This window comes from Acinetobacter johnsonii ANC 3681 (assembly GCF_000368805.1).
In the GTDB taxonomy this organism is placed as follows: Bacteria; Pseudomonadota; Gammaproteobacteria; order Pseudomonadales; family Moraxellaceae; genus Acinetobacter; species Acinetobacter johnsonii.
This window is the reverse complement of sequence record NZ_KB849705.1, coordinates 1,845,588-1,903,258: the sequence shown is the minus strand read 5'-3', so window position 1 is coordinate 1,903,258 and position 57,671 is coordinate 1,845,588. Positions and strand designations below refer to the sequence as shown.

The window sequence follows — 57,671 nt, the reverse complement described above, 5'->3', positions numbered from 1 at the left end:
CTACGGTCCAATGAAACAAGGTACTGTTGCGAAACGTCAAAACGGTGTGTTGATTTCTATGGTTCAAGGTACTTGCCTGGGCTATGCATTGTTCACATTGCAAGACCGTGGTCGTCTATTTGCTAAACCTCAGTTAGAAGTTTACGAAGGTATGATCATTGGTATTAACTCTCGTTCAGATGACATGACAGTTAACCCAACTAAAGCAAAACAGTTAACAAACGTACGTGCTTCTGGTACTGATGATGCGTTGACTCTTGTTCCTGCTGTTGAATATACGCTTGAACAAGCGCTTGAATTCATTGAAGATGATGAATTAGTTGAAGTAACACCTAAGTCAATCCGTATCCGTAAGCGTTACTTGACTGAAAACGAACGTAAACGTAACCGTTCTGGTAAATAAGTTTTAAAAATGATGTTGCCTCATGCGGGGCCGCAACATTTAAAAATGCCATCAATTTATTGATGGCATTTTTTTGTTTAAAATTAGCAAACCAATATATAAAAGCAGATGATTTCCGAGTAAATTACGTGGAAATGAAGCTATAAAATTAATGTATACTTCGTCACATAAATTAAAGTCAAAAAATAACTGGAGATTTAGATGAGTATTGTTCAAGAGTTCCGCGAATTTGCGGTAAAAGGCAACATGATTGATTTGGCTGTCGGTGTAATCATCGGTGGTGCATTTGGTAAAATTGTCGATTCATTGGTGAAAGACATCATCATGCCATTGATCACGGTTGTGACTGGTGGTGGTGTAGATTTCACACAGAAATTCTTTGTTTTAGGGGATAACCCAAACAATTTACAGTCTTTAGATGAGTTAACCAAAGCTGGGGTAAACGTCCTGACTTATGGTAACTTCCTTACAATTTTAATTAACTTCATCATTTTGGCATGGGTGGTGTTCTTAATGGTGAAAATGATTAATCGTATGCGCCGTAAACAAGAAGAAGCAGCGCCAGAACCAGCAGCAACGCCAGAAGATATCGCGTTGCTACGTGAAATTCGTGATGAATTGAAAAAACGTCAGTAATCGAACGGTTAAAATAAAACGGCACATCAAGTGCCGTTTTTTTATGTCTGAGACTGATCCGAAGACTGGTTTTTGTACAGTTTTGGTTTTATGATGCGCGCTGATTGAATAGCTATGGGGATGCCGAATGAACCAATTATTTGTCTACGGGACACTTCGTCCCAATCATGAAAATGCCCATCTTTTAGAGCGTATAGGTGGAACATGGCAAAAAGGCTATGTGCATGGCGTGGTGCATATTTTGGATTGGGGACCCGACAAAGGCTTATTCGCCATTGTTTTGGATCCGCAAGCAGCAGCAGTTGAAGGATATTTTTTTAGCAGTGAAAAATTAACCGAACATTGGGATGCGTTGGATGAGTTTGAAGGGATACAGTATCAACGGGTGAGGGTACAAGGGACGTTGGAATCTGGCGAACACGTTGATGCTTGGACATATGAGATGAAAGAGGCTTAATCAAATACAGTGTTTGTGATGTGTTTAGGCTTAAACACATCACACAACGCGCAGCTTTTAAAAATCCATACGGAATTTAATTTCTAGTAAATGAAAACCAAATTGGCTCTTGATGGGACCATGTAGTACTTTTTCAGCAGCACTAAAGACCAATTTATCAATCACAGGCACCAGTTGGCCTTTTTTGACTTCACCCAGTTCACCGCCGCGTTTAGCTGAATTACAGGTGGAATATTGCTTGGCAATTTTGGCGAAATCGGCGCCATCGTGGATTTTCTTTTTCAGTTGTTCAGCGAGGTCTTTGTCTTTGACCAAAATATGACGAACAATGGCAGTTTTCATTTGGTTTTTCCTCGAGCTGTGGCTTTGGGCTTCGGTTGCACTTTTTTCAGCGGTTGGCATTCGGGACAAAATACAGAAGCACGCTGTCCCAGTTTGATGTTTTCAAGCGTGGTTTCGCAGTTCACACACATTTCACCTGCTCGGCCATAAGCCAATAAGGTTTGTTGAAAGTAGCCATTTTCACCCATCGCATTGGAATAGTCCCGCAGGGTAGACCCACCTAAGTCGATGGCCTGCTGCAAGATACGTTTAATCTCGACCACCAATTTTTCAATTTGGTCGTGCGTTAAACTAGACGCCACTTGCGCAGGGTGTATGCCCAAATTAAACAAACTCTCTGTGGCATAGATATTTCCGACACCAACCACCACATGATTATCCATGATTGCAACTTTTATGCCGACCTGTTTGTTTTTCAACTTTTGACTTAAATATTCAGCGTTAAAATCAGCACTCAGTGGTTCAGGCCCAAGTGTATCGATTAACTTGGTTTGCGAATATTCATCCAGCCATAAAATACAGCCGAAGCGGCGCGGATCATGGTAGCGTAGCTCGACATCTTCAAAACGAATAATCAAATGATCGTGTTTACGCAGGGTTTCACCGACCTCACAAATACGGAAACTCCCTGACATGCCCAAATGCCAAAGCATCGTGTCTTGTTCAAAAACGGCCAAAATGTATTTAGAACGGCGTTTGAGTTGAATTAAACGCTGTCCCACCAGTTTGCTGAGATCGGCGGGAATCGGCCAGCGCAGGCTCGACTGGCGAACTTCAATACTGAGTACTTGTTGATCTAATAACGGCGCTAAACTGGCTTTGGTGGTTTCAACTTCGGGTAATTCTGGCATGGCAACATGAGCTGATAAAACTTGAGGCTAATATTGCGGTGTACACGCAAGATTGCAAGTGATTTCAGCAAGAGGCTTGGCTTTAGCACATTTTTAGAAAGCTAAACTGCGGGATTGCTTGCTGTGATCAGGAATTATCCTCTTTAAATTGCGTTCTCGAATCGTGTGAAAACTGCCATGAATCACCCAAATCAAATCTTCTATTTATCACTGTGGGTGATATTGATAACTTTTTTTTGACTTAATGATAAAAATTTTGCTGAGATCTTTGTTTAAAAATTATGTACTTTTCATTAAATTTTTCATTTAAATGAAATGAATTGTTCTTCATTTTAGTTTGGGGCTTAGGTTTTATGCGACAGTTTTCTTTCTCTTTATTTGCAACAGCAATGTGTGCCTGGGCGACAGTGAGTCATGCGGAGCAGATGTTAGATGTACAGGGTCAGTATTTGTTTGGTGACTGGCAGGGAAAACGAACTGAATTGGCGCAAAAAGGCATTAAGTTTGAAGCCAATGCTTTAACAGATACCAACTATTTGGCGGATGGCGGCCGCAATGCAGGTGCAAGCCCAAGTACCGCTTCGCAGTTTTGGTTAGGTACACAATTTGATTTAGAGAAGCTAGCGGGCTGGGAAGGGGTCACCATTCGTTTTGTTGCGACTGCGCGTCAAGGACAAAGTACCTCTATTCGCGATTTACAAGATCCTTCTGCACCGCAATTAGCCAATGTACAAGCCACCTATGGCCGTGGAAACCAAGACAGCCGTTTGTCAGAGCTTTCGATTGAAAAGCGTTTTAAAGAACAAGGGCTCAGTGTCAAAGTTGGGCGACTGGGTTTGGGTTCTGATTTTGATGTGATGGCCTGTGATTTTGTCAGTAATGCCTTTTGTGCCGCACAAATGGGGAAATGGCAGGGCAATATCTGGATGAATACGCCGGTTTCACAATGGGGCGGTCGCATTAAATATCAAGTGACTCCTGAAGTGGCAACGCAAATTGGGGTGTACGAATTTAATCCAGATAATGGCAATGGCAAAGCCGAGGGACAAGGTTGGAGCCTAGACACAGAACATGCCGACGGTGTGACTATTCCAGTAGAAGTGATTTGGACACCGAAAGCTCTGTTCAATGGTTTGGCGGGGAGCTATCGGGTCGGTGGAATATATAACACCGCCGATGATCCAAACAACCAATATAACGTGGCTTATGGCAAAGGTGTGGTTGGCGAAGATCGGACATTTGCGGGATGGATTGCTATCGAACAGCAACTGACTTCAGCGGGTGCAGGGCGCCAAGGTTTGCATAGTTTTGCCAACTTTACATGGCATGACCGCATCACCAATAAAGTAGACAACTCACAGCAAGTGGGGCTGAAATATATTGGGGTATTTGAACAGCATCCGACCGATATTTTAGGTTTGGGAGTGAATCGAATACATCTGAATGAGCGATTCACTGCGGGTAAAGCACAGTATGATGCGAGCGCGGAATACAATATTGAACTGAACTATAGCTATAACGCTACGCCGTGGTTAATGTTACGTCCCAACATCCAATATGTGATCAACTCAGGTTCAAGCCATGTGGTGGATAATGCATTGGTTTTGGGGCTTGGAAGTCGCATTATTTTCTAAATGGATAGCTATAAAAGTGCAAAAGTCTGACAGTAGATTTGCACTTTTAGCGTTGAATACAAGGCACTTTATTTGTTATAGATCATAGTGAGTACAGGGAGAGCTGTGATGCCATTATTATTTCAACCCATTCAATTTGGGGATCTAAACTTAACAAATAAAATCGTGATTGCACCGATGTGCCAATACTCAGCCAATGATGCGGGTGAGCTGAGCTATTGGCATGAGCAACAATGGGCCAATTATGCATTGTCAGGTGCAGGCTTGTGTATTGTTGAAGCGACAGCCGTACAAGCGGTAGGACGGATCAGTTTTGCGGACTTAGGATTGTGGAATGATTTGCAACGTGCGCAAATGAAGGCCTTACTTCAAAAAGTCAAAACACTCTCTCCAATGCCTTTTGCCATTCAACTGGCACATGCGGGACGTAAAGCATCGACCGACCGTCCTTGGTCGGGAAAAGGTCAGATCAAACCGAATGAACCGCATGGTTGGCAAACGGTGTCTGCCAGTGATGTCCCCTTTAAGCCTGAAGAGCACGCACCACATGCTTTGAGTATGCCGGAGATGCAAGACATCATTGATGACTTTGCTAGCGCCGCTGTACGTGCAGTAGATGCAGGTTTTGAGCTGATTGAGCTACATGCAGCTCATGGCTATTTGTTGCATCAGTTCATGTCCCCCCTTTCGAACCGACGTACCGATGAATATGGCGGAAGTTTTGAAAACCGTATTCGATTTACCTTAGAAGTATTTCAAGCCATTAAACAAGCTGTTCCTGAAAAATATCCCGTAGGTATACGTTTATCTGCGACCGACTGGATGGAGTCGATTGCAACAGAAAGTTGGGATATTGATTCAACGGTTGGGCTGTCGAAAGCGTTGGAACAACTCGGTGCGGCTTATATTCATGTTTCAAGTGGTGGCTTGCATGTGGAACAAGACATTCAGGTTAAGGCCAAATATCAAGTACCTTTTGCCCACGCAGTGAAGCAAGCGGTGAAAATTCCAGTCATTGCGGTGGGATTGATTACAGAAGCCAAACAGGCTGAACATATTTTAGAAGCGCAAGAAGCCGATGCAATTGGTCTGGCGCGCGCCATGTTGTATGACCCACGATGGCCGTGGCATGCAGCCGCAGAACTGGGTGGGAAAGTCTCTATCGCACCGCAGTATTTACGGTGTCAGCCACATGGGATCAAAGATTTGTTTTCTGCGTTCTAATCGCATAAGCATTTTGCTTCGCCATTGGGCTTTAAAAATATTTCAACTGAGTAAAGGTGTATTCTAGGATAGGTCTTTACTTACATCATCTGGAAAAGGAACAACTTGAATGATTTTTTCGGTAATTTTTCCAGTTTTTTTCCTGCTCTTTCTCGGTTTTGCCTCTGTCAAAATTCAGTTGCTCGCTAAAGAGCAAATGACTGCAATCAGTGCTTTTGTCATCAAAATTGCGTTACCTGCTTTATTGTTGCACGCCTTAGCTTCAAAAGATTTACATGAAATTTGGTATCCCGCTTATTTTTATGTTTATGCAGCTGTGACCTTTGGCTTATTTTTTACGGCTTTTATTTTAGGTCAAAAGCTATTTAAGAATCACTTTACCCATGCTGCAGTTTTTTCACTGGGTGCATCCATGTCCAATACGGGGTTATTGGGAGCAGCAATTTTGACGCTGCTGATGGGAAGTGAAGCGATGATTTATATTTCATTGGTGGTGATCATTGAAAGTGTATTTCTTGTACCACTGATGCTCACTCTGGCAGAAATAGGGCGACAAAGACAAGCCAATTTAGCCTCCATTTTAAAAACCACATTTCTCACTTTACTTAAAAATCCACTGTTTTTGTCGGTGATGATTGGTATGAGTTGTGCGATTTTCGAAATTCAAATTCCACATTTAATCGACCAAGTATTTGCGATGCTAGGCCAGACTGCTGCACCTTTAGCGCTCTTTATTATTGGTGGGGGAATGGTGGGTCTCACTATTCAGTCTTTTAACCTGCAAACGGTTTATCTGGTGGTATCTAAAAATATTTGTATGCCGCTATTGGTTTATTTAGGGCTGACCTATTTGACTGCATTGGACCCAAAGATGATTTATGCAGGGACCTTGATTGCAGCTTTACCGATGCCCTCTCTATTTGGAATTTTTGGGCAAGTGTATGGCTTAAATGAAAAAGCACTCACTCCACTGATGATCAGCACGCTATTGAGTTTTGTGGTGGTCAGTGTCTTGATTGGTCTTTGGTGGTGAAAAAAAACTCTCCGAGGAGAGTATTTTTTGAAGAAGCGATTTATTTTTTGACTGCTGCTGTTGCAGGGGACTTAGCTTGATTCGCCATCATGGTTTCAACCTGCGCTAATGATTCTTTCGCTTGTGGCACATTTTCTTTAGCTAAAGCGGTAAAAATTTTCTTCGCTTCAGGTAAGTTCTGCGGAATGATATTGCCATTGGCAAACATATTGCCTACGGCCATCAGGGCAGGAATATAGCCTTTTTTGGCTAAGTCTTGAATGCTGTTGAGGCCTTTTTGAATCGGCGCTTCTTGTTTGTTTTTAAAGCCTGTGCTGATGTCATACAAGGCTTGAGCATGAATGGCTTGATAGTTGCCTTTTTTCACCAGAGGCTCAAGTTTTTTAAGGGCTAACTTTTCAGACTCGGGTTTATTTTCAGAAAATAACAGCACGGCATATTCAACGGTTGCATCATCAAAGTCTAGTTTAGATGCGGCTTCAAAGTGTTGTTTGGCTTTGTTGATGTCTTGAGGCAAGCCTAAAGTACCAGTGACATAGTTTTTCGCAAGCACATAATGCGCAACAGGGTAGCCTTTGTTTGCAGCATCTTGATAGAGCTGAATGGCTTTCTTCTCATTCTTCGCTGTGCCTTGGCCAGTCTGAGTCAAATAAGCCAAGTTATACATGGCTTGTGGGTTGCCAGACTTTGCCAGTTTTTCTAAAGCCTGATATGCCCCCGCCATATTGTTGGCTTTAACCATTTCCTCAATCTTGGCAAATTCGGGGTTGATGGTATCTTGAGTGGAGGCTGCAAGTGCAAGCTGGCTAGAGAGTGCAATTAAGCTTGCAAGTACGATTTTCTTCATGTTTTATAAACCTTTTTCTTACACATAAGTCCATCTATGTGTGTATTTGTTTTTAGTCATTTCACATCATAAGTTGAATTGTGTGAATGTAAATATCTGAATTGTGTCTTGGTCTTACAAATTTCCGTTGATTGTGTTGATCGGTATATATTTTTCCAATACAAACCGCGTGCTGTAGGGTGGAAAGGACCGAAACGTGTTATTGCTATTTGCAGCTGATGGCTTCGGGTTTTATTAGGATTCTGGCTTAGATTCTGTTTAAATAGCGCTGAAAAATGAGAAACGAGTTCAGCATGTTTATTAAGTCAATTAAGCGAAATTATTTAAAAGTTTTGGCCGATGAGTCGATTCCAGATGGCGAAAAAATTGATGCCTTATTGATGAAATTGGGTGGTGAGTTTTTAGTGAGCAAAGATGACCGCGTGTATATCTTTGAAAAAGACGGTGTGACCGCAAAATTTGATGCTAAACATGCACGAGACTTTTCATTTAAAGACTATCTCTGCAAAGACATGAATAAGCTGTTTCATGATTTTTGATGTTTAATCTTCATTGAAGATGAGTGAACTATTAAATAAGGCTCTAAAAATAGTTTAAGTCCTTAGATGAGCCTTTTATCCAAGAACTGATGCTTGCTATAGAGTTCTAAAGCAATAACTTTTTTTATGTTTTGTTTATACCCGAAGAACGAGTGTGAATGTCTTTACCCACTGCAAAGATACTTGCAGTGGTCAGGCTAAAAGATAATATAAAATAATAGTTTGTATATGAAGAGCCTATACGCTTTTATACCAAAAGCATTTGATTCTGTACTCCTACTCAAGTTATATCATATAAAAAAGAAAGTTACTTTTCATAAGATGAATTGTGAGGTATCACAATATGAAGAAGAAAATACTGTCAATCTTACTTCTAAGTTTATGTTGTTCAATGGCAGTTTTAGCAGGGCAGCCAAATCTTGTGCCTCATCAAATCAACTTGAAAAATGGGAAGCGCTTTTCTCTCAATCTGCCAGAAAATTACGACATCATTCCTGCGGCTGAGGGTTTAAAACGCGTTCGTTTTTTTAGCAAAGCACCTGACGGTAGAATGTTTGTAACGGACATGCATGATTTAACCGACAATAAAAAAGGCATCGTTTATGTTTTGGATGAGTGGAATGCTAAAACGGGTAAATTCAGTAAAATAATTCCTTATATGACAGGTTTGAAAAATCCAAATTCAGTCCAGTTTTATACCGATTCTTCAGGGCAAGATTGGTTATATTTGGCTGAAACTCATCAGCTCACCCGACGGAAATTTACCCAAGGTGAAATAAAACCAACGGCCAAAGCTGAAGTTTTAGCGACTTTTCCTGATTATGGTTTAAGTTATAAATATGGTGGCTGGCATTTAACACGAACCATTGCCGTGGGTGGGAACGGAAAAATGTACGTTTCAGTCGGCTCAAGTTGTAATGCTTGTGCCGAGAAAGAAAAAGTTCGAGCAACAGTTTTAGAAATGAATCCCGATGGTTCGGAACAAAAGATTTATGCCACAGGCTTACGCAATGCTGTCGGTTTGAAATGGGTGGGTAAATTTTTATTTGCCACCAATCAAGGTGCAGATCATCTGGGTAAACATAAACCTGATGAAACTTTTTATGCACTCATGCGTGATGCAAATTATGGTTGGGCTTCATGCTATTCGTCGAATGGTAAAATTTTAGCAGACCCAAAATTTAAACGTCCAACAGGATGTAAAAATGTACCATCTCCTTATGCTTATTTTCCTGCACATTCATCTGCACTAGGCTTTGACTATTTTGATGATCCAAATACGGATGACCTCATTAAAAACTCTTTTTTAGTGGCTCTGCATGGTTCTACGGATGCCACAATTGGTCATGGTTATAAAATTGTGATTATGCGTAAAGGGCAAAAACTTGAAACCTTTATGGATGGTTTTTTAGTGGGGAATAAGGTGAATGGTCGACCTGCGGATATTTACCGTATAGATGCAAATTCCTTTTATTTTTCAGATGATAAGGGTGGTGTGGTTTATTATGTGAGGAAGGAAGAGCCTTCATAGCTCTAAAAAAAACCAAAGCATCTTGGGCTTTGGCTATATCTGATAGTTCGTTCTACCTATTACACTTTTCAATATGCTGGAAAATACGTTCGCAAAGTTCTTTCGCTTTTGGTGTAAGTTGCCAATTAGGATGATCATCAAAATCTTTAATGATTTCACGGCAAAAATCTAATTTATATTTAATAGTTCCTACACCTTGTCCGTCAGCAAAAGCCGTTTTTGTAGTGGTAGATGTAGGTTTCTTGATTGCTTGATCAAGAAGTTTTCCGATACCAAACTCACTATGATCAAAATAGTTTTCATCAGTAATTTCATCAATTAATAGTATGTCATAGCTCTTTTTAGTTTCGGCTCTCAATCGAGAAAACTTAGATTTAGCCACATTAATGATTGAATCTTTAGGTAAAGTATTTTCTGTTTCTTTACATTTAAGAATGAAGTAATTTTCTTTTTTAAATTCAGTTTGTAAAGCTTTAACACGCTCAGGTTTATTTTTAATATCGCCATCTGCAATAAGTAGCATTTCACTTGCTACAGCTTTGGCGCTAAGTCCTTTGTCATCTAAATGATCTGCGTAATCATCACTAAATGACCAGTGCGTTAGGTTACTTCCTGAGTATTCCACAAATGTGTAGTGATAATTTGGCATAAAACGACGGTATTTTTTATATTGTTCAGAACCAGATTTTTCTAATTCGGCTAAATATTTTTCCATATATTTAGTGATATACAAGCGGTCAGTAATGCCTTCGACCCAAATGGTGCAGTTAGCTAAATAAACCGAAGAGGGTTTTAGTCCAAGTGAAGCAAGCAGGTCACGATCTCGGTCACAGCGATAAATTTTAAAATCAAAGCCATCTTTAGGATTCTCTTTTGGTTGTTTTACGAATTTTTGGATGATGACTTGATCTGATTCATCTGCCATATCTAAAAGATGATTGGAATGTGTTGTGAAAAAATAATAGTGTTTGGTTTCATTTAGATAGAAGTTCATCAACTGACGAACCATGCCCGCATGCATATGCAGTTCAGGCTCTTCTATAAAGAAAGCATGTGTTTCATCTTTTTTAATAAAAGCTTCATAAGTTAAGATAATGACTTGTTGTAAGCCATCACCTAATTCTGAAATAGGCAATTGTCTGTCGTTTCCAATTTTAATATTTACAACATCTTGATCATGTTTGGGGATGAGTGTAATTGACTCATTGTCAAAGAAATATTGGCTGAGTTTTTCTTCATAATTTTTAATGATTTCTCGTTGTTCAGGTTCACCAAGTAAGTGCGTTTTTAGTTCATGATATAAACATTCGCCCGTAATGATGTTTTTTGAATTAAATTTTTGGCTATTAGAAAAGTAATCTTTTTGAGCTCTTTCTATATACGGTTGTTTATTTTCTATTTCAGTGACAGGGCGCATACCTCTTAGAATTGGAATATAAAATTTTTCTAGATCAAAGTTTACAGTAGAGGTGTTTGTAATCTGATTTGTAAAAAGTTCTTTCGCTTGAGGCGCATTATTGTTGCTAACAAGTAAGTTTAAGACACCTAAATTGGAAAGATATTGTAGAATATGACTGAATTGCTGAATAGCCTGATTTCTTCTACTGATAGTGAGGTTATTTTTTAAGTCATTGAAAGTATTTGAAAAATACTCATAATTTGGGTTTTTTCTAGTTTGGTTGTAAATATCATCATTTAATTTTTTATCTATTTTACATAATTTTAAGAACAGTTCAGATTGATAAAAAGTTTGCGAATTAAGTGATTTAAATAAATTTCTCAAAAAACGACTTTTTCCCGCATTATTTTTACCAATAAAAAAGTTTAGCCGTTTTATTTCTATAACTTGATCATAGTCCTGTTCATTGTCTGAACTATAGTTTTCTAAATTTTCAGCCCAATAGTATAATTTTTCAGTCATTAAAAAGCCCCTAAATCTAGGAGCTAATTTATCACAACATTTTAAAAAATATAAACTTACTGCGGTCTTGCCACATCACCATTTAAGCGTTCTGGTAAGTCTAAAACTGTCACATCCAGTTCGGTCAAAGACTCAGGACGTGCCACCACCAACGCGATATAACCGTCATCAAGCGCAGCGCTATTCACCACTTGAATACCTTTATTCAACTGTTCAGCTTGCGCAGGTGCACTGCCTGTACCCTGAATTAAATGCAACCATGCTTTGGGTTTGGCTTTAAACCATAAACGTGCAATCACTTCCTGACCCAAGTAACAACCTTTGTCATAGTGCACGCCTTCACGTTGGTGTAAACGTAGCTCTTGAGGTTGAAACACATGCTCAATGGCTTGGTCGATAAACGCTTCACCATGAGTAATGGCTTGCACTTGCCATGCAGCAATATCGGTAGGCTCAGCAGAAAAGGTGGTGCGGTCTTGCGTGAAGGTTGGAAAAACTGAACCCATAGGTTCAAGTTTCATTTTAGAGAAAGCACCAAACTTTTTAATGTGTTTAGCAAACTCTTCTGACTGGTCTTGAGTGGTCACAATTTCAAAATGTTCAGGGTTACGTTTTGTCAGCCACAAACCAAAGTGGATACGGCCTTTCAAGTCACAAATGGCGGTGTATTGCGTTGTATTTTCAGCTAAAGCTTCAACGTTGACCGTCACTTGGCCTTGTAAAAATTTGAGTGCATCTACACCAATTAAAGTGAAAGAGGAGAAAGCTAGATCGCTCATGAATTGCTCGCCTACCTTAAAATCTAATACTAAAGAATTAGGGCTATTTTCCGCTATTTTTCAGAAAAAATCATATTTAGAGTAAATATTTAAAAGTTAATGTAACTAAATATTTCAAAACCCCCTGTTTTTATATCTAAGTATATGAAATATAAACGATTTGGGAAATGGGTTTTCGACAGTGTAGTATGCCTAGCAGACAAAGATGAATTGTCTAGTAAAGACAGTGAAGAAAAATGAAACACCAAAGGCAGGAACGCTATGAACAATAATCACCGCAAACCACTGCAAGGCACCCAGCTAGAATACTTTGATGTGCGAGAAGCCGTTGAACAGATTCAGCCAGGCGCTTATGCAAAACTTCCATACACCTCAAAAGTATTGGCTGAACAGTTAGTGCGTCGTTGTGATCCTGCCATTTTGGAGCAGTCACTAAAAGAATTAATTTTCTCAAAACAAGATCACGATTTCCCTTGGTATCCTGCGCGTGTGGTGTGCCATGACATTCTTGGACAAACGGCATTGGTTGACCTTGCTGGTTTACGTGATGCGATTGCAGACCAAGGTGGCGACCCATCTAAAGTGAATCCTGTTGTGCCGACTCAGTTGATTGTCGATCACTCTTTAGCAGTGGAATTCGGTGGTTTTGATCCAGAGGCGTTTGAGAAAAACCGTGCCATTGAAGACCGTCGTAATGAAGACCGTTTCCACTTCATCGAATGGACTAAGACAGCATTTGAAAATGTTGATGTGATTCCTGCGGGTAACGGCATCATGCACCAAATCAACTTGGAGAAAATGTCTCCTGTGGTACAAAGTCGTGAAGGTTTGGCATTCCCAGATACTTGTGTAGGTACGGATTCACACACACCACATACCGATGCGCTCGGTGTAATTTCGATTGGTGTCGGTGGTTTAGAAGCTGAAAATGTAATGTTAGGTCGTGCATCGTGGATGCGTCTTCCTGACATTATCGGGGTTGAATTTGTTGGGCAACGTCAAGCAGGGATCACTGCAACCGATATCGTTTTAGCATTGACTGAATTCTTGCGTAAAGAGCGTGTAGTCGGTGCATACCTTGAGTTCTTTGGTGAAGGCGCAGACAGCATGTCTGTGGGTGATCGTGCCACGATTTCCAATATGACCCCTGAATATGGCGCAACTGCGGCAATGTTCTATATTGACCAAAATACGATTGATTATTTAACCCTGACAGGTCGTGAAGCTGAGCAAGTTGCACTTGTTGAGAACTATGCCAAAGAAATTGGTCTTTGGGCATCGGATATGAAACAAGCGGAATATCCACGTGTACTTCGCTTCGATCTTTCAACGGTAACACGTAATATTGCAGGCCCATCAAACCCACATGCTCGTGTATCAACTGCGGATTTAAAAGAAAAAGGCATTGCGGGTGTTGTTGAAAATCGTACCGATGGCTTAATGCCTGACGGTGCTGTGATTATTGCTGCAATTACTTCTTGTACCAATACATCAAACCCACGTAATACCGTTGCCGCAGGTTTATTGGCACGTAAAGCTAATGAATTGGGCTTAACACGTAAGCCTTGGGTGAAATCTTCTTTTGCACCTGGTTCTAAAGCTGCTGCTTTGTATCTTGAAGAAGCAGGTGTGTTGGATGACTTAGAAAAACTCGGTTTTGGTATCGTAGCGTATGCATGTACCACATGTAACGGTATGTCTGGTGCTTTAGATCCAAAACTGCAACAAGAAATTATTGACCGTGATTTGTATGCAACTGCGGTACTTTCGGGTAACCGTAACTTCGATGGTCGTATCCATCCTTATGCAAAACAAGCATTCTTGGCATCACCTCCGCTGGTTGTAGCGTATGCGATTGCAGGAACCATTCGTTTTGATATCGAAAAAGATGCATTAGGAAACGACAAAGACGGTCATCCAATTTACCTGAAAGACATTTGGCCTTCTGATGAAGAAATTGATGCATTGGTCAAAGAAGCGGTGAAACCTGAACAGTTCCGTAAAGTGTATATTCCAATGTTTGATTTAGGCGTAACGGAAAAAGCGGCAAGTCCGCTATATGACTGGCGTCCGCAAAGTACCTATATCCGCCGTCCGCCGTATTGGGAAGGGGCTCTGGCTGCACCTCGTACACTGGCAAATATGCGTCCGCTTGCAATCTTGCCTGACAACATCACCACGGATCATTTGTCACCATCGAATGCAATTATGATGGATTCGGCAGCAGGTGAATATCTACGTAAAATGGGTGTGCCTGAAGAAGACTTTAACTCCTATGCAACGCACCGTGGTGACCACTTGACTGCACAACGTGCGACATTTGCGAATCCAAAATTGTTTAATGAAATGGTGGTTCGTGCGGACGGTACGATCAAGCAAGGTTCGAAAGCACGCGTAGAGCCTGAAGGCGAAGTGATGCGTATGTGGGAAGCGATTGAAACTTATATGAATCGTAAGCAACCGTTGATCATCATTGCAGGTAAAGACTATGGTCAGGGTTCTAGCCGTGACTGGGCTGCTAAGGGTGTTCGTCTTGCTGGTGTTGAAGCGATTGTGGCGGAAGGTTTTGAGCGTATTCACCGTACTAACTTAGTCGGGATGGGCGTGTTACCGCTTGAGTTTAAAGCAGGAACTGACCGTAAAACTTTAGGTTTAGATGGTACGGAGCTGTATAGCGTGATTGGTAATATCGCGCCGCGTTCGACGTTAACTTTAGTCATTGAGCGTGCGACGGATGAAGGTAAGAGTGAAATTGTTGAAGTGCCTGTCACTTGTCGTCTAGATACTGAAGAAGAAGTGTCTGTATATGAAGCGGGTGGTGTATTGCAGCGCTTTGCGCAGGATTTTTTAGAAAGTCAGTCAGATAAAGAGCAATTAAGAGCTTAATTTAAAGTATTTGAAATTGTTTAAAAAAAGCCCTACTTTAGAGTGGGGTTTTTTAATAGAGATACGAATGGAACAGCATACTATAATTTTGAACTGGGAAGGTCCTTTTACGTTGGAAGAGGTTCTAGAAAATAAGCAAAAATCTAATGGGTTATATATTATTACAGGGAAAGGTAAATACGAAAGAGATTTAGATATTCAGTATTGCGGAATAACAGAAGGTAGTTTTTATAATAGGTTGAAAAATCATCATAAAGCTTCTTTAGTGACTAGGGAGCAAGAAATTTGGTTAGCAAAAGCAGAATATCCAGCTGAAGCAACTAGGACGTTCTTAGAAAAGGCTGAATCTATAATTGTTTATTTCTGGCAGCCTAATCTGAATGATAGAAAAAAAGTCTATCCACCTACACCTATAACGTTGGTCAATAAGTGGTACAAAACAGACGGATCACCTCGATTACGTCAACATCCGATAATGAAGAATTTAGCTGATGTACTATGTTGGGATGGCGAAATGTGGAGAACAGGTAATTTAAGCGTTTACGATAATTAAAAATATAACTTTTTTGCAGTAGTGATGACTACGAATGCGATAGATAGAGGTAAAAGGCAGGTTGTTGAAGTACCTGTAACTTGTCGTCTAGATACTAAAGAAGAAGTGTCTATGTGCAAAGCAGATTGTGTATTACAACGTATTAGGCAGGATTACTTTAGAGGGAATAGTATAAAATATTAATTATATTTAATAAAAACCCTATCATTTAATAGGGTTTTTATTAAAAAGATTATAGCATTTTGTAGTATTGGTTAATTTTCATATAAAAATATTAATTATCTTTGATAAAAATGTTAAAAATTAGTTTGTTCAAATTTTAATTTATTGATTGAATTTTACTCAATAATATTTTATTGTTAAAGGATTTAATAAATCTAAAATTACAGAGAAAGTAATGAGCACATCATATCCTCCTTATATGAATTCCACAGGGCTAATAACTAAAATTCTTGAAAAGATTCGAGTTGCGGCAACGCCAGATAGATTTACTCAGGATTTTTTATCAACTGAGTTAGGATTTAATAATGGTGGAGCCAGGGCGTTTATTTCATTAGCAAAAAAAATAGGTTTTCTAAGCAGTGACGGTAGTCCAACTGATTTATATAAGCAATTTAGAAATTCAAATACTTCAATTTCTAAAGCTGCAATGGCAGAAGCGATCAAGAAGGGCTATTCAGATATTTATATACGTAATGAGTATGCTCACAATCTGAGTAAAAATGATCTTGAAGGGTTAATCATGGAAATGACAGGCTCTGAAAAAGGAAATAAGACAGTTCAGGCAGTAATAGGATCATTTGAGGCTTTGAAGCGGTTTGCTAGCTTTAATGTTTCAACTACTGATATTGTCCATCAAAAAGACAATGAAAATGATAGTCCTGAACCATCTTTAGAAGATGAAATTCCAAAGAAAAGTATTGATGAAAATATAGATTTGAATCTGTCATATACTATTAATCTAGTTTTACCGAAAACAGATGATGTGGCAGTTTTTAATGCAATTTTTAAAAGTTTAAGAGAGCATTTATTAAGGAAGTGATATGCAGAATAAAATTAAATTATTTGCAATGTCTAACCAGATGACTGAAAGAGCATTAGACTATTTTGAAAGAGAAACAAAAATTGATTTAGGTCGAGAAATCGAAAGTTCTGCTGAAGATAAAGACAATCAATATTATCCGCAATTTCAACATAATATTAGAGTAGAAGCTAAGGAAATGGCCTTACATTACGAGATTTTCTATTGTTTAGAGGTTTCAATTAGAAATATTGTTAAAGAAAAGTTGCGATCAGAATTAGGCGAAAGTTGGTGGGATGTTTCAGATATTCCTGAAAATATCAAAAAAAATGTAAAAGATAATATTCAAAGAGAGATAGATTCGGCTTTTACTCAAAGATCAGATGATGAGCTTGATTACACAACATTTGGTGAGTTAGGTGAAATTGTAAGGAAAAATTGGGAAAGATTTGGTGATATTTTTAATAGCCAAAAGGGGTTTAATCGAGTGATGAATAATTTGAATTTGTTGCGAGGCCCCATAGCACATTGTAGTCCTTTAGCAGAGGATGAAGTTGTACGATTAAGGCTCACTCTTAGAGACTGGTTTAGATTAATGGAGTGATCATTTATTTTTGTATCAAATAAATGATCAGTTTTTATTATTAGATACTTCTCTACATACTTATTTTTAATTTTTATAAAATAAAAATACAGAAATTATATTGGTCATTTTCGTATCTAATGAATAGATATGTTTTTAACGTATTTGTCTCTGTTTAATTTATAGTTATTGTTTCATGTTTTGGACACCGTGTTGCTGAATGTTTCTCTTTTAACGAAGTAGATGGTTTAGTAACACTAAAATTTGCTACCTAACACCTTGTAAGACGTTTAGATTTTCTATGGAAATCATTTCTTGCCCAAATGCCATCATCATTTGTCGAAATGATCAATAGACATTCATCATAAAAGGCATATACTAGTAAGACCATTTTCTAAACATATGGAGAACAAAAATGGTTACTGCTGGCGAAAAACCTGGAACAGGCTTCTATTTTTGTGTTCAATGCGGACACCGCGTCTACTTAGAAATTGGTACAGATCGTTTACCCCCGTGTACCAAATGCCAAGGCAATCAATTTAACAATAAGAATGCCTAAGCTAAAGATTTAACAGTTACCCACTGTTTTAAAGAAAAGCCCTATCACCCGATAGGGCTTTTTGCTAAGTTATAAAAAAGATAAAAACATCCCAACTTAGGCCACATAGGAAAAGCACATGGAAACCATATTAGGACTTTGTATCGGTATTGGCTTAAGTGCGGCCTGTGGCTTTCGTGTCTTTGTCCCGCTCTTGGTCATGAGCCTTGCATCTATTATGGGTTGGTTCGAGCCCATGCAAGGTTTTGAATGGTTAAGCATGCCATCGGTATGCATTGCCTTAGCTATTGCAACTGTCTGTGAAATAGCAGCCTATTACATACCATGGGTCGACAACGCTTTAGACACCATTGCAACGCCAGCTGCAATGGTCGCAGGAACACTCACCACTATGGCAGTCAGCAGCGGGGAAATGTCGCAGTTTGCCAGTTGGGCTGCCGCAATCATTATCGGTGGGGGAACAGCAGGCGCCGTGCAAATGAGTACCGTTGCTGTCCGAGGAGTTTCAACCGCGACGACAGGTGGAGTTGCCAACCCTTTGGTGTCTACCGTGGAATGGGTCGGAGCCGTTTTACTGTCCGTACTGTCACTACTGGTTCCAGTCCTGGTGGTGATTGTGGGTATTATTTTAGCAATTTGGGCCGTGCGTTGGTTTAAACGTAAAAAACAAGAAAGTATCAGCACCCCTTTATAGTCTCGGCAGTTTTCTTATGGCGTTGCTGGGTCTCTAAATTTTAAAAATAGAGTGGCTAATTTTTCGGTTATATGGGCATCAATTCTTCTATGTTGATATGACTTAGAGGTCAGTTTCACTTTTAAAATAATGGTTGATTTTTATACGGTATCCGTTTAATTTTATAAATACATACTTTTTGTATGGTTTTATTTGTGGTTGAACTTTATAAAAATTATTCGGGGAACTGTAAATGATAAAATTTATTGTAAATGAACAGCCTAGTGAAAAAGGCATCCATCATATTCATAATGCATCCTTAGGCTGTGCAGACTTACCCAGCTTGGAGGATCAAATTTTGATTGGTTATTTTGCCAATTACGAGCTGGCTTATAAACGGGCAAGAATGAACTGGCCTAGAGAAAAAGTCGAAGGTTGTGACAAGTGTTGTTTCAACTAATCAAAAACAAAAAAGCTCTGCAAATTATTTAGAGCTTTTCATTGTTGGATATGGATGTTCTATTTTTTAGGTACTACAAGATTAATGAATTTCAATTCGGGTCGTGACTTTAATTTTTCGACACTCTCGGTCAGCTTCGACTAAAGCACGAATTTTAAAGTCAGAAAATCGAACCACTCGGTTTTGCATGGCAAACTGTTCAGATGTTTTAATTTCTAAGCACTGAAAAGGACGCAGATTTTTTAGGATGTGCTTTTGTTTTTCCGTCATGTTCTGTGTCGATAAATATGCATAGCCTTTGGTGGTTTTTAACAATACTTCATGTGGCTGTGCTTCGGTTGAGCTGGTGACTTTGACGATATGTGTTTTTAACACTTTGCATGCACTGAGGGAAAGCGCAAGGCATAGCATCAGTAGGGCAGTTTTGGTTTTCATGATGAAGCGTATTTGAATGGTCTTTCGCCACTTTAGCCGAAAGTTTTCAACGGCAGCAATCAAAAAATGACACGGATACAGTCATCTGCTTTAACTGTAGAGCATCCTACAAATAGACTTCTGATAAATGCTAAGCTGTGGCACTGATGTCAAAAATGAAGCATTCATTAGTGTGCTCTTTACCTACTTTACTTAAAAAATTAAGCAAACTATGAAAAATCAGTTCATTCTCACTTCTCTAATGTTCGCTGCAATGTTGGGTATATCCACCAATCTGTGTGCGGAAAACTTAAGCGTAGCGGATATAGCGGATATTCAGCGACAAAAAGCCACCAGCCAATACCAAGCTTACCTTCCCGCAAAATATACAGTGTTTGAGGTCGTACAAGGGGACTTAAACAAAGATGGCTTGAAAGATGTGGTTTTAATCGTCAAAGGTACAGATCCGAAACAGTGGGTCACCGATGAATACCGAGGAAAACTAGATCGCAACCGCCGTGGTGTGATTGTATTGTTGAATACCAAAGGGCGTTACCAAAAAGTGGTTCAGAACCTGTCACTATTTTCTTCAGAAAATGAAGATGGCGGTGTGTACTTTGCGCCTGACTTGGTGCCCTCTATCGAAAAAGGCCTGTTAAAACTACATTATGCACATGGTCGTTATGGATATTGGGCCTATCAGTTCCGTTTAGAGGGGCGTGATATGCGCTTGATTGGCTATGACAGTTCAGATAATTTTGGCCCTTATGTGAACAGTGAAACCAGTGTCAATTTTCTCACCGCTAAGAAGCTGGTCAGAGAAAATCTCAACAAAGACTCGGATAGCGACCCTAAATTTAAAGAAATATGGAGCAAAGTGAGTGTTGCTCCGCTGTATTTGAGCAAAATTCAGGACATCGATGATCTGAGTCTTGAATAGTGTTGGCTTAGTTTTTGCTAACTTATATTTCAAAAATGCACTTTTATGAGTGACGTGAGTCTGAGGCATCAGTCACATGACTGCTTGATCATGTATAGGGGAAAGAGATGGAAAGTAAAGAACTGGCCTTGAGTGTTGAAGAGAAACCTAAGCTGAGTACAGCTGCTCATTTGATGGCAGGTTGGCCTTTGTTTTTAGTGATGATTGGTGGTGCAATCGGTGGAGCCTTAGCTGTGGTTGCGTATGTAATTAACCGAAAAATCTATCTGTCTCAGCTCAGCAATATGCAAAAGGTGCTTGCCAATTTACTCTGTGGTATGTCTGCGATCAGTTTATGGTGGTTTATTGCAACATGGTTGCAAGGCTATATGAGGACTTAAGCGTTCTGAAATGATGGTGTAAAAAATGATAGAAGTTCATTTTTATGCGATGAAATAGATGATTCAACTGTCGTTATGAATATTTTTATCAAGTCTGGTTTTATTTATGGAAATATTTTTCATCATCGCTTGAAATTAGCTAATCTTCGGAAATTCATCCCGCACCAATTTGCTTAATATAGCGTTTAAGGGCACAGGAATCGAAAAGAGTAGTTTGCGACTCGTTATCTATCAGATCAGCGTCGTACTTACCCACAAGGTCTCGATTCAGCTTAGGACGCTATAGATTATCCATTTATAGGCAAAAGTTTAGAACTTACCCAGTTTTAACCGTTGAAGTTATCTCCTGATCCCTAGAAACCACATGATAAAAACAACACGATAAAAGACACGTCCATTCAAATATTTTCTTCCATTTTAAACGTCTATATTGCCCCGAATTTATCCAAATATTTGCTCTAACTGTGACCAAACAAATTGGCGCTTTGGTTTGCGAAAACGGCTTTAAAAAAATTGCGATTTGATAACATTGGAACGCTTTGAGTTCTGCTATAACCATTAAAAGTCTGATAAAAATATGGAACAACAATGAAAATATATGTCACCAGTATCATGGTCGATAGCCAAGAAAAAGCCTGTCAGTTTTATACAGAAAAACTCGGTTTTAAAATCAAACATGATGTACCTGTGGGGGAGTATCGTTGGCTGACCTTGGTTTCACCCGAAAGTCCAGAGGGTGTTGAACTGCTACTGGAGCCTGATGCACATCCCGCGGCACAGCCGTTTAAGGCCGCAATTAAAGCAGATCTAATTCCCTATACTTCTTTTCAAGTAGATGACCTTGATGCGGAATATGAGCGACTCAAAAACTTAGGGGTGCGCTTTACTAGTGAACCGATGCGGGCCGGAAAAGTCAAAGTTGCAGTCTTTGATGATACCTGCGGGAATCTCATTCAGCTGATGCAGGTCTGTGCAGGAAGTTGAATTTCTCATCTGTGATGCAGCAAAGAAATAAAATCCTGAGAAAAGCGCTTTTATGTGAGAAAAAAATCATAAATACGCTGCATTTGGGAAAATATTTTTTAGATAACCTGAAAGCCAAGATTTTTTTCCAAAAATAGCCAAAAAGACTTTATCTTCGGGAAACAATCCCGCCCTTGGATTGTTAAATTATATCTCAAGGGTGTGACGGGATCGAAAAGAGTAGCATGCTACCAGTGGCGCAAAACGCGTGAGTAGTACTTACCCAAAAGGTCTTGATTCGGCTTAGGACGCTATAAATCAAAAGTTTATAGGCTATAAGATCATCACTTACAAAGTTATGATAGTTGAAGTAAACAACATGTTTTCCCAGACACCCTAAAAAATTTGAACTCGAATAAAATATAAATCAAAAAAAATAAATTTTAATATTTCCCGCGAAAACCGAAAAATCCTGCTGTTGTAGTTTCACTTACATCATTTTATTTTAAGCTTTCAATCTAATCAGCGCTGCTAAAAAGCTGGCTTTATATAGGGTGATGGGCGCCTAGGATTAAGCTGTTTTCGATATTTGGTGAATGATTGACAGCAGAAACACAGCTTGCTATTTTTCGCGCTCGCTTTTGTATGCTGTTATTCCTATGGCTCTAAATGACAACTTTATATATTCACCACCCCAAGAAGACTTGGTGATCGTTTATGAAGACGATGATTTGGTGGTAATTGAAAAGCCTGCGGGCTTGTTGTCTGTACCGGGGCGTTTACCAGAACACCAAGATAGTGCCTATTTACGGGTTTTAGCGCAGTACCCACATGCCAAAATTACCCATCGTTTAGATATGGCGACCTCGGGAATTTTAATGTTTGCCAAGCACCGCGATGCCGAAGTCGCCGTCAGCAAAATGTTCCAAGCCCGCACGGTGGATAAACACTATATTGCTTTAGTTCAAGGCCAGTTGGATGCCGAAGGCAGTGTTGAAGTGCCCCTGATTACTGACTGGGAAAATCGACCACGGCAGATTGTGCACTTTGAACTAGGTAAGCCTGCAAAAACACTTTATCAAGCTCTTAGCTATGATACTGAGACCGATATTACGCGAGTTTTACTGACCCCAATTACGGGGCGCTCACATCAGCTCCGTGTGCATATGCAATATATTGGGCATCCAATTACAGGGGATAAGTTGTATCACCCTGAGCCGACACGAAGTCCATTAAAACGTATGGCTTTACATGCCAGTTTTCTCGCCTTTCAGCAGCCTTTAAGTGGACAATCGGTTGCGATTCATGGAAGTGTGCCATTCTAACTGTGTCACACTTTATTTCTATTTTGAGAAATACTTAAAATTTGGGATATCGGGCAGTTTAAAAAACCGTTAGCGTAAGTTGTGTAAGTATCCTTTTATCCAGTGTGCTTATCTTTGTGGAAATTAACATTTGAGTTTGGCTTTTTGGCCATGGTTACGACTGAATGAAAATAGGTTTGTCTGTTCCAAGGCTTAGTGTTCGAATTTGATGTGTTCTTACAGCAGAGTCTTTAAAAGAAAAATGATGTTCCCTTAGGGAGATAGACCATGCTTTATGTATTCGCTGTCATTCTTGTGCTGCTGTGTGCGGTTATATGCTGGCAAAAAATACACAGCCTTGCCCAAAAAAAGAAGATTGAATCCTTAGAAATCAATTTAGAGCGCAGTCGAAACAGTTTAGAAGTTTATGAACAGCAGCAAAGTGAATTACAACATCGGCTGACCAGTTTAAGAATTGAGCTTGGAACACTCAGACAACGTAACGAAACTTTGAGTCCTTACCAAGAAATTACTGATGTTGAGCACTATGTTATTGAACGGCACAACCAAGTGGAATTGTTTGCTGAAACGGTCAAATTTGATGCTGAACAAATGCTTAAACAATGTCGGCAGCACATTGAAAAAGTACATCACTTCTTAACGGAGTATGAGCGTAAAGCCAAAGAAGTTACCATGCAGCGCGCCAGAGAAAAACTGGGTGCTTTTTTTCACATGGCTGAAGAGCGACAACATCTGGCTGAAATATCAAAGGCCTTACACCATAAAATTGAAACCTACAGCCAAAGTTATCAACTGCCTTCGGAGCAGTTATTAGATGAACTCATCGAAGGCTATGGGAAAACAGATGCGGCCTGTCATCTACTGAAAGTTCGGCAACAGGTGATTCGTGCGGTTGAGCAAAACGACGTTGTGAACTGCGCCTTTATGGATGAACATCGGCGATTATCGATGATGGTTTTGGTTTCACAGTTGTTTAATACGAAAGCAGACTTTTATTTACAACGTGTGAGCAAAGACAATCTTGGCCTTTTGATTCAAGCTTTGCAGGATGACTTTACCCTGATCAATCACTATGGTGTGGCTTTCGGTCATACTCAGATACAAGAGCGTTATCTAGCTTTACGCTTAGAAGAACTTAAGTTTGCAGCCTTATTAGAAAACTTAAAAAGGAGTGATTTACAGTTTCAAGCGGACATTTTAGTTGAAGATCGGGTTTTACAATAACGCGGCAAAGTCTACGTGCAATAAAGTCCAAACAACCTTCGAAAAATCAGATGTAACTGCTATAAAAATGAGCAAAATATGCTATGTTGAAGTCACTATTTTGTCACTTGCCAACGATATATTGGCTAAAAAGATAACAAGGACATACGCATGACACGTGATTATGAATTATATCCAGATGATGATAACGGAAATGTACTTTGGCAAATGGCTGAGGATGGCGACGACCTATCTGAACCGCATGAAATAGAATATTCGATTGCCTTTCAAGAGCAGTCACAAGCAGAAAAGTGTGCGTTGTATTTATTACAAGAAGAGCAAAAAATCACTTTGTTTGTCGATGAAGAAAGCGACGTATCTGAGTGGATTATTACCATCTATGTGTATATGGAACCTGAGTATTCAGACATTGTTGACTTAGAACAATGGTTTACTAAAATTGCAGAACAGTTTGGTGGTGAATATGACGGCTGGGGCTGTATGGCCTATGTCTATGACGACGAAGATGATGAGGACTATGAGCAAGGTCAAGCCTAAGAAATGGTCAAAGTTAAAGCATGTTGAAAAACATGCTTTTTTTGTTGGTGGGTAGAAAAAGACAGCAGGCCACGTTTGGCTATTTAAAAAAAAGATGCACAAAAAAAATACAGTATGTGGGTTTGAGCGTTTTAAAATAAATCTGAATATTTGAAAAGAACGAGAACAATCATGTCAAATAGTGTTCAATTACACCGCGTATTTAGTGCGCCCGTCGAGCGCGTCTATCGTGCTTTTACCACCGCAGATGCTTTAGTGAAGTGGATGGCACCACACGGTTTTACCGCACATGTAGATCACTTTGATTTGCGAGAAGGTGGTCAATATCGCATGTTCTTTACCAACTTCAGTACAGGCATGCAGCATTCATTTCATGGCACTTATCATGAAATTGTTGAAAACTGTTTATTACGCTATACCGATGAGTTCGATGTACCTGAACTAGCAGGAAAAATTGAAGTGCGTGTTGAGTTTAAAGAAGTATCTGTCGGTACAGAGGTTCATATTACGCAGTCTGGTTTACCCGATGTGATTCCTGTCGATGGCTGTTATCTGGGCTGGCAAGAGTCATTGCAACTCTTGGCTTTTTTAGTGAATCCAGACATTCCTGATGAATAGTGAATTGTCATCGTTGAACAATAGAATAAGTTGCACAATAGATTTAAAAGGAGTTTTGCATGCCAATACGCATGAAGCGGATTTATGCACCTGTCGAGGCAGAGGATGGCAAACGGGTTTTGGTCGATCGGTTGTGGCCACGAGGGGTGTCAAAACTTGAGGCTAAAATAGATGAATGGCCAAAAATTCTCACGCCATCCAATGAACTACGGAAATGGTATCACCAAGACATGGTGGCACACTGGGATGAGTTTAAAGTCCGTTATATGAAAGAACTGGAAGCACATCCCGCCGAGTTGAATGATTTACGCCAACTGGCAGTACGTGAGCAAATCACTTTACTCACCGCAGCCAAAGAAGAACAGCATAACCATGTGGTGATTTTGAAGCAGTGTTTGGAACAAAAGTAAGTATTGAGCTGATGCTACTACAGGGGAAATTTATATTTTCCTAGGCTTTATTTTATTCATCCCATGATAAGGCTAAAGCCTTAAAATAAATATGTGATTCGCATCGCTTTCGTCTGAAAAATGCTATATTGGCGCTTTGAGCAATGTGAATTGCTTATTTTTTTATTTTTGAGGTTTTTATGTCTTTACCCAACTGCCCAAAATGCCAGTCCGAATATACCTATGAAGATGGTGACTTGCTGATTTGCCCTGAATGTTCAAACGAATGGAAAGAGGGAGAAGCAACAGAAGAAGTGGTGGCAATTAAAGATGCTAACGGCAACTTACTTGCTGACGGTGACACGGTAACGGTGATTAAAGATTTAAAAATTAAAGGTTCGTCATCGGTGGTGAAAGTCGGAACCAAAGTGAAAAATATTCGTTTACTGCCAGATGCCGCAGATGGTCATGACATTGACTGTAAGATTGACGGTGTCGGTGCGATGAAACTGAAATCTGAGTATGTGAAAAAAGCCTAATCCGCTGAGTTTGCAGTTCGAGATTAAAACGGAGTCAATTAGACTCCGTTTTTGTTTTTTAGCCATTTTGAAAAGATATTAAGCGTTGAAACACCAGCACAGCATGCTATAAAGATAAAAACCTGTTGAAGAATACGCTATGCCACATATCCACCTTGAATATTCAGACAATATCGATACCCTTGAAGTTAAGCCGATGTTACTGGCGTTAAACCAAGCTTTGCTGGATGGACAGTTTGTACAATCGGGCAATGAAGTGAAAAGTCGTGCCATTCGACAGTCCGATTTTGTGATTGGGGTAGAAGGCGATGCACAGGCTTATTTGCATGCCAAAGTGTCTTTATTAAGCGGACGAGATGAAGCCACTAAGTGTGCCATTTCGAGCCAATTGCTTAAAACCTTGCAGCAAAACTTTACTGCTCCTCAGGATTTAACGGTACAAATTTGTGTAGAAATTATTGAAATGCCAAAAAGCAGTTATAGCAAATTGGTATTAAAAGCATAAAATTATGAAGAGTGCCAAACCGTTTATTGGGCCGATATCGCGTGTCATTTAAACGGTTTGTGGCTGTCATGCGTTATTCATATAGCGCTGTTATTTTAAAAAAATAAAATTTGGGCTGGTAGTAAATGCACTTTTTTTTATAAAAGAAGTCATTTATATTTTATGAAATTGGATGATTTTTTATTCGGTTTTGGTGGGTCTACAATCACTTTAAAATAACAATAGGTGAGCTTATGTCAGGATGGTACGAAGTAAGTCAGGCAAATGATGGCCAATATCGCTTTGTTTTAAAAGCGGGAAATGGCGAGGTCATTTTGACCAGTGAACTGTATAAAGCAAAAGCATCAGCACATAATGGAATTGAGTCGGTGCAAAAAAATAGCCCCGATGATACGCGTTATGAACGCTTAGAAGCCAAAAATGGTAAACCTTATTTTAACTTAAAGGCTGCCAATCATCAGATTATTGGTACCAGTCAGTTTTATGCCAGTGAGCAATCCCGAGATAAAGGCATTGAATCGGTCAAAAACAATGGTTCAAGTACCACGATTAAGGATTTGACGACTTAAGATCAGATTACATATTTTGCTTGTTTTAAGAATTAAAGAAAACCGCGTGTTTGCTATGGATGGCGCACGCGTTTTTTTATGCGGTTTGATTTGTAGTGTGGGAGTGTGATGTGGATTTTCGATTAGTTGGAGATGAGCATGCAGGGCATGAAATTATCTTCAAACTCAAACAATGGGATGATGCCATTTGTAAAATGGATGTACAAAATATCATTCGTCTTTGTCAGAGTGATGTCAGCTTGTTTGATATTGGGTTTGAGCTACAAGGCGTGCAAGCCTATCAAGAATTGTGGAGACGATATGCCCCATTTTTTCAAGGGGAAATCAAAGTGTTCAGGCGTGACATCAATATTTTTAGTCGTGATGGTTTAGCTTTTTTACATTGTTATTCTAAACTGGATCATGCCAGTGGTGTTGCAACCCCAGAGATTCCTTGGTGCAGAACCACGCTATGTTTTCAAAAAACGGCAGGTGAGTGGTTGGTTGCCCATCAGCATATTTCGGTGCCTGTGGACTTTGAAACTAAAGTGTCAAAGCCGATTTATTTTCCAGACTGAATCTGACTAAAGCTTTAGCTTGGGCACAGATAGAACCACCTCAGTTTTAGTGGGCTATGTTTGAATGACAACATGAACAATTTAAGAAGAAGGTATCTATGGCATTTCAAGACTTTTACCGACTGAGTTCTCATGCAGTGCTGACCAATGACGCAGGACAGGTTTTGCTACTGAAAGCCAATTATGCCGATCAGGCTTGGGGGCTACCCGGTGGAGCCTTGGATATGGGAGAAACTATTCATCAGGCTTTGCTGCGTGAGTGCCAAGAAGAACTTGGTTGTCAGGTTCAGATCGATTATTTGTCGGGTGTGTATTTTCATTCGGCAGTGACCTCGCATGCCTTTATTTTTAGATGTCATTTGGCTGCATCTGCTGAGATCAGGCTTAGTGATGAACATACGGCCTATGCTTGGTTTGATCTAGATCAGCTGTCGAAAGTACAACGGATACGCGTTGAAGATTGTTTAAATTACACAGGTATCGTGCAAAGCCGAAGTTTTTGAGTGCAAGATTAAGATTCCTCTGAAGTGGAGTGAGTGCATATGTTGAATAATAAAATCATAAAACGAAATAGTCCCATTATTGGTGTGTTGCTGATGAGTGCCTTGAGCCAGTTGACTCATGCTGAAACGGGTAACTATTTTATGCATAAAGACTGGGAGCTTGCCTGTGATAATACGGGTATGTGCCGTGCGGTAGGATATCAAAGTGATGCTCAGTTTGGTCATCCAGTTTCATTACTGATTTCTCGTCCCGCAGGTGCAGGCAGTGCGGTGCTCAGCCAAATTCAAGTGGCTGAGGAGTTTACGCAGGATACTGAAGCCAGTTTAAACGTAGGAGGAACATCTCTGGGGAGCCTGACCATTGATGCCAAGAAAAGTACAGCGAAACTGTCCAGTGCTCAAAGTGCGCAGTTGCTAAAGGCTTTGGTAGGTGCAGAAGATATTCGTCTCACGACCCAAGCACAGCAATGGCAAATTTCAACTGCTGGGGCAAATGCAGTTTTGCTTAAAATGGATGATATACAAAAACGTGTAAATACACCGAACGCGGTATATCAAAAAGGTAATCAGTCTGAGCAAAATGTTCTACAGCCCAAAGCCATCCCTAGAATTGGTATTACGGGATACCGACCTGCGGTTGCCAGCCACTTTGCCGTGGACAGTAAAAATGCCCATCAACTTTTTAAAAAGTTAAAAGCAACAACAGATGAACAAGACTGTCCAAATTTGTATGAGGCACGGTTTTTTGAGGATGATCGGGTTTCAGTCTATCCGCTGAATACAGAGCAAGTGGTGGTTCAAGTGCCATGCTGGCGTGGAGCATACAATGAAGGTCTAGGCTACTGGGTTATGGACAAAGCATTACAAAAGATTCAGCAGCAAGTCACCACATCAGGCTCAAGTTTTAGTGAGGCACAAATTTTCTCAGAGCAAAAAGGTCGGGGTATCGCAGACTGTGGTATTCGTTCCGAGTGGGCTTGGAATGGAAAGGTTTTTGTCCTCAGTTATCAGGCACAATCGCAGCAATGTAAAGGCTTTGCAGGTGGTGCGTGGAACTTACCCACTTATGTCGCGATCGTTGCGCGAACGGATTAAGTCGCGCTTGCGTTTAGTTTAAGAATAATGTCATCCAGCGGCTTGATACGTTTGACTTCATCCCAGAGGGCTTTGGCTTCTGGATAGTGTTTAGACATCATGCCAAGCCATTGCTTATAACGTCCGACCATATTCATTTCTTTTTTATAGCCGCTGTTTAAGAAACGGATTTGTAAGGTCAGTAGCTCATTCCATGTCAGCAAAGGTGTGTCGATATTTTGACGAATACATTGGGTCAAATCAGGTGTGGTCACGGCACCACGTCCAATCATCAAATCTTCACAGCCAGACTCTAAGCGACACTGTTTCGCGTCTGCATTGTTCCAAATTTCACCATTAGCAATCACATTGATCTTCAATGCTTCACGAATCGGGCGGAGCTGATCCCAAAAAGCGGGTGGGGTATAACCATCGGCTTTGGTACGTGCATGCACGGTAACCCATGCTGCACCTGCATCTTCGATGGCATGAGCATTGTCCAGCATATAATGTCTGTCCATATAGCCTAAGCGCATTTTCGCAGAAACAGGAATGTGTGCAGGAACAGCATCACGTACTGCTTTGACCAGTTCATGTACCACTTCTGGCTCATCTAAAAGCACCGAGCCACCACGGTGACGGTTCACGGTTTTGGCTGGACAGCCAAAATTCATATCAATGGCGGGTGCACCGAGTTTCACTGCACGGATGGCATTGGCAGCCAACATTTCAGGGTCATTGCCCAAAAACTGCACATGCACGGGTGTTCCCGCTGCTGTTTTTCCGCCATTGAGTAATTCTGGGCAATACTGGTGGTAAATATGATCGGGTAAGACTGAATTGGTCACACGGATAAACTCGGTCACACACCAGTCGAAGCTACCTACAGACGTGAGCACATCACGCATGATTGGGTCGGTTAAGCCTTCCATTGGTGCAAGAATGAGTTTCACAGCGGTGTCACCAGTCAAATAGAAAAACGGTGTTATACGCAAATCCGATCACGCTGTCTAGTCTAAGGTGTTTGGGTTAACGCGAAATAGCTTTGAATCTGTGTCTCCTCGACAAAGGCGTCATCATGTGAAACTAAAATAACCGCCCCTGTAAAATCGCGAATAGCCTGTGCCAATAGCTGTCTTGAGTCGATGTCGAGATGATTTTCGGGTTCATCCAGTAGCAGTAAGTCCACAGGCTGTGCTGCGAGACTGATACACAGTAAAGCAACTTTGAGTTGTTCACCGCCACTGAGTAGTGAGATGGGAAGAAGAGCTTTATCTCGTCGAATTCGAAGTTGCCCCAATTGATTCCGACACTCCTCATCGGACAAAGACGGATTCAATAACTGTAAATTGTGTACCGCATTCAGTTCTGGATTCAGTAGGCTAAAGTTTTGATCTAAATATAACGATGCTCCTCGCTTGAAAATGTCTCCCGATTGAACATGACTATGATTTTGAATGGCACGAAGTAAGGTCGACTTACCTGAACCATTTTGGCCGCGCAGTTGGATTTTTTCTCCGCTATGTAAGGCAAAAGAAATAGGGGAGATAGAGAGTGCTGCTAAAGCCACTTCTTTTAAACGAAGAATTTCACCAGTTTGTTTAGGTTGAAAATGGAAATCAAACTTTTGTGACTTAATCTGTTCTAGTTGCTGCTGTTTGTTTTTGAGCTCATCTTGCGCTTGTTCCTTTTGGCGAAGTTGTTGCTGCGCGACTCCCGATAAGGTTTGACTCGCACGTTCTTTTTTAAAGTCGAGCAGGATTTTGGCTTGAGAACCAGAACTTCGTAATTTCTGCCCAGACTTTTGCCTTTTCTGAGCTTTCATGCGCTGCTCATGCTGTTGGATTTGTAATTGTTTGAGTTCGCGTTTCTCTTGCGAGATATTGTGTTGTAGTGCCTGCTGTTGTTGCTCTGCTTGTGACTGATACTCGGCATAGTTGCAACGGAAGTGTTGCAAACCAAAATCATTTAAAACATAGGTGTTGGAGATTTGATTTAACAATGTGCGGTCGTGGCTAATGACTAAACAGCCCACAGGATGCTGAAGGATTTTTTGACTTAACCATGCACGACTTGCATGGTCTAAGTGATTACTAGGTTCATCAAGAAGTAAATAATGCTCAGTTTGTAAAAAAAGGCGACACAGTGCCAGTTTAGTTTTCTGACCTTCACTCAGTTGAGAAACTGAGCTAGATAGATCTGTAGGTAAGTTTGCACTTTCTAGCAATTTCAACCATTCAGTGGGTTGATGCCATGCATGTTCGACGCGATCATAGTCTTCAAAGCTCGCAGTCGATTGTTCAATACGCTGAAAACTTACATACAGGTCAGCAATATTAAGGGCTTCGGCAAGCGTACAGTTGCTTAAACGCTCGAGCTGACTTAAGTAGGAAAATGACATATGCCAAATCACTTCGCCACTCGCATAATTGGGCATGTGCGCCTGAGTGAGTAGCGACATTAATATTGATTTGCCTTGACCATTGCGTCCGATCAGCGCTGCACATTGGGCAACGGGCAATTCAAAGTTTAAATGCTGAAAAAGTGGTTCATGAGTAAATTGAACACTGAGATTTTTTACAGTACAGGCCTGTTGGGTCATTGAAGACTCCTTTATACAGGACATACAAAATAAATTTTTATAGAGATATAGAGCAGTAAATAAGTTTATTTTGCACGTCAGAAAACACATAAATTAGATTTGACGGAAAATAAGACTTACTTCATTGGCGTTACTCTAAATTGGAAGAAGGGGAATAAATATGTAGCCAGTATAACAAGTGGATAAAAAATGATCCATCTCATTGTCTTTCTTATGTACTTAAGGTTTATCGATCAATGCTATTGGTTAGGGAGTTTGTCATACACTAGTCGAAGCTTTCTGTAGATGTAAGTACAACCCGCATGATTGGTTAAGTGAGGCTTTTGTGAGTGCGTGGATGAGTTTTAAAGTTATTTCGCATAACACCCACTTCATTAAATAGAAGGGGTAAGGATTTATTACAGAAAATATATTAGATAAGTGAGAACATTGTTATTTGTATTATTGAGGCTAATAGCAGGAATGTTATCTAAAACCCAAAAACTATTTAAAACTAGTCTCTTTACCTTAGCCGTGGGATGTAGTGTCCATTCAAATGCATATGAAATAGAGGCAAATCAAAAAGATATTGAAACTGCTGTTAACCAGTCATTTAAACCACTTATGGAACAGTATGGTGTGGCAGGAATGGCGATAGGCGTCATCTATAAGGGAGAAAACTACGAACACTATTATGGTCTTCAATCTAATAATGATAATAAAAAAGTAGATAGTCGGACTATCTTTGAGTTGGGTTCTGTCAGCAAGCTTTTTACTGCAACCGCGGGTGCTTATGCTAAGGCTCAAGGAAAATTATCTTTTAAAGATCATCCAAGTCAATATTGGCCAGCTTTAAAGAATTCAGAAATTGATAGGGTGAGTTTGCTGGAATTAGCGACCTATACTAGCGGCAATTTACCTTTACAATTTCCTGATTATGTCAAAACAGATGAGCAAATTTTAGACTATTTTCAAAATTGGCATATAAAAAAACCTTCTGGTAAATATCGTCAATATTCAAACCCAAGTATTGGATTGTTTGGCGAGTTAACAGCAAGATCAATGAAAGTCCCTTTCCCATCATTACTCGAACAGGTGATTTTTCCAAGTCTTCATTTAAAACACACTTATGTGAACGTTCCAGAGGAACAGATAGAACATTACGCTTTTGGGCATGATCAAAAGAATAATCTTATTCGAGTTAATCCTGGTGCATTAGATGCTCAAGCATATGGGGTTAAATCTACACTTCCAGATATGCTGAATTTTTTAAACTCAAATTTGAATGTAGAAAAAAATAGTTCAAAGATAAAGACAGCCATTTTAGAAACGCACAAAGGCTATTTCAAGCTTGGAAATATGACGCAGGCGCTTGGGTGGGAGACATTCTCTTATCCGACTACCTTAGAAATTTTGCAAGAGAGCAATGCTGAAAGCGTTGTTATGCAATCAAATCCAGTTATAAAGGATATTAGTCAGTCAAAATCCAAAGTTTTTCATAAAACTGGTTCTACTAATGGTTTTGGAACTTACGTTCTTTTTATTCCTGAAAAAGGCTTTGGGCTAGTCATGTTAATGAATAAAAGAATCCCAAACGAAGAACGGATAAAAGCGGCATACAACGTATTCAACACAGTAAAAAGTATTTAAGTTTTTCTAAAATTTACATAATACGAAATGCACTCGATAATTTATTCTAAATCAAAATATTGAGGTTTACTAAAAAGCCCAGCTTGGTCAAGCTGGGCTTTTCTATTGGGTTATCAAGTTGCACATCTACTTTGTGAGTAGAGCTCTGTATCTTTAATAAAGCGAACTAAACAAAAGACTTTATCGACCTAAAATCATTTCCAATACAAACTTAGATCCGATAAAACCGACCGCCAACAAGAAGAATCCAATTAAGGTAAAACGAATCGCTTTTTGACCCCGCCAACCAAAACGGTAATGTCCGATGAGTAAAGCCCCATACACAAACCAAGAAATAATACTAAAAGCGGTTTTATGTGCCAGATGTTGGGCAAAAAAGTTATCGATGGTAAAGAAACCAAACACCAACGCCACGGTAAGTAAAATAAAACCCGTTTTAATCAAGTCAAACAGTAAAGATTCCATGGCTTGAAAAGAAGGCAGTAAGTTGACCCAAAAGCGTTTCTTCTGTTTGTTCTTTAACTCACGATCTTGGAACCATAAAATCACGGCTTGTATGGTCGCCATGAGTAGCACCGCATAGGCCGACAGCGATAAAATGATATGAATATCTAGGCCCAATGAGCGCTGTTCAATAAATTGAGTGGACTGGCTAAAGGCAAAACCTAAAATGAGTCCTGTAGCGGCCACAGGAATGCCAATCAGGTTCAAAGCAAGAATTGGACGATAAGTGCTATAGAGTAGACTGAGTAATAGCATGAGCCCCGATGTAAATGACATTAAGACAAAAACGTCATAATTCACCCCCATTGGCGTGAGCATGTGATGGTACAAAACAGTTGCATGCAGTAATAAGCCTAAGCCTAAAATAATGCCAATAAACCAATGGTTTGGATCACGTTTAGCCATTAACTTGAGAAACAAATACCAAAAAGAAGTGGTATAAGCGACTAATGCTAAGATGGTGTAAACCAAGGGCAGGCTAATCATGTCAAACCTTTTTCAGGATGATGAATATTCATTTATATAAATTCGGTGCGAACTACAGTATCCTATAGCATTCTATGCATAAATTTTCTATTTTAAGAAAGATTTTTTTGCAACTAGCAATTTTAAGCGGATTTTGCAATGTTTGATACCTTAACGGAACGACTCACGCAGAGTTTAAGAAATGTTACTGGCTCTGGGCAGCTAACCGAAGACAATATTAAAGATACCCTACGTGAAGTACGTATGGCACTTCTTGAAGCCGATGTTGCACTTCCTGTAACTCGTGAATTTATCGCGAAAGTTAAGGAAGAGGCGTTGGGTCAAGAAGTCATGACTCAATTATCGCCGGGCCAAGCATTTGTTAAAATCGTGCATGACGAATTAACAAAAATGATGGGCGAGGCAAATGAAAGCCTTGATCTTGCAGCAAAACCTCCTGTTGTAGTCCTACTCGCGGGCTTACAAGGTGCAGGTAAAACAACAACGGCTGCAAAACTTGCTCGCTTCTTACAAGAACGCCAAAAGAAAAAAGTAGCGATGGTATCTGCCGACGTATACCGTCCAGCAGCAATTAAACAGCTACAAACCGTTGCAGGTGAAGTTGGCGCGATTTTCTTTGAATCGAGTGCTGACGAAAAACCGATTACTATTGCAACGCGTGCAATTGAACAAGCCAAAATTCAGTTTGCGGATGTCTTGATTGTCGATACTGCAGGTCGTCTACACGTAGACGATGAAATGATGGCCGAGATCAAAGAACTTCATGCGGCCATTAAGCCAACTGAAACTTTGTTCGTGGTCGATGCAATGACCGGACAGGATGCGGCAAATACAGCCAAAGCCTTCAATGATGCACTGCCATTAACGGGTGTGATTCTGACCAAAACTGATGGTGATGCACGTGGTGGTGCGGCGCTTTCAGTACGTGCAATCACAGGTAAGCCAATCAAATTCTTAGGTATGGGCGAAAAGCTGGATGCCTTAGAGCCATTCCATCCTGAACGTGTTGCACAACGTATTTTGGGTATGGGTGACGTACTTTCTTTGGTCGAAGAGCTTGAACGTAAAGTCGACAAAGAAAAAGCCGAAAAAATGGCGAAAAAACTGCAAAAAGGCGGCAGCTTCAACTTTGAAGATATGCTAATGCAGTTTGAGCAAATGAATAAAATGGGCGGCATGATGGGCTTCTTGGATAAGTTGCCTGGCATGAGCAATGCAGGGATTCAAGATGCGTTGGCGCAAGCGAACCCTGAAAAGCAAGTGAAAAAGATGGAAGCGATTATTCAATCGATGACCATCAAAGAGCGTCGTAATCCGGACCTGATGAACCCAAGCCGTAAAAAGCGCATTGCAGCAGGCTGTGGTATGGATGTGGTTGAAGTCAATAAATTGATTAAACAACATGCGCAAATGGCGAAAATGATGAAGAAATTTGCCAATCCGTCAGGTATGGCAAAAATGATGAAATCGCTCAGTGGTATGCAAAAACAATTCGGCGGTGGTGGCGGTATGGGACCATTGTTCGGTGGGAACGATAAGAAGTAATCTGCTTCTAACCATTTCAGAAAAAGGCGCGTTGAGCGCCTTTTTTTATGTTGTTTTGTGAGTCATGGAAATTATTGTGTGCGTTTTCAATACCGTCGCTTAATAACAAAAACGCACTATTTATGGCTTGAAAGTTGCGTAAAATTTATTCTTTTCAAACATTATAATAAGAAGTTGAAAATGAATGGATCAAAACAACATATCTATATTGTGCATGGCTATCAAGCATCGCCCAATGACCATTGGTTTCCGTGGCTAAGTCAAAAACTCAGTCAGATGGATCCGCATGCTGAAGTAAAACGCTTAGTGCTCCCGCACAGCGATGCACCACATTTCGAAGAGTGGCAGCAGGCTTTAGCCCTGCAAATGACCGCTTTGGGTGAACATACCATCATCATTGCGCATAGTTTGGGGTGTCTGGCGACTTTACATTATCTCAGTAGTAAACTGCGTGAACGTCGAATCAAAGCGATCTTTTGTATTGCGGGCTTTAAAGCGGCTTTAAAAAGCTTACCTGAGTTAAGTGGCTTTATTGCGCAAGCGAAGTTGGACAGCGGTATACTCCACTCTCACATCGCTTCACGTGTGGTGATGTTTTCCAATAATGACCCTTATGTTCCACCGCCTTTGGCCCTTACCTTTGGGCACTTCTTGAGTGCAGAGGTACTGGAGGTGAAACGTGCAGGGCATTTTATGCGTGAAAATGGCTATGCTGAATTTGAGCTACTGCTCAATACCTTAAAACCCCTTTTACAACAGCAGGCGGTGGCTCAGGGTTGATGCTGAATATAATATTGTAGCCCTTTAAGTAATAAATCATTTTCAATGCATGGTGCATACTCTGCCAAATAGCGCGCAAATACAGGCGCATCACCGCCAGTTAAAATCAGTTGGCGTGGAGATTGTTGCAAGACTTTTTCAATGGTACTGACCAAGCCGAGCAAAATCCCATGATGCACTGCGTCGATGGTATTACGACCGGGACCGAGTTCATCAAAAGCCGCATCTGGAATTTTAATGCCTTTGGTGTTTTGGATCAGCGAGTCTCGTTGTAAGTAGAGATTTGGTAAAATATAGCCGCCCAAATGCTGCAAACCATCCGCCAAGTCGATGGTCAGCGCCGTGCCACAGCTAATCACACAATAGTTCTGCTCTGGATTACGTGCGACGGCCAACACTTGCAACCAACGGTCAATTCCGAGTTGTTCTGGATGTTCATAACCACACTGTAGGCCTGCATAGTTGGCCTGTACTTGGGCAAAGGTGATCGGTACATTTAAACTTTTTAAAAGTCTACGGATTCGGTCATTATTTTTTTTGTCCTGAACCGAAGAAACACCAATCTGTTGGATGTTTAAGTTTTTAAAATGCTGAATTAGACCTAAAAGCAAATCGGCAGGGGACTGTAAATGTAACTCAGCCCCTTGTTCCAAAATTTGATCTTCCTGCGTAATCCAATACTTCAGACGAGTATTACCAATATCTAACCATAAATTTTTCATGATGATGCTCAATCATTTAAACAGGGATCATTGGGCGTAAACGGCCTTGATAAAAGCTTTCAACACCATTGCTGGTCTGAATTTGTACCGCACCATCATCTTGAATGCCTAAGAATAGGCCTTGAGACAGACCTTTCATATGTTCAAATTCGACCGGTTGCTGCATAAAGGCTGCGTAATGATTGAAACGAGAAGCCAAATTTGCACTGTTATGGGTGAACCATAGGCCTGCCTGTTGAATCGCTAGATATAGTTCCGCCATTAAGCGAATGCGATCTGCTTGGGCTAAACCAAGCTGTTCAAGTGAGCTGGTGGCTTGATCAAGTTGGGTATCTTCGACTTGGTTGATATTGATGCCCACCCCAATAATAGCTTGGTGGCTCGACAGTGGTTCAACTAAAATTCCGCCCCATTTACCTTGAGCACTGTAAAGGTCATTTGGCCATTTCACTTGCAGAGCAAGGCCTTGCAAACTCGGCATTTGCAAGATATTTAACGCAATTTCTAAAGCCAAGCGCCCATCTATAGGTGTTTTGGTCTGTAGCAATGTGCTTAAATAGATGTTTCCTTCAGGAGAAACCCATTGTCGTTGACGCTGTCCACGACCTTGAGTTTGTCGTGTACTGCAGACCAAAACGCTCTGAATCCCTTTTTGCGCAATTTCACGCACATCATCATTGGTGGATGTGGTAACTGGCTTAAGCAATAAAACTTCAGGAAGTTGCTGTGCTTCAGCGAGAAGCTGTTGTAATTGGCGTGTCTCTAAATCCATATGAATCTGAGAAAAGTGAAAAATGATCATGGAGTTAATCATATATTTACTGATTGGTGCAATCGCTGGTTTTGCTGCGGGGCTATTTGGGGTCGGTGGTGGACTCATTATCATCCCGATTTTATATGTGGTGTTTACTCATCTGAACTATGACCCGAGTGTCATTATGCATATGGCGGTTGGCACATCACTGGCGACTATTATTGTCACGTCAATGAGTTCCGTGAGTGCACATCATAAACGCGGGGCAGTGTTATGGTCTGTGTTTCGCAATTTGGCTCCTGGTCTAGTCATGGGCGCTTTTTTAGGTGCGGGCATTGCAGACTATATGTCGGGACATGGCTTACAGCTGCTGATCGGTTTTTTTGCGGTGTGGGTGGCGTACAAAATGTTTAGTGGTGCACATGTTGAGGTTGACCCGTCGCGTCAGTTGCCCTCTACAGGCAAACAGTTATTTGTCGGTGCTGGCATTGGTGTGGCTTCTGCGATCTTTGGCATTGGTGGGGGAAGTTTGACGGTGCCGTACTTAAACCGTCATGGTGTGGTTATGCAAAAAGCGGTGGCGACGTCTGCGGCTTGTGGCTTACCAATTGCAGTGGCTGGAGCTATAGGTTTTATGTGGTTCGGGCATCAGGCTGAGGTCAACGTACCAAATACCATTGGTTATATTCATGTCTATGCTTTTTTGGGGATTGCGGTCATGAGTTTTATCACCGCGAAGTTTGGTGCGAAAGTAGCGCATCTTTTATCGCCTGCGATGTTGAAAAAGTGTTTTGCTGGTTTGTTGGTGGTAGTTGGTTTATATTTTATTTATCAAGGTTTTAGTTCTTAATTTCTTTGATAATATTGTGTGCGTTGCTGTTGATTGGCATTATAGACGGTAAAATTGTTAGACAATGACATAGTGTTTAGCGTTTAAGATCGGGTAAAACCTAAAAATAGGTCACTAAAGACCATGGATTGCATCTTATAAAAACAAGTTAGGAACAGTATGCAAGCACATGATACAGAGAGTTTGTCCGAACAAATTGCCAAGCACATCAGTGAACAAATCATTCGCGGTGAGTTGGTCGAAGGTGAGCGCATACAAGAATTACGTATTGCCGCTGAACTGGATGTGAGTCGCGGCTCGGTGCGTGAGGCCTTGTTACTGCTTGAACGTACACATCTGATTGAAATCTACCCGCGTCGTGGTGCCATCGTTTCTGAAATGTCGGCTCAACAAGTACGTGCCTTGTTTGACACCAGCAGTCTGCTGTTGGGGCAAATTGTGCAACGCATAGCGGAAACATGGCGTAGCTATGAAGCGGAACGTTTACAGCTGTTATTGGATGAGTTGGGGAATCAGCTGAAACAGGGCAGTATCGAAAAATTTTATGATTTGATTTTTGAAGGATTGGCACGGCAGCATGAAATGGTGGGCAATGCCTATTTGATGAAGTTTTACCAAGAACTGTTGCCCTCGATACGGCGGAGCTATTTTTTAACCTTAAATACTTCGCGTAGAGAGTTACAAGAATCTTATGATTTATTTAAACTGGTGACTGATGCAGTTTTAATCAGAAAATCACAACAAGCTACTTTATTTATGGAAGATTTTTGTCGACACTTACGTAACTTGGTGTTGGAATCTCTGACCCGAATGAAACAAATTGAACTTGCGTGGGCGAGACGCTCACGACGTTAGTCAGGACATTATGCGTTTAAGCAGTTTAAAACTTTCCGGCTTCAAATCTTTTGCCGACAGTACCACATTACACTTTAAAGATAACCGCACAGCAGTGGTTGGGCCGAACGGTTGTGGCAAATCCAATGTGATCGACGCTATTCGCTGGGTCATGGGTGAATCCAGTGCGCGTCAGTTGCGTGGTGGTAGTATGCAGGATGTCATTTTTACGGGCACTGCAAAGCGTAAACCTGTCAGTGTCGCCAGTGTAGAACTGCGTTTTGACAACACTTATGGCAAGTTAGGCGGTAGCTATAATGCCTATACCGAACTGGCGGTCAAACGTCAGGTTAACCGAGATGGCAAGTCTGAATACTTTTTAAATGGCACCAAATGCCGTCGTCGGGACATTACCGATATATTCTTGGGCACAGGTTTAGGGCCACGTTCTTATTCGATTATTGAACAGGGCATGATCAACCGTTTGGTCGATGCAAAACCTGAAGAAATGCGAGTTTTTATTGAGGAAGCCGCAGGGGTTTCGCGTTATCAAGCACGTCGCCGTGAAACTTTATTGCATTTGGATCACACTACGCAAAATTTATCGCGTTTAGAAGATATTGCCTCTGAATTAAGATCACAGTTAAAAACTTTAAAACGTCAGGCTGAAACCGCAATTCAGTACAAAACACTGGAAAGCCAAATTCGCACCATTAAAGTCGAAGTCTTGTCTTTTCAATGCGAACAAAGCAGTCGTTTACAGCAAGAATATACGCTGCACATGAATGATTTGGGTGAGCAGTTTAAGCTGGTGCGTTCAGAGTTAACCACTTTAGAGCATGATTTGACGTCAACCAGTGAACTATTTCAACGCCTGATTCAGCAGTCCACGCCACTACAGAGTGAGTGGCAACAGGCAGAGAAAAAGCTGGCTGAGTTGAAAATGACTTTGGAACAAAAGCAGAGCCTGTTCCAGCAAAACACGACTACTTTGGCACAGCTTGAACAGCAGAAGGCGCAAACCAAAGAACGTATGCAACTGATCGAGCTGCAACTGGAAAGTTTGCACGAACAAAATGAGCTTCATACCGAACAGTTACAACAGCAAGAAAGTCAAAACCAACAGCAAAGCCAAGGTTTAACGGATTTAAAAGCACAGCAGCAACAGTTGCTTCAACAGTTTGAACAAGTCAAAAGTTTGGTTGAAAAACAGCAGCAACAAAAAACGCAAATGTTGGCGCAAAGTGAACAGCTGGCCAAAAATATTTTACGCTTTGAACAGCAAAAGCAGATTTTAGAGCAGCAAGCGGCGCAAATTCAAAACCAAAGCCAGTTGGATGCGATAGACCAGCTGTTACATGCAAAGCAAGACGCTGAGGCACAGCAGTTACAACGTGAGCAAAGTATCATTGAGGTACAGTTGCAGCTGGATGATTTGCGTATCCAACATCAAGCTGCTCAAACTGAGTTGAATCAGCACAAAGCAGATATACAGGTTTTAAGTGCCGAGCAGAAGCATCTAAAGCAGTTGTTGGTCAAAGTCAGTGCCCTAAAAAATAGTGATCATCCACAGTTGATGCATGTGCTGAAGCTTAAAGATGCGGCTAAAACCCATGCCGCGCTGGTCGAAAAATTCTTAGCCAAATGGCTTTCAGCGCACTGTTTGGAAAACAGCGATGCATTCACCGATGCCGTTGCACGTCAGTTAACGCCTCAGCCGCATGTTGAACTGATCGAAATTGCAGGTTGCGATAGCCTAGCCAGTTGGATTGAATCGCCACAATCCTCTTTGTGGCAGCAGGTGGGGGTGACCACCAACTTAAAACAAGCCTTGGCTCTGCAAAAGCAATTGAAAGATGGTCAGTCTCTTCTGAGTTTAGACGGTTACCATGTCGGCGTGGACTGGGTGATTGGTTTGGATTATGACGAAGCGAGCCAAGCTGGACAGGGTGCGCTAAGTCATCGAATTCGTTTAGATGAAATTGAGCAGAGTCTTGCTGAAAAAATAGGACTTCTGACTCAGCTTGAAACGAAAACCACAGAGCTTCGTACTCAAGTCCAAGCGGTGGATGAGCAGTTAAAAGCGGATCAACAACTCTTAAAAAAAGAAGTTCAAGCGACGCAGCAGATTGATTTGAATATTGCCAAAGTGCAAAGTACCAACCAAGCCTTTGAAGTGCAAAAACAACAATTGGCCAATCAACTGGCGCAGCTAGACAGTCAGCTTGAAGAAGATGCCATGCAAAAAGATGATCTGGAGATTGATCTGCATGCATTGAATATTAAGCTAGAGCAAAACTTACCGAACTACAAAACCATGCAGTTCCAAGTAGAGTCTTTGACTGAGCAACTGGATGATAGCCAGCAGCAGGCACAGCAGGTTTGGCAAGCGCTTGAAATGGTGCGTCGTCAGGCGGTGCAAACCACACAGCAGATTGAACTGTTAGAAAAAGACAGTACTTTCTTAAAAGCGCAGTATCAGCAAATTTTGTCGCAGATGGAGCAGGCCAAAAAGTTTATTGACCCTGTACAACTTGAGCTGCCTGCCTTAGAAAGCCAGTTCAGCGAACAAGCACAGATCACTGAAAAGCTGCAAAAAACATGGTCTGAATGGCAAGTTGAGCTGAATGCGGTGCAAGAACGTCAGCAAAGTTTGACCGAACACCGTCATCAACAGCAACAACAAGATGAAAAGCTGAGAACCCAGTTAGAAGAGAAACGTTTGGCGTGGCAAGCGGCAAAGTCAGACTTACAACATTATTCTGAACAGCTGAAAGAGATGAATGTTGAACCTATTGTGGGTTTGAGTATTGAGATCAGTAGCCATCAACAGATTTTGGAAAAAGCGCAGCAACAGTTTGAGAAATTGGGCGCAGTCAATTTGGCGGCTTCAGAAGAATATGAAGAAATATCAAAACGTTTTGAAGAGTTGAGTCATCAAATTCAAGATTTGGAAAATACCGTTGAGCAGTTGCGCGCTGCAATGAAAAGTATTGACCAAGAAACCCGTAAACTGTTCATGAGCACTTTTGATCGGGTTAATGCTGAACTACAAGATCTGTTCCCGAAAGTTTTCAATGGTGGCGAAGCGAGTCTGACTTTAGAAGATGACTGGCAGTCTGGGGTTAAACTCATGGCCCGTCCGCCAGGTAAACGTAATAGCTCTTTGGCGCTACTTTCAGGGGGAGAAAAAGCCCTGACTGCATTGGCCTTGGTGTTTGCGATTTTCCGTCTCAACCCATCACCATTTTGTGTTTTGGATGAAGTTGATGCGCCTTTGGATGACGCGAACGTGGGAAGATTTTGTAATCTTGTAAAAGAGCTTTCTGAACAAGTGCAATTCATTTACATTACCCATAATAAACTCGCAATGACGATGGCGACCGACTTGTTAGGTGTTACGATGCCTGAACCGGGAACATCAAAGTTAGTGACTGTAAATTTAGAACAGGCAAAAGAATACGGTTTAGTCGCGGAGGTCTAATAAGATGGAATACACAACAATTATTGGTATCGTCATAGCAGTGATCATTATGCTGTTTGGGGTTCGAATGATTTTTCGAAAGCCGGCAGATGCAGCGCCTTCACTTGAGTCTGCATTGCATATCGATGCTGACAGTCAAAAACCGATTATCCCGCGTCACGTACGTGACCAATTGCAGACGGCATCAGTTGAAGAGGCTGAACGTCAAGAGCCGACTTTAAACGAAAACTCTGTAGAAGAGACACTGTCTGAAAAAGCCGAACCGAAAGCTTTGGATGCAGACAGTGTGCTCGAAAGCAGCAGTACTGAACCAAGTTTGGATGCGTCAGCTGAGATAGAAAATAAAGCAGCAGATTCAGTTGCTCCTGAAAATGCTGTAGCTGATGCAACGGAATTAACGACTGAAAGCGCAAGCACCTCACTTGTTGATGACCAAGCAAAAGCGGATAAAGCTGAATTTAGTTTAAATGCCAATGTCGAAAAAGCCGAAATTTCAGAGTTTGACGATGAAAGCAGCATTTTAGATGCACATTTGTATGAGCAAAAAATTGTTGATGATGAAAGTGCCTTAGCCACAGCAGAGTCGTTTATTGCCCTGAATGTTTATCCTGAACGTCGCGCGTTGTCTGGTGAGAAAACCTTAAAAGTTTTAATGAAGTATGGTTTACGTTTTGGCGAAATGTCCTGTTTCCATCGTTATAACGAAGATGGAACCAAGTTACTGTTCTCTGTGTTGCAAATTACTGATACAGGCATGGATGGTTTTGACTTGGAAAATCTGTCGACCGATCCAATTAAAGGCTTGGCATTTTTCTTGGCTTTACCACACCGCGATGTCCAAAATGCCTTTGACACCATGGACAGTATTTCACGTTTGATTGCTCGTGAAATCGATGGAACGGTTTATGACCAAAACAACCAAGAGTTCACTCCACAACTGCGTGAGCATTGGCGCCACCTGGCGATTGATTACCGTGCTGGACAAGCAATCGATGCTTAATCTGATTGAAAGCAGAGGTAACGATTTCTATAATAGACAGTAGAAATACAATTTTTAGGGCGGAACAAAGACCGCCCTTTTTTATGGTGAAATTATGACTCAACCTTCTACTGTCGTTGCGCAAATGCGTCAACTGATCCAAATTTTGGCACAGCATAATCATGCTTATTATGTGATGGATCAGCCGACCATTTTAGACAGTGAATATGATCAGCTTTTTCATCAGTTGAAAGCTTTAGAAGAACAATACCCTGAGTGTATTCAGCCAGATAGCCCGATCAATAAAGTCGGTGGTAAACCTTTGGCGAAGTTTACGAGCGTGACCCATGTGGTACCGATGCTGTCTTTAGGGAATGTGTTTAATCAAGACGAACTGTTTGCCTTTGCACGCCGTGCAGAAGAACGTTTGCCGAATCAAACGATTCAATATGATGTCGAACTGAAGTTTGATGGTCTTGCGATCTCACTGTGGTATCAACATGGCGTGCTGGTGCGTGGGGTGACGCGTGGTGATGGTGAAACAGGGGAAGACATTACCCAAAACGTCAAAACCATTCGGAACTTGCCGAAGGTGTTGACCACAAATCAGGGCGAAGTACCTACACTACTGGAAGTTCGTGGCGAAGTCTTGATGCCTAAAGCAGGTTTTGAAAAGCTCAATGCAGAAAATGAAGCCAAAGGTGAGAAGACTTTTGCCAACCCACGTAATGCCGCAGCTGGAAGTTTACGTCAGTTAGACCCGAATATTGCGGCTTCACGTCCACTCGCATTTTATGCTTATGGTATTGCGCAGTGTGAACCCAATCATGGTCAAAGCACCATGTCGGAAAGTCTAGAGTGGTTGCAACAGTTTGGTTTTGCGGTTGGAGAGCGTCATTTTGTCTGCGATAGTATTCAAGAAGTTCAAGCGGTTTATGAACAAATCAATGCGGAACGACCACAATTGAGTGTGGAAATTGACGGCATGGTGATTAAGGTCAACAGTCTCAAACAACAGCAACAGCTCGGTTTTTTAAGTCGTGAACCGCGTTGGGCAACGGCTTATAAATTCCCTGCGGTGGCTGCGCTCACCACGGTTGAAAATATTGACTGGCAAGTGGGGCGTACAGGTACATTGACCCCTGTGGCGCGTTTGAATCCTGTTGCTGTGGGCGGCGTGACCGTTTCAAATGTGACCTTGCATAATATTGGGGAAATTCACCGTTTAGATGTGCGAATTGGCGATACTGTCAGTGTTTACCGTAGTGGTGATGTGATTCCCAAAGTGGAAAAAGTGTGGCCTGAATTCCGTCCTGTCGATGTGACTGAAGTTGAACTCCCGAGCCAATGTCCCGTGTGTGAATCGCCAGTGGTGATGCCCGAAGGTGAAGCTTTAGCACGTTGCTCAGGTGGTTTGTATTGTGCCGCACAGCGTATTGAGGCGATTCGCCACTTTGTATCACGTAAAGCTCTTGATATTGAAGGTTTGGGGGATCGTTGGGTCGAATCACTGTTACATCTTGATCTGCTTAAAGATGTGGCTGATATTTATCACCTACATGAGCACCGAGAAAAGCTATTAACCATTGAAAAAATGGGTGAGAAGTCCGTTCAGAACTTGATTGATTCGATTGAAAATAGTAAGAAAACCACTTTGGCTGCATTTATTTATGCACTGGGGATTCGTGGAGTGGGTGAAACCACAGCACGTATGTTGGCCAATACTTTCCAAACTTTAGATGCGCTACGTGTTGCAGACATTGAAGCTTTAAAGAAAACTCCAGATGTGGGGGATATCACGGCGGAGTGGATTGTCGACTTTTTCCAAGCACCACATAATCTTGAAGTTTTAGACCGATTATTGGCGGCAGGTATTCACTGGGACGCGCCTGTGGCACCAAGTCGCCAACCTCTAAATGGAGAAAGTTGGGTCGTGACGGGTACACTCAGTACGATGGGGCGTGATGAAGCAACACAGCTCTTGCAAGCACTGGGCGCACGTGTCAGTGGTAGTGTGTCGAGTAAAACCAAGTGTGTTGTTGCAGGTGAAAAAGCAGGTTCAAAGCTGGATAAAGCGGAGAAGCTTGGGATTGCTGTGATCAACGAAGCTGAGTTTATTCAACTGATGAAAGATTATGGTCAATTAGACGTTTAGATTGTTGACTCAGGTTAAATCAGAAATATGATACTTGGGCACGTCATCTGCAACCTGCGTGGTGTAAGTAAGATAATGTTTCTGCGACATATTTCTGATACATCAAAAAGAGAACAGGTTTTGCAGATGACAATGGTTTTGCCTACTTTTGCCGAAACAAAAGTAGGGCCAGCTGCAGGCTAATGATGAAATGGGGTGAGAACTTGATAAGACTCCGCCAAGATCATTGCTTTTCAATGAGCTGGAGGAATATTTAAGTCAAACTTAGGTTGTTTATTTCAGGGAATATATTGCTTAATGACACCGTCATCGAGCAATTGTTGGAAGTGCTCAACGAGGCTTTCTTTGACATCTCGGTACTCTAAACCCAATTCTTTTTGGCTCTTGTTCGCATCAAAATAAATTGGATAACCCATATTCAGCTCAACAAACTCGCGGCTAAAACCAATGAATGGACCAATCACCTTAAAGGCTGCTTTGGGCAGTTCATTTCGTGGAAATGGAAACTTCCAACCAAAATGTGCTTTAAGCAATTGACCGATTTCAAGCAGACTTAAAGTTCCACCACTTACGATGTAACGACCCGTTGCTTCTAGGTTGAATGCTGCTTGTAAGTGTGCTTCAGCAACATCTTGAACATCGACCACACCATTCCACATAGGTGGGACACCAGCTAAAGTCAAACCATTGGTAAACTGTTGTAAGACCTCAATTGAGCCTGACTGTGTATTTGGTGTCAATGAACGACCAAAGACCAACGCAGGGTTAATGCATACCAACTGCCAACGATCTTGTGCCTCAGCCATTTCCCAAGCTTTACGCTCAGCCATTACTTTAGAATATGGATAAGGCTGATGGGTCTCAGAACTGCTGGTGTTCCAGTGACTTTCATCAAAAGTATTGTGGTCCGTTTTTAAAATATCAATGGCATCGCCATAGGTCGACGCAATACTCGAAGTGACAATAACGCGTTTAACAGACTCGGTTTCATTGACGGTGTTTAAGACATTTTCTGTACCCAAAACAGCAGGTTCAATGATGTCTTTCACCGCATCTTTATAGTTAGTAACGACGAAAGGAGAGGCCATATGAAAGACAATTTCACAACCTTGCATCGCTTCTTTAAAGGAGTTGGGCTCGAGCAAATTGGCTTTAAAGAGTTTCAGTGTTCCAGCACTGCTGTCTGCAATTTTAGATAAATGCGCGAAGCTTTGGGTTTTGTTCAAGTCACGTACAGTGGCATGAACGGTATACCCTTGGGTTAATAATTTTTGAATCACCCAACTGGCAATATAACCCGATGCACCTGTAACCAGTACCGGTGCTTGTGTTGCTAAGTTTGTCATAGATTACCCATTGTTGTTTTAAGTATTGGCTTAGTGTAAACGTGAATGCCATGAAAGTCTTTGCTTATGGGGTGAACAGGTGTCTGACTTATGCGTCATTTTATAATATTGCACCACACTGTATTGAAAATGAGCGAGTAAAACGTATTTTTTCGCAGTAAGCTTAAATTTGTATTTTAGATCAGATAGATAAGTCAAATGATAAAATACAATAAATAATGATAATTATTTTACATATAATAATGATTCTCATTAAAAAATAAGTGTTGTTTAAAATGAAATCCTTCTCTAAGAAAATTCTTGCAAGCTCTGTTGGGCTTTTGATGATGGGTGGAGGCTGTTTACAGCTTGCTTTTGCAGAGGAGGTTTCAGTTTTACCTGCCTTAAAATCAGAAGCGCAATCACAACAAGGCTATGCCGATGGTAAATTGGCGAAGACGGCTAACTTGGGTGCTTTAGGGAATAAGTCAGCGATTGATACACCATTTACGGTTTCTACTTATACAGAGCAACTGATTCGTGATCAACAAGCATCGACAGTGGGGGAGGTTTTAGAAAATGATGCCAGTATTCGTGCGACGACCAATCAAGGTCATTTAAACGAAAACTTCCAAATTCGTGGTTTTAGTGTCGGCTATGATGATATGGCTTATAACGGGTTATACGCTGTAGCTTCTATGGGACGTATACCAACAGATTTACTAGAATCGGTGACAGTATTGAAAGGACCGAATGCTTTGGTTGCAGGTATGGCACCAGCAGGAAGCGTTGGCGGAGTAGTGATTGCTAATTCTAAACGTGCCGACCAAGATCTAACACGTATTTCGACGTCATTAGAAGATGAGAGTTATTATAAAACCAATGTGGATGTTTCTCGTCGTTTTGGTGACCAAAAACAATTTGGCGTTCGTGTAAACGGCACATATGGAGACGGTGAGCATCTTATTGAAGGTATGGATGACCGTTTAGCGCTTGGTTCGATTGCAGCGGACTATACGACCGATAAATTAAAACTAAACTTTGATGCTTATGCCATTCGTGAAAACCGTGATAATGGTTCACCTGCAATGGTCTCTATGCAAAAAACAGGCGTAGTTGCTGCACCAAAGGGTGATAATAATTACTTTGATCAAATTCATGGGGAAACCTATAGCCGTTATGCGGGCTTAAATGGTGAATATAAATTCACTCCTGATACTAAGGTTTTTGCAGGTGTGGGTTATGTTGAAAAAGGTTATTCGGGGCATATTTTTGGTACGCGTATGATCTTGCAGAACAGTGCAGGTGATGCAACTTCGCAGTATTATCGAGTCGCATCTAAAGAAAATAACCTAAGTGGTAATACGGGTATTGAAACTAAATTCAATACAGGCGCCATTAAACATACCCTTGGGTTACGTGCAGATTATGTACATCGCGAATACGATCAACACTCTCGTGCGACAAGTTCATCATTTACAACGAATCTTTATAATCCTAACTCGAACGGGACAATGCCAACGACCTATCCAACAGTTGTACCTTATGAAGATGATAAATTCATGAGTTATACCTTGACGGATCAAATTTCAATGTTGGATGACAAATTGCAGTTGATTTTGGGTGCTCGTTATCAAGATATGCAGTTAGAAAGTCTCACTACAGATGTGAAATACGATGAAAATAAGCTTTCACCAAGTTTAGGCATCGTAATCAAACCGTTTGGAGAAAATTTATCTTTTTATGCAAGTTATGTTGAAGGTTTATCAAAAGCAGACTCAGTAACTTCTACCGCGGATGTGAATGAAGGAAAACTGTTTAAGCCTTACGAAACGAAGCAATATGAAGTGGGGACGAAGTATCAAGCTGGTTCTTGGTTAAATAGCTTGGCGCTTTATCAAATTGAAAAACCGACTCTGATCACAACAGCTTTGGCGACAGCGGTTAATGGTAATACACAGATCACTGAAGATGGTGGGGAAAGTCGATCACGTGGTATTGAATGGTCCTTCTCAGGGAGTTTGACAGAGGACTTAAGTCTACTGGGAAGCATGGCTTATATTGATGCTGAATATACAAAAGGTTCTACAAGCACCACTGATATTTCAGGCAATACGATTTATGGTGTACCAGACTTTACTGTCTCATTAGGTTTGGATTATGCCGTACCTGTGGTAGATGGTTTAAATGTTAATGCTCGGGCTAACTATGTTAGTGAACAATATTTAGATAGTTTGAATACCTATAAACTTCCTGACTATACTATTCTTGATGTTGGTGCGCGCTATAAAACAAAACTGGGTGGTGTAAACACGACTTTCTTAGCCAATGTAGATAACGTGACTAATAAAAAATACTGGGAAGGTGTGTTCAACTCTTACTATGCAACGGTTGGTGGTGCACGTACCTATAAACTTGGCGTCACTTTCGATTTCTAATTTTTATGATCAGCCCATTGCGATGCAGTGGGCTTTTTTATGTCTGAATGCTGTCTCATTTAAGTTGAACGCAATGATGAAATTTCTCGGTTTACTCCTGTGCTGTGGTGGTTGTGTGCTGCTGTATTTGACCCATCCTAACCAAACGGTTCTTAAACAGGCTGTGGCGAAAAAGTATCGTTGGGTCGGGTGGATTGGTTTTGTTTTGGCATTGGTTCTTTTATTGGCGGTATTACCAAAACTGGTGGCGGTGTTGATGTGGTTACTGATGCCATTGGTGTTGTGGTCAGCACTACCATTTATTCCTTTATTACATGGGGCTTTGACGCATGAGGTTACTACGCGATCAAAAGATACAACCTGACTGGTGGACGAAAAGCTTTGCAGGAGCAGTTCTTGGACTCAGCCTAGCTTTCGCTTTAGCTGCATTAATCACAATGTGGGGACTGCAATCTGAGTATCGTAGTCTTGCTCCACAGTTAGGGATGTGGTCGATTCCGTGGATTTGGTTACCACTCTTTTTCGTGGCCTATTTTATTCCACGTGGATGGCAGTCCATTGTGATTTATCTGTTTTTCAATATCGTGGCTTACACACTTGTGTTTTGGCTCAGAGGGGAATAGGGCATGAAGGTACGTACAGATATTCTCCGACTGGCCAAAGAGTTACATACGTGGGTAGGAATTTGCGCAGGCATTCTCTTGTTCATTTGCTTTTTTGCAGGTGGGCTGAGTATGTTTCAGCATGATTTGAGTAAGTGGGCAACGCCACCGCAACAAAGTTTAAATACGGTTGAATTCCATCAGTACAACGATTTGGTGTCACAGGTACAGCAGCAGTATCCTGAAGCGCAAAAAAGTTTCCAGATCAATTTAAACTCCAAAGAGTTCCATTATGCCCCGATTCAGTGGCAACCTGCGCAAAGTCAAGCACATGATGATCATGCCTTTGATACCGATCAAAGCGCGATGTTAGCAACACTGAAACCAGATGGGACTTTACAGGTTGAACAAGAAAACTTATCTAAACTGGGTTGGTTGATTGAACAACTGCACGAAACGGCAGGCATTCCAGGGATGCTTGGGCATCATACACTCGGTGTTTATGTGATGGGTGTGGTATCCGTCTTATATTTTTTGGCGCTAATGACAGGTTTGATCATCCTCTTGCCGACTTTGGTTAAAGACTATTTTGCGATACGGCAAGGTAAGAACAAAAAACGCTTTTGGCTCGATGCACATAATGTGATTGGCATTACCAGTTTACCGTTTCATATTTTGATTAGTGTGACGGTGATTGTTTTTGCATTTCATGATCTCTTTTATGATGGCTTGGGGCAGTTGGTGTCCAAAGGCAAACCATTGTTTGAACGTCCCGCTGCGGTGCAGATTGCAGATCCAGTTCCTCAAATGGATGTTGAAAAAATACTCTTACAGGTACAGCAACAAGCACAGGGCTATGAGGTCTCGTCTGTAAGCTTTAACAATCTAGACCAACCCGCCAAGGCATCTGCACGCGTCAGTTTATATAGTCCAGATCAGATGTTACGCGGTGATAACTTCGACGTGATGTTTTTCAATCCTTATCAGCCTGCACCCTATAGTACAGCCAATTTAAATACGCAGAGTTCTGGTCTAGATCAACTGATTCGATCGATGTTCAGTTTGCACTTTGGTAACTATGGCGGAGATTTTACCCGTTGGTTGTATTTGGCCTTGGGTCTGGGAGGAGCATTTTTATTTTATTCAGGCAATATTCTATGGATTGAATCGCGTGTAAAGCGACAAAAAAATCCAGATTTAGCACCACCTGTCCAGCGTAAGGATGTCCAATTCATCGCAAACTTAACCATAGGGGCATGTTTGGGAACGGTCTTTGGCATTGTTATGAGTATGTTGATCGGGCGTTGGGCCTATGTACTCAGTCCTGAGCTACATAGTATCAATGCATGGTTTATGTATATCTATTATGCGATTTTTATCTTCAGTTTAATGCTGAGCTTCGTACTGGGCGCAGCACGAGCATTCCCAACGTTATTGCTGTCGATTGTGATTGTTTTACTGCTCATGCCTTTGACTTCTGCTATCGCACTGCTCTTACCTGAGATTGGGCTATGGTCATCTTCTTCCTCTTTATGGTGGGTTGACGTCTTTGCTATTCTTTTTGCAGGGTTATTTTTTCGTTTTTATCGCCAAGCTCAGGCTCGAGTCCAGTCCGCGGAAGTGGGTTCTCTTTGGTCTGTTGCACAAAAAAAATGAAAGATTGTACGCCGTTCTAAGGCTGAAATAAGAAGCATTTTTAATGATTACAAAATGAAGCACAGGGCTGTTCAAGCCTAAAAAGCCTTTACAAAAGGGATGAAGTTTTGCAAAGGCTTCTTTTATAACTATTATTTTGATGATTCATACTGCAAATGCGTATGTTTCTCATTTTAATTTTATAAAAATCATAAACTTACATAATTTATCTTTTGCAAAGTGAATTAAATGTGTCCATAATAGTTGCATTAGAGAATGGAGATTTTGAAATGCGTGGCAATCCTGAAGTCGTAGACTACTTAAATATGTTGATCGGTGGAGAATTGGCTGCACGCGATCAATATCTCATTCATTCACGTATGTATGAAGATTGGGGTTTGAGCAAAATCTTTGAGCGTATCGATCATGAAATGCAAGAAGAAGCACAACATGCGGATGCAATTATTCGCCGTGTTTTGTTTTTGGAAGGCACACCAAATATGCAGCGTGATGACGTTGAAATTGGTGAAGATGTCGTTTCATGCTTAAAAGCCGATTTAAAGCTTGAATATCATGTACGTGAAAAATTAGCGCAAGGCGTAAAATTGTGTGAAGAAAAGGGTGATTACATTACCCGTGACATGTTACGTCAGCAAATGTCAGATACTGAAGAAGACCATACCTATTGGTTAGAAAAACAATTACGTTTAATTGAATTGATTGGTCTGCAAAACTACATTCAGTCTCAAATGTAAGAGATACATGCCACTTTATGTAAAAAGTGGCATGTATATTTACATGTTGAGTAATTAAAAAGCCTTTGAATCAATGTTCGAAGGCTTTTTTGTATGGGTTATTTTTTAGAGAACTTTTGAATATCTACCAATACTTGTCCCGCATGGGTTTGGGTATTTACACTGCTGTAGTGATAGACCACCGTACCTTGTGGGTCGATCAGAAAGGTTTCACGTTTCGCAATTTTCGCGATGCCCAAGTTGCGTACGATGCCGAGCTGATTTGCCAGTTGATGATTGTGATCAGCCAAAATAGGGAAATTCAGCCCTAACTTTTTAGAAAATTTTTGATGTGACTGTACATCGTCCAAACTCACGCCTAAGACCACCGCATTATTTTTGCTAAATTGTGGGTAGAGTGATTTGAACTGATTGGCTTCTTGGGTGCAGCCCGGTGAGTCATCTTTCGGATAAAAATAGAGAACGACCCATTTGCCTTGATATTGTTTGAGCTCATGCCATTTGGCATTTTGATCTTGTAACTTAAAACTCGGTGCGGGCTTGCCGACCCATTGTTTTTGATCACTGCTTGCGGAATTGAATAAGCTATTATTGGCATACGCCGGAATGCTGAAAGCACTGGATGCGGCAATGCTGAGTAAACTAATTTGCATAAGGCTGGTCATTTTCATGGGGCATTTTTTTATGGAAGCTTGTACTGATCCTAGCAGATTTTGAGTTCTTCCTGAGCAGCGAGTGTTTGCAATTGTTTCTGATCTGTTGAATAGTCACTAAGTTAAGAATAAAAATTATTTTGTTGGAGATGTTATGGATGTAGGCGCGGTATTGATTCAATTAAAACCTAAGACAAAAGAAAATGTAGAAGTGTGGAAGCAAGAACTGAATGAACGTAAAGATGAAGCCATTGAAACCTTAAAGGCAGAAGGTGTATTTGTGGAATCGTGGTTTCATGTGGATCTTACAGGTCAGGATTATTTAACTGCTTATATGCGTGCAGAAGATATTGCGCGAGCACAGCAAATTGGCAGAGAAAGCAACTTTCCAATTGATGCTATGCATAAGCAGTTTAAAACCAATTGGGCAAAAGTTTATCCAGCTGCATTATTGGTAGATTTGGAAAATATGGATAAATAGATGAATGCTATTAAAGCAGTTTTATTAACTGAACCTGCAACAGAGCATCTAACTGAGCTCGATCAAGCATATTGATCATAGGAACGGCTTTGAAATTATTTCATAATATTGATGTTTTATCTTGATAAGAGTATTACATTGAATCAAAAAATTTTACTCATCACAGGCTGGGGTGGTGGGACTAAGTTACTACAACCTTTGGCTCATGCTTTGCAACACCAAGGGCATACGGTTGAGCTGATCAATATTTTTAATGGATTGGACGCACAGGTGTTGCAGCAACATGCTGAACAAGCCAAAGACTTTGATGTCTTGATCGGTTGGTCTTTGGGGGGGCAACTGGCGACTTTATTGGTCGAGGCTGTTGAACAGCAGTATCAACAGCAAAAAGTATTAATTACTTTGGCTTCAAATCCGTGCTTTGTGGCGTATGAAAATTGGCCAATCGCGATGAGTCCAGCGACATTTCAAAGTTTTAAACAATCCTTCGAAGCAGATGCGATTGAAACCTTAAAGAAATTTGGATTTATGGTGTGCCAAGGGACGGCAACCACCAAGCAAGATTTTTTGCAGTTGCAAAGTTTGCTTCAGCCTCAGTCTTTAGATCTGTTAAAACAGGGACTCAATTGTTTAGAGCATTTAAATACGGTTGAGATCTTACACAATTATACGGGGCATCAACTCCATCTGCTGGCTAAACAAGATTTTTTAGTTAGCTACAAAGTCTTGGATAATTTAAACGCTTTAGGTGCAAATTTTTTAGATGCGATGCTTTTAAGTGGTTCACATGGGCTTCCAGTTTTTCATGCCGATGAAGTAACTGACAAAATCTGCCAATATTTACAAAAAATGGATTAAACAATTCGCTGAGTGGCGAATATCGCAATTTCTTTTTGATGCGCGCAGGTTTAAGATCAGTCAAATTGAAATTTTGCTGTAACTGTAGTCGATATGGAGTTAAGGATGACTGAGATCAATGCCAAATTGGATGGTGAGTTGGATGACTTAGCATTTGATCGGGAACATATTTGGCATCCTTATACCTCGATGACCAATCCGCTCCCCACCTTTAAAGTTAAAAAAGCCTTTGGCTCAACCATTGAACTAGAAGACGGGCGTCAGCTGATTGATGGAATGTCTTCGTGGTGGTGCACCATACACGGCTATAACCATCCTGAACTGAATCAGGCGGTGACAGACCAACTGCAAAACATGTCACATATTATGTTTGGTGGCTTTAGCCATGATCCCGCCATTCAACTGGGTAAATTACTGTTGCAAATCACCCCGCCAAGTTTAGATAAAATTTTCTATGCAGACTCGGGTTCTGTTGCGGTTGAAGTGGCGTTAAAAATGGCAGTTCAGTATTGGACTTCGCTTGGGAAACAAGACAAAACCAATTTTGTCACCCCGCGTTCGGGCTACCACGGTGACACGTGGAATGCGATGTCGGTCTGTGACCCTGTCACAGGGATGCATCAAATTTTTGGCTCAAGCTTACCCAATCGTATTTTTGTTCCTGCACCGCAAGTTGCCTTTGATGCAGCCTGGGATCAGAAGGACATTCGTGAGCTTGAAAACACCTTAGCTGCACAGCATGAAAGTATCGCCGCGCTGATTGTTGAGCCGATTGTTCAGGGTGCAGGAGGGATGCGTTTTTATCATCCTGAGTACTTACGACAGGCCAAATTGCTCTGTGAAAAATATGGTGTTTTACTGATTTTTGATGAAATTGCGACGGGTTTTGGGCGTACGGGGAAACTCTTTGCTTGGGAGCATGCACAGGTCGAACCTGACATTATGTGTATGGGTAAAGGTTTGACAGGCGGCTATATGACCCTGTCTGCAACCTTAACTACAAAGCATATTGCTGAAACCATCAGTCGAGGCGAAGCGGGTGTGTTTATGCACGGCCCAACGTTTATGGCCAATCCCTTGGCGTGTGCGGTGGCGGCGAAAAGTACAGAACTCCTCATTTCACAAGATTGGCAAAGCAATATTCAACGCATCGAAACACAACTTCGTACCGCTTTGACCCCGTTGCAGTCACTTGAATATGTCCATGAAGTTCGTGTATTGGGTGCTATCGGTGTGGTTGAGCTGACGTTTAATGTAGATATGAAGACCTTACAACAGGAGTTTGTCCGCCGTGGTATTTGGGTGCGACCATTTGGAAAACTGGTCTATGTGATGCCCCCTTATGTGATTACCACACAGGAACTGAAGACCTTACTTGAGCAACTGGTTGAAGTGGTAGCGCAGATGCAGGAGCCTGTTGTATGAAGCATGTAGAACATTTTGCAGCACAACTGGATATCCTTAAACAGCAAGGCAATTTGCGCCAGTTTACGTCCAATGTGCAGCAAGGGCGGATGATTCGAATCAATGATCATGAGATGTTGAATTTGGCATCGAATGACTATCTAGGATTGGCTGCAAATATCGAATTACGTGAACAGTTTTTCGATGAAACACCGAATACACAGCGCTGGATGAGTTCAGCCTCTTCACGTTTATTGACGGGTAATTTTCCTGAATATGAACAGTTCGAGGCCAATCTTAGTCAGACTTTTCATGGTCGAGCTGCTTTGGTATTCAACAGCGGCTATCACATGAATATTGGTATTTTACCTGCGCTAGCGGACAGTAAAACCCTAATTCTGGCTGATAAGCTAATCCATGCCAGCATGATTGATGGTATTCGTTTATCGACAGCGAAGTTGGTACGTTATCGCCATAATGACTTGGCGCATTTGACCCAACTTTTGCAGAAGTATCATGCCGATGATGCTTTTGAGCGAATCATTGTGGTGACCGAGTCCATTTTTAGTATGGATGGTGATGAAACCGATTTGGCTGAATTGGTTCGCATCAAAAAACAGTTTGAAAAAGTCATGCTCTATGTCGACGAAGCACATGGCATTGGCGTACGTGGTGAGCAAGGCTTGGGCTGTGCTGAGCAATACCAAGTGATTGATGAGATCGACTT

General features: G+C 41.1%; 60 protein-coding genes and 1 pseudogene (2 of these 61 cut by a window edge). 48 read left to right on the top strand and 13 right to left on the bottom strand.

Going from position 1 to position 57,671, the window contains the following annotated elements:
* The 3 genes from typA to F946_RS13275 all read left to right on the top strand — a co-directional run.
* On the top strand, window positions 1-403 hold the final stretch of the coding sequence (gene typA, locus F946_RS13285; RefSeq protein WP_004695169.1) for a translational GTPase TypA. It extends 1,436 nt beyond the left edge of the window; 403 of the gene's 1,839 nt are visible here — the last part of the coding sequence; the start codon falls outside the window, past its left edge; it ends in the stop codon at window positions 401-403.
* Window positions 404-604: 201 nt separating this feature from the next.
* Complete coding sequence (gene mscL / locus F946_RS13280; RefSeq protein ID WP_004983115.1) at window positions 605-1,039, top strand: large conductance mechanosensitive channel protein MscL; 435 nt, start codon at window positions 605-607, stop codon at window positions 1,037-1,039.
* A gap of 127 nt (window positions 1,040-1,166) precedes the next feature.
* A complete protein-coding gene (locus F946_RS13275; protein WP_004983113.1) occupies window positions 1,167-1,496 on the top strand; it encodes a gamma-glutamylcyclotransferase family protein in 330 nt (109 codons plus the stop codon).
* A gap of 57 nt (window positions 1,497-1,553) precedes the next feature.
* Here F946_RS13275 and F946_RS13270 read toward each other — a convergent pair whose 3' ends face one another.
* Together F946_RS13270 and mutM are read right to left on the bottom strand one after the other, a co-directional pair.
* A complete protein-coding gene (locus F946_RS13270; RefSeq protein WP_004695176.1) occupies window positions 1,554-1,838 on the bottom strand; it encodes a peptidylprolyl isomerase in 285 nt (94 codons plus the stop codon).
* Window positions 1,835-2,689 carry a bifunctional DNA-formamidopyrimidine glycosylase/DNA-(apurinic or apyrimidinic site) lyase gene (mutM, locus tag F946_RS13265; RefSeq protein ID WP_004983112.1) on the bottom strand — a complete coding sequence of 285 codons (855 nt, stop codon included), beginning with the start codon at window positions 2,687-2,689 and terminating at the stop codon, window positions 1,835-1,837. The genes F946_RS13270 and mutM overlap by 4 nt, the downstream gene beginning before the upstream one ends.
* Window positions 2,690-3,042: 353 nt before the next feature.
* Here mutM and F946_RS13260 point away from each other — a divergent pair, with 353 nt between their 5' ends.
* From F946_RS13260 to F946_RS13250, 3 genes are all read left to right on the top strand, one after another.
* Window positions 3,043-4,323 carry a carbohydrate porin gene (locus tag F946_RS13260; protein WP_004983109.1) on the top strand — a complete coding sequence of 427 codons (1,281 nt, stop codon included), beginning with the start codon at window positions 3,043-3,045 and terminating at the stop codon, window positions 4,321-4,323.
* 108 nt (window positions 4,324-4,431) lie between these two features.
* The gene (locus F946_RS13255) at window positions 4,432-5,547 is read left to right on the top strand and encodes an NADH:flavin oxidoreductase/NADH oxidase (RefSeq protein WP_004983106.1); all 1,116 of its coding nucleotides are present in this window, start codon (window positions 4,432-4,434) and stop codon (window positions 5,545-5,547) included.
* A gap of 109 nt (window positions 5,548-5,656) precedes the next feature.
* Entirely contained in the window at window positions 5,657-6,580 is a 924-nt protein-coding gene (locus tag F946_RS13250; RefSeq protein WP_004983103.1) for an AEC family transporter, read from the top strand.
* 40 nt (window positions 6,581-6,620) lie between these two features.
* Here the strand turns inward: F946_RS13250 and F946_RS13245 are convergent, their stop codons facing one another.
* Window positions 6,621-7,427 (bottom strand): tetratricopeptide repeat protein, encoded by an 807-nt coding sequence (locus F946_RS13245; protein ID WP_004983102.1) that lies wholly within the window; start codon window positions 7,425-7,427, stop codon window positions 6,621-6,623.
* A 293-nt stretch (window positions 7,428-7,720) separates the two neighbouring features.
* Here F946_RS13245 and F946_RS13240 point away from each other — a divergent pair, with 293 nt between their 5' ends.
* Entirely contained in the window at window positions 7,721-7,966 is a 246-nt protein-coding gene (locus F946_RS13240) for a hypothetical protein (RefSeq protein ID WP_004695190.1), read from the top strand.
* Window positions 7,967-8,357: 391 nt separating this feature from the next.
* Window positions 8,358-9,497, top strand: a complete 1,140-nt coding sequence (locus tag F946_RS13235) for a PQQ-dependent sugar dehydrogenase (RefSeq protein WP_035326791.1) — start codon at window positions 8,358-8,360, stop codon at window positions 9,495-9,497.
* 52 nt (window positions 9,498-9,549) lie between these two features.
* Here the strand turns inward: F946_RS13235 and F946_RS13230 are convergent, their stop codons facing one another.
* A complete protein-coding gene (locus F946_RS13230) occupies window positions 9,550-11,418 on the bottom strand; it encodes an AAA family ATPase (protein WP_004983100.1) in 1,869 nt (622 codons plus the stop codon).
* Between the two features lie 56 nt (window positions 11,419-11,474).
* Window positions 11,475-12,197, bottom strand: a complete 723-nt coding sequence (gene ygfZ / locus F946_RS13225) for a CAF17-like 4Fe-4S cluster assembly/insertion protein YgfZ (RefSeq protein WP_004983093.1) — start codon at window positions 12,195-12,197, stop codon at window positions 11,475-11,477.
* A 261-nt stretch (window positions 12,198-12,458) separates the two neighbouring features.
* Between ygfZ and acnD the strand changes: the two genes are divergently transcribed.
* The 8 genes and pseudogenes from acnD to F946_RS13195 all read left to right on the top strand — a co-directional run bounded on the left by acnD (window position 12,459) and on the right by F946_RS13195 (window position 18,932).
* Window positions 12,459-15,083: a Fe/S-dependent 2-methylisocitrate dehydratase AcnD gene (acnD, locus tag F946_RS13220; protein WP_004983091.1), complete on the top strand. Its 2,625-nt coding sequence runs from the start codon at window positions 12,459-12,461 to the stop codon at window positions 15,081-15,083.
* 67 nt (window positions 15,084-15,150) lie between these two features.
* On the top strand, window positions 15,151-15,636 hold the full coding sequence (locus F946_RS13215) for a hypothetical protein (RefSeq protein ID WP_004983087.1): 486 nt from the start codon (window positions 15,151-15,153) through the stop codon (window positions 15,634-15,636).
* 48 nt (window positions 15,637-15,684) lie between these two features.
* Window positions 15,685-15,819, top strand: a pseudogene (locus tag F946_RS17570) (hypothetical protein); the annotation flags it as partial.
* 214 nt (window positions 15,820-16,033) lie between these two features.
* A complete protein-coding gene (locus F946_RS13210; protein WP_004983085.1) occupies window positions 16,034-16,678 on the top strand; it encodes a DUF5343 domain-containing protein in 645 nt (214 codons plus the stop codon).
* A 1-nt stretch (window position 16,679) separates the two neighbouring features.
* On the top strand, window positions 16,680-17,261 hold the full coding sequence (locus F946_RS13205; RefSeq protein ID WP_004983084.1) for a Swt1 family HEPN domain-containing protein: 582 nt from the start codon (window positions 16,680-16,682) through the stop codon (window positions 17,259-17,261).
* 394 nt (window positions 17,262-17,655) lie between these two features.
* Complete coding sequence (locus F946_RS17105) at window positions 17,656-17,799, top strand: zinc ribbon-containing protein (RefSeq protein ID WP_004695201.1); 144 nt, start codon at window positions 17,656-17,658, stop codon at window positions 17,797-17,799.
* A 118-nt stretch (window positions 17,800-17,917) separates the two neighbouring features.
* Window positions 17,918-18,493, top strand: coding sequence for a DUF4126 domain-containing protein (locus tag F946_RS13200; protein WP_004983081.1), 576 nt, complete (start codon window positions 17,918-17,920; stop codon window positions 18,491-18,493).
* A gap of 232 nt (window positions 18,494-18,725) precedes the next feature.
* A complete protein-coding gene (locus F946_RS13195) occupies window positions 18,726-18,932 on the top strand; it encodes a hypothetical protein (protein WP_004983077.1) in 207 nt (68 codons plus the stop codon).
* 81 nt (window positions 18,933-19,013) lie between these two features.
* On the opposite strand, the gene F946_RS13190 is transcribed toward F946_RS13195, so the two are convergent.
* A complete protein-coding gene (locus F946_RS13190; RefSeq protein ID WP_004983076.1) occupies window positions 19,014-19,367 on the bottom strand; it encodes a hypothetical protein in 354 nt (117 codons plus the stop codon).
* 211 nt (window positions 19,368-19,578) lie between these two features.
* Between F946_RS13190 and F946_RS13185 the strand changes: the two genes are divergently transcribed.
* From F946_RS13185 to F946_RS13120, 15 genes are all read left to right on the top strand, one after another.
* Window positions 19,579-20,286 carry a hypothetical protein gene (locus tag F946_RS13185; RefSeq protein ID WP_004983073.1) on the top strand — a complete coding sequence of 236 codons (708 nt, stop codon included), beginning with the start codon at window positions 19,579-19,581 and terminating at the stop codon, window positions 20,284-20,286.
* A 107-nt stretch (window positions 20,287-20,393) separates the two neighbouring features.
* Window positions 20,394-20,666, top strand: a complete 273-nt coding sequence (locus F946_RS13180) for a hypothetical protein (protein ID WP_004983070.1) — start codon at window positions 20,394-20,396, stop codon at window positions 20,664-20,666.
* 588 nt (window positions 20,667-21,254) lie between these two features.
* Entirely contained in the window at window positions 21,255-21,650 is a 396-nt protein-coding gene (locus F946_RS13175; RefSeq protein WP_004695213.1) for a VOC family protein, read from the top strand.
* Between the two features lie 638 nt (window positions 21,651-22,288).
* Entirely contained in the window at window positions 22,289-22,954 is a 666-nt protein-coding gene (locus F946_RS13170) for an RluA family pseudouridine synthase (RefSeq protein ID WP_004983068.1), read from the top strand.
* Window positions 22,955-23,214: 260 nt separating this feature from the next.
* On the top strand, window positions 23,215-23,313 hold the full coding sequence (locus F946_RS17565) for a hypothetical protein (protein WP_407637084.1): 99 nt from the start codon (window positions 23,215-23,217) through the stop codon (window positions 23,311-23,313).
* Window positions 23,267-24,178 carry an SNIPE associated domain-containing protein gene (locus F946_RS13165; RefSeq protein WP_407637083.1) on the top strand — a complete coding sequence of 304 codons (912 nt, stop codon included), beginning with the start codon at window positions 23,267-23,269 and terminating at the stop codon, window positions 24,176-24,178. The genes F946_RS17565 and F946_RS13165 overlap by 47 nt, the downstream gene beginning before the upstream one ends.
* Window positions 24,179-24,328: 150 nt before the next feature.
* A complete protein-coding gene (locus F946_RS13160; RefSeq protein WP_004695219.1) occupies window positions 24,329-24,715 on the top strand; it encodes a ribonuclease E inhibitor RraB in 387 nt (128 codons plus the stop codon).
* 171 nt (window positions 24,716-24,886) lie between these two features.
* Entirely contained in the window at window positions 24,887-25,333 is a 447-nt protein-coding gene (locus F946_RS13155; RefSeq protein WP_004983064.1) for an SRPBCC family protein, read from the top strand.
* A gap of 59 nt (window positions 25,334-25,392) precedes the next feature.
* Window positions 25,393-25,743: a DUF488 domain-containing protein gene (locus tag F946_RS13150; RefSeq protein ID WP_004983061.1), complete on the top strand. Its 351-nt coding sequence runs from the start codon at window positions 25,393-25,395 to the stop codon at window positions 25,741-25,743.
* 179 nt (window positions 25,744-25,922) lie between these two features.
* Entirely contained in the window at window positions 25,923-26,261 is a 339-nt protein-coding gene (locus F946_RS13145) for a zinc ribbon domain-containing protein YjdM (protein ID WP_004695225.1), read from the top strand.
* A 139-nt stretch (window positions 26,262-26,400) separates the two neighbouring features.
* On the top strand, window positions 26,401-26,766 hold the full coding sequence (locus tag F946_RS13140) for a 5-carboxymethyl-2-hydroxymuconate Delta-isomerase (RefSeq protein ID WP_004983060.1): 366 nt from the start codon (window positions 26,401-26,403) through the stop codon (window positions 26,764-26,766).
* Between the two features lie 233 nt (window positions 26,767-26,999).
* Window positions 27,000-27,335 carry a YegP family protein gene (locus tag F946_RS13135; protein ID WP_004695228.1) on the top strand — a complete coding sequence of 112 codons (336 nt, stop codon included), beginning with the start codon at window positions 27,000-27,002 and terminating at the stop codon, window positions 27,333-27,335.
* A 110-nt stretch (window positions 27,336-27,445) separates the two neighbouring features.
* Entirely contained in the window at window positions 27,446-27,892 is a 447-nt protein-coding gene (locus F946_RS13130; protein WP_004983058.1) for a YybH family protein, read from the top strand.
* A gap of 98 nt (window positions 27,893-27,990) precedes the next feature.
* Window positions 27,991-28,395 (top strand): NUDIX hydrolase, encoded by a 405-nt coding sequence (locus F946_RS13125; protein ID WP_004983057.1) that lies wholly within the window; start codon window positions 27,991-27,993, stop codon window positions 28,393-28,395.
* Window positions 28,396-28,434: 39 nt separating this feature from the next.
* The gene (locus tag F946_RS13120; protein WP_004983055.1) at window positions 28,435-29,490 is read left to right on the top strand and encodes a DUF1176 domain-containing protein; all 1,056 of its coding nucleotides are present in this window, start codon (window positions 28,435-28,437) and stop codon (window positions 29,488-29,490) included.
* On the opposite strand, the gene F946_RS13115 is transcribed toward F946_RS13120, so the two are convergent.
* Together F946_RS13115 and F946_RS13110 are read right to left on the bottom strand one after the other, a co-directional pair.
* Window positions 29,487-30,422, bottom strand: a complete 936-nt coding sequence (locus F946_RS13115; protein ID WP_035327020.1) for a tRNA dihydrouridine synthase — start codon at window positions 30,420-30,422, stop codon at window positions 29,487-29,489. The two genes, F946_RS13120 and F946_RS13115, sit on opposite strands and share 4 nt — an antisense overlap.
* A gap of 62 nt (window positions 30,423-30,484) precedes the next feature.
* Window positions 30,485-32,071, bottom strand: coding sequence for an ATP-binding cassette domain-containing protein (locus tag F946_RS13110; protein WP_004983051.1), 1,587 nt, complete (start codon window positions 32,069-32,071; stop codon window positions 30,485-30,487).
* Window positions 32,072-32,533: 462 nt separating this feature from the next.
* On the opposite strand from F946_RS13110, the gene ampC reads away from it, so the two are divergent.
* A complete protein-coding gene (gene ampC, locus F946_RS13105) occupies window positions 32,534-33,700 on the top strand; it encodes a class C beta-lactamase (protein ID WP_004983048.1) in 1,167 nt (388 codons plus the stop codon).
* 180 nt (window positions 33,701-33,880) lie between these two features.
* On the opposite strand, the gene F946_RS13100 is transcribed toward ampC, so the two are convergent.
* Window positions 33,881-34,690, bottom strand: coding sequence for a cytochrome C assembly family protein (locus F946_RS13100; protein ID WP_004983045.1), 810 nt, complete (start codon window positions 34,688-34,690; stop codon window positions 33,881-33,883).
* A 138-nt stretch (window positions 34,691-34,828) separates the two neighbouring features.
* Here F946_RS13100 and ffh point away from each other — a divergent pair, with 138 nt between their 5' ends.
* Window positions 34,829-36,235: a signal recognition particle protein gene (gene ffh / locus F946_RS13095; RefSeq protein ID WP_004983043.1), complete on the top strand. Its 1,407-nt coding sequence runs from the start codon at window positions 34,829-34,831 to the stop codon at window positions 36,233-36,235.
* Between the two features lie 180 nt (window positions 36,236-36,415).
* Window positions 36,416-37,015 (top strand): RBBP9/YdeN family alpha/beta hydrolase, encoded by a 600-nt coding sequence (locus tag F946_RS13090; RefSeq protein ID WP_004983041.1) that lies wholly within the window; start codon window positions 36,416-36,418, stop codon window positions 37,013-37,015.
* On the opposite strand, the gene F946_RS13085 is transcribed toward F946_RS13090, so the two are convergent.
* Together F946_RS13085 and F946_RS13080 are read right to left on the bottom strand one after the other, a co-directional pair.
* A complete protein-coding gene (locus F946_RS13085; RefSeq protein ID WP_004983037.1) occupies window positions 37,006-37,737 on the bottom strand; it encodes a type III pantothenate kinase in 732 nt (243 codons plus the stop codon). The genes F946_RS13090 and F946_RS13085 overlap by 10 nt on opposite strands.
* A 16-nt stretch (window positions 37,738-37,753) precedes the next feature.
* Window positions 37,754-38,509, bottom strand: coding sequence for a biotin--[acetyl-CoA-carboxylase] ligase (locus tag F946_RS13080; RefSeq protein WP_004983034.1), 756 nt, complete (start codon window positions 38,507-38,509; stop codon window positions 37,754-37,756).
* Between the two features lie 28 nt (window positions 38,510-38,537).
* Between F946_RS13080 and F946_RS13075 the strand changes: the two genes are divergently transcribed.
* From F946_RS13075 to ligA, 5 genes are all read left to right on the top strand, one after another.
* On the top strand, window positions 38,538-39,341 hold the full coding sequence (locus F946_RS13075; RefSeq protein ID WP_035326787.1) for a sulfite exporter TauE/SafE family protein: 804 nt from the start codon (window positions 38,538-38,540) through the stop codon (window positions 39,339-39,341).
* Between the two features lie 159 nt (window positions 39,342-39,500).
* On the top strand, window positions 39,501-40,196 hold the full coding sequence (locus F946_RS13070; RefSeq protein WP_004983028.1) for a GntR family transcriptional regulator: 696 nt from the start codon (window positions 39,501-39,503) through the stop codon (window positions 40,194-40,196).
* 10 nt (window positions 40,197-40,206) lie between these two features.
* Window positions 40,207-43,659 carry a chromosome segregation protein SMC gene (gene smc, locus F946_RS13065; RefSeq protein ID WP_004983023.1) on the top strand — a complete coding sequence of 1,151 codons (3,453 nt, stop codon included), beginning with the start codon at window positions 40,207-40,209 and terminating at the stop codon, window positions 43,657-43,659.
* A gap of 4 nt (window positions 43,660-43,663) precedes the next feature.
* Window positions 43,664-44,659 carry a cell division protein ZipA C-terminal FtsZ-binding domain-containing protein gene (locus tag F946_RS13060; protein WP_004983020.1) on the top strand — a complete coding sequence of 332 codons (996 nt, stop codon included), beginning with the start codon at window positions 43,664-43,666 and terminating at the stop codon, window positions 44,657-44,659.
* 94 nt (window positions 44,660-44,753) lie between these two features.
* Window positions 44,754-46,793, top strand: a complete 2,040-nt coding sequence (ligA, locus tag F946_RS13055; RefSeq protein ID WP_004983018.1) for an NAD-dependent DNA ligase LigA — start codon at window positions 44,754-44,756, stop codon at window positions 46,791-46,793.
* A gap of 278 nt (window positions 46,794-47,071) precedes the next feature.
* On the opposite strand, the gene F946_RS13050 is transcribed toward ligA, so the two are convergent.
* A complete protein-coding gene (locus F946_RS13050; protein ID WP_004983016.1) occupies window positions 47,072-48,139 on the bottom strand; it encodes an SDR family oxidoreductase in 1,068 nt (355 codons plus the stop codon).
* A gap of 275 nt (window positions 48,140-48,414) precedes the next feature.
* Here F946_RS13050 and F946_RS13045 point away from each other — a divergent pair, with 275 nt between their 5' ends.
* The 5 genes from F946_RS13045 (at window position 48,415) to ftn (ending at window position 53,548) form a co-directional block, all read left to right on the top strand.
* Window positions 48,415-50,556, top strand: coding sequence for a TonB-dependent receptor (locus F946_RS13045; protein WP_004983014.1), 2,142 nt, complete (start codon window positions 48,415-48,417; stop codon window positions 50,554-50,556).
* Window positions 50,557-50,629: 73 nt separating this feature from the next.
* A complete protein-coding gene (locus F946_RS17190) occupies window positions 50,630-50,920 on the top strand; it encodes a hypothetical protein (protein WP_155118246.1) in 291 nt (96 codons plus the stop codon).
* Window positions 50,886-51,179 (top strand): hypothetical protein, encoded by a 294-nt coding sequence (locus F946_RS13035; RefSeq protein WP_004983007.1) that lies wholly within the window; start codon window positions 50,886-50,888, stop codon window positions 51,177-51,179. Before F946_RS17190 ends, F946_RS13035 begins: the two co-directional genes overlap by 35 nt.
* A gap of 3 nt (window positions 51,180-51,182) precedes the next feature.
* Window positions 51,183-52,814, top strand: a complete 1,632-nt coding sequence (locus tag F946_RS13030) for a PepSY-associated TM helix domain-containing protein (RefSeq protein WP_004983004.1) — start codon at window positions 51,183-51,185, stop codon at window positions 52,812-52,814.
* Window positions 52,815-53,083: 269 nt separating this feature from the next.
* Window positions 53,084-53,548, top strand: a complete 465-nt coding sequence (ftn, locus tag F946_RS13025) for a heteropolymeric bacterioferritin subunit Ftn (RefSeq protein WP_004695301.1) — start codon at window positions 53,084-53,086, stop codon at window positions 53,546-53,548.
* 98 nt (window positions 53,549-53,646) lie between these two features.
* Here ftn and F946_RS13020 read toward each other — a convergent pair whose 3' ends face one another.
* Window positions 53,647-54,219, bottom strand: coding sequence for a peroxiredoxin (locus F946_RS13020; RefSeq protein ID WP_035326783.1), 573 nt, complete (start codon window positions 54,217-54,219; stop codon window positions 53,647-53,649).
* Between the two features lie 136 nt (window positions 54,220-54,355).
* On the opposite strand from F946_RS13020, the gene F946_RS13015 reads away from it, so the two are divergent.
* The 4 genes from F946_RS13015 to F946_RS13000 all read left to right on the top strand — a co-directional run.
* Window positions 54,356-54,682, top strand: coding sequence for a DUF6176 family protein (locus F946_RS13015; protein ID WP_004982999.1), 327 nt, complete (start codon window positions 54,356-54,358; stop codon window positions 54,680-54,682).
* A 111-nt stretch (window positions 54,683-54,793) separates the two neighbouring features.
* Window positions 54,794-55,540 (top strand): alpha/beta hydrolase family protein, encoded by a 747-nt coding sequence (locus tag F946_RS13010; RefSeq protein WP_004982997.1) that lies wholly within the window; start codon window positions 54,794-54,796, stop codon window positions 55,538-55,540.
* Between the two features lie 105 nt (window positions 55,541-55,645).
* On the top strand, window positions 55,646-56,965 hold the full coding sequence (gene bioA / locus F946_RS13005) for an adenosylmethionine--8-amino-7-oxononanoate transaminase (RefSeq protein WP_004982995.1): 1,320 nt from the start codon (window positions 55,646-55,648) through the stop codon (window positions 56,963-56,965).
* Window positions 56,962-57,671, top strand: the 5' portion of a protein-coding gene (locus F946_RS13000) for an 8-amino-7-oxononanoate synthase (protein WP_004982992.1). 448 nt of this gene lie beyond the right edge of the window; only the first 710 of its 1,158 coding nucleotides appear in the window; it begins with the start codon at window positions 56,962-56,964; its stop codon lies off the right edge, out of view. Before bioA ends, F946_RS13000 begins: the two co-directional genes overlap by 4 nt.

Bases quoted from the DNA above. Each gene is read 5' to 3' on its own strand.
- F946_RS13240 (WP_004695190.1), top strand. From the start codon at position 7,721: ATGTTTATTAAGTCAATTAAGCGAAATTATTTAAAAGTTTTGGCCGAT.
- F946_RS13110 (WP_004983051.1), bottom strand. From the start codon at position 32,071: ATGACCCAACAGGCCTGTACTGTAAAAAATCTCAGTGTTCAATTTACT.
- F946_RS13200 (WP_004983081.1), top strand. From the start codon at position 17,918: ATGGAAACCATATTAGGACTTTGTATCGGTATTGGCTTAAGTGCGGCC.
- F946_RS13260 (WP_004983109.1), top strand. From the start codon at position 3,043: ATGCGACAGTTTTCTTTCTCTTTATTTGCAACAGCAATGTGTGCCTGG.
- mutM (WP_004983112.1), bottom strand. From the start codon at position 2,689: ATGCCAGAATTACCCGAAGTTGAAACCACCAAAGCCAGTTTAGCGCCG.
- F946_RS13090 (WP_004983041.1), top strand. From the start codon at position 36,416: ATGAATGGATCAAAACAACATATCTATATTGTGCATGGCTATCAAGCA.
- F946_RS13045 (WP_004983014.1), top strand. From the start codon at position 48,415: ATGAAATCCTTCTCTAAGAAAATTCTTGCAAGCTCTGTTGGGCTTTTG.
- F946_RS13070 (WP_004983028.1), top strand. From the start codon at position 39,501: ATGCAAGCACATGATACAGAGAGTTTGTCCGAACAAATTGCCAAGCAC.
- F946_RS13060 (WP_004983020.1), top strand. From the start codon at position 43,664: ATGGAATACACAACAATTATTGGTATCGTCATAGCAGTGATCATTATG.
- F946_RS13140 (WP_004983060.1), top strand. From the start codon at position 26,401: ATGCCACATATCCACCTTGAATATTCAGACAATATCGATACCCTTGAA.
- F946_RS13030 (WP_004983004.1), top strand. From the start codon at position 51,183: ATGAAGGTACGTACAGATATTCTCCGACTGGCCAAAGAGTTACATACG.
- F946_RS13215 (WP_004983087.1), top strand. From the start codon at position 15,151: ATGGAACAGCATACTATAATTTTGAACTGGGAAGGTCCTTTTACGTTG.
- smc (WP_004983023.1), top strand. From the start codon at position 40,207: ATGCGTTTAAGCAGTTTAAAACTTTCCGGCTTCAAATCTTTTGCCGAC.
- ampC (WP_004983048.1), top strand. From the start codon at position 32,534: ATGTTATCTAAAACCCAAAAACTATTTAAAACTAGTCTCTTTACCTTA.
- F946_RS13125 (WP_004983057.1), top strand. From the start codon at position 27,991: ATGGCATTTCAAGACTTTTACCGACTGAGTTCTCATGCAGTGCTGACC.
- F946_RS13050 (WP_004983016.1), bottom strand. From the start codon at position 48,139: ATGACAAACTTAGCAACACAAGCACCGGTACTGGTTACAGGTGCATCG.
- F946_RS13180 (WP_004983070.1), top strand. From the start codon at position 20,394: ATGGAAAGTAAAGAACTGGCCTTGAGTGTTGAAGAGAAACCTAAGCTG.
- F946_RS13185 (WP_004983073.1), top strand. From the start codon at position 19,579: ATGAAAAATCAGTTCATTCTCACTTCTCTAATGTTCGCTGCAATGTTG.
- F946_RS13015 (WP_004982999.1), top strand. From the start codon at position 54,356: ATGGATGTAGGCGCGGTATTGATTCAATTAAAACCTAAGACAAAAGAA.
- F946_RS13235 (WP_035326791.1), top strand. From the start codon at position 8,358: ATGGCAGTTTTAGCAGGGCAGCCAAATCTTGTGCCTCATCAAATCAAC.
- F946_RS13210 (WP_004983085.1), top strand. From the start codon at position 16,034: ATGAGCACATCATATCCTCCTTATATGAATTCCACAGGGCTAATAACT.
- F946_RS13190 (WP_004983076.1), bottom strand. From the start codon at position 19,367: ATGAAAACCAAAACTGCCCTACTGATGCTATGCCTTGCGCTTTCCCTC.
- F946_RS13120 (WP_004983055.1), top strand. From the start codon at position 28,435: ATGTTGAATAATAAAATCATAAAACGAAATAGTCCCATTATTGGTGTG.
- bioA (WP_004982995.1), top strand. From the start codon at position 55,646: ATGACTGAGATCAATGCCAAATTGGATGGTGAGTTGGATGACTTAGCA.
- F946_RS13155 (WP_004983064.1), top strand. From the start codon at position 24,887: ATGTCAAATAGTGTTCAATTACACCGCGTATTTAGTGCGCCCGTCGAG.
- F946_RS13145 (WP_004695225.1), top strand. From the start codon at position 25,923: ATGTCTTTACCCAACTGCCCAAAATGCCAGTCCGAATATACCTATGAA.
- F946_RS13150 (WP_004983061.1), top strand. From the start codon at position 25,393: ATGCCAATACGCATGAAGCGGATTTATGCACCTGTCGAGGCAGAGGAT.
- F946_RS13170 (WP_004983068.1), top strand. From the start codon at position 22,289: ATGGCTCTAAATGACAACTTTATATATTCACCACCCCAAGAAGACTTG.
- F946_RS13245 (WP_004983102.1), bottom strand. From the start codon at position 7,427: ATGAAGAAAATCGTACTTGCAAGCTTAATTGCACTCTCTAGCCAGCTT.
- F946_RS13270 (WP_004695176.1), bottom strand. From the start codon at position 1,838: ATGAAAACTGCCATTGTTCGTCATATTTTGGTCAAAGACAAAGACCTC.
- F946_RS13135 (WP_004695228.1), top strand. From the start codon at position 27,000: ATGTCAGGATGGTACGAAGTAAGTCAGGCAAATGATGGCCAATATCGC.
- F946_RS13010 (WP_004982997.1), top strand. From the start codon at position 54,794: ATGTTTTATCTTGATAAGAGTATTACATTGAATCAAAAAATTTTACTC.
- F946_RS13085 (WP_004983037.1), bottom strand. From the start codon at position 37,737: ATGAAAAATTTATGGTTAGATATTGGTAATACTCGTCTGAAGTATTGG.
- F946_RS13100 (WP_004983045.1), bottom strand. From the start codon at position 34,690: ATGATTAGCCTGCCCTTGGTTTACACCATCTTAGCATTAGTCGCTTAT.
- ffh (WP_004983043.1), top strand. From the start codon at position 34,829: ATGTTTGATACCTTAACGGAACGACTCACGCAGAGTTTAAGAAATGTT.
- F946_RS17190 (WP_155118246.1), top strand. From the start codon at position 50,630: ATGATGAAATTTCTCGGTTTACTCCTGTGCTGTGGTGGTTGTGTGCTG.
- F946_RS13275 (WP_004983113.1), top strand. From the start codon at position 1,167: ATGAACCAATTATTTGTCTACGGGACACTTCGTCCCAATCATGAAAAT.
- F946_RS13075 (WP_035326787.1), top strand. From the start codon at position 38,538: ATGGAGTTAATCATATATTTACTGATTGGTGCAATCGCTGGTTTTGCT.
- F946_RS13205 (WP_004983084.1), top strand. From the start codon at position 16,680: ATGCAGAATAAAATTAAATTATTTGCAATGTCTAACCAGATGACTGAA.
- F946_RS13250 (WP_004983103.1), top strand. From the start codon at position 5,657: ATGATTTTTTCGGTAATTTTTCCAGTTTTTTTCCTGCTCTTTCTCGGT.
- F946_RS13160 (WP_004695219.1), top strand. From the start codon at position 24,329: ATGACACGTGATTATGAATTATATCCAGATGATGATAACGGAAATGTA.
- ygfZ (WP_004983093.1), bottom strand. From the start codon at position 12,197: ATGAGCGATCTAGCTTTCTCCTCTTTCACTTTAATTGGTGTAGATGCA.
- F946_RS13020 (WP_035326783.1), bottom strand. From the start codon at position 54,219: ATGAAAATGACCAGCCTTATGCAAATTAGTTTACTCAGCATTGCCGCA.
- F946_RS13255 (WP_004983106.1), top strand. From the start codon at position 4,432: ATGCCATTATTATTTCAACCCATTCAATTTGGGGATCTAAACTTAACA.
- ligA (WP_004983018.1), top strand. From the start codon at position 44,754: ATGACTCAACCTTCTACTGTCGTTGCGCAAATGCGTCAACTGATCCAA.
- acnD (WP_004983091.1), top strand. From the start codon at position 12,459: ATGAACAATAATCACCGCAAACCACTGCAAGGCACCCAGCTAGAATAC.
- F946_RS13080 (WP_004983034.1), bottom strand. From the start codon at position 38,509: ATGGATTTAGAGACACGCCAATTACAACAGCTTCTCGCTGAAGCACAG.
- F946_RS17105 (WP_004695201.1), top strand. From the start codon at position 17,656: ATGGTTACTGCTGGCGAAAAACCTGGAACAGGCTTCTATTTTTGTGTT.
- F946_RS13195 (WP_004983077.1), top strand. From the start codon at position 18,726: ATGATAAAATTTATTGTAAATGAACAGCCTAGTGAAAAAGGCATCCAT.
- F946_RS13230 (WP_004983100.1), bottom strand. From the start codon at position 11,418: ATGACTGAAAAATTATACTATTGGGCTGAAAATTTAGAAAACTATAGT.
- mscL (WP_004983115.1), top strand. From the start codon at position 605: ATGAGTATTGTTCAAGAGTTCCGCGAATTTGCGGTAAAAGGCAACATG.
- ftn (WP_004695301.1), top strand. From the start codon at position 53,084: ATGCGTGGCAATCCTGAAGTCGTAGACTACTTAAATATGTTGATCGGT.
- F946_RS13035 (WP_004983007.1), top strand. From the start codon at position 50,886: ATGAGGTTACTACGCGATCAAAAGATACAACCTGACTGGTGGACGAAA.
- F946_RS13175 (WP_004695213.1), top strand. From the start codon at position 21,255: ATGAAAATATATGTCACCAGTATCATGGTCGATAGCCAAGAAAAAGCC.